Genomic DNA, 47,536 nt, shown 5'->3' on the forward strand with positions numbered 1-47,536 from the left:
CGGCAACAAGGGCGAGGAACCCGAAGGCGGCTTCGAACCGCAGCCACAATAGCCGCAGCCGGTGGCAAACAGGCCATGACATCAAGGCCGCCGCTTCCGAAAGGAGCGGCGGTTTTTTGCTGCGTGAGGTCATCGCGATTCACAGCGCGCTTGGTAACGCGCTGTAATGATTTCTGATGATAGTGTTGCTGCTGTTTGTTGTGCATTTGTGCCAAGGATGGCGCAAAGCCGCCCCATTTACCGGTATCACCGGAAGGGGCGTAGTATAATTGAAGCGAGCGGCGAAAGCTTGACCGGGTTCCAGCCCCGCGCTGGACAAGGCCTGTAGGCGAGGTCCGGGGACATGAAGACCAGTCGTGGAACACGCAATCAGACGCGGCCGGCAAGACAAATCCTGCCAAAGCAGGACGATGGAGTTCTTATGAAGCGCAAGTATTTTGGCACCGACGGTATTCGAGGCCAATCCAATATATTCCCGATGACCGCGGATCTCGCCATGCGTGTCGGCGTTGCGGTCGGAACCATTTTCCGCAACGGAGCACACCGGCATCGCGTGGTGATCGGCAAGGACACACGCCTTTCGGGCTACATGCTCGAAAACGCCATGGTAGCCGGCTTCACGGCCGCCGGTCTCGATGTCTTCCTGCTCGGCCCGATCCCGACACCGGGCGTCGCCATGCTGACCCGGTCGCTCCGGGCCGACATCGGCGTGATGATCTCCGCGTCACATAATCCTTTCCGCGACAACGGCATCAAGCTGTTCGGGCCGGACGGCTACAAACTCTCCGACGACATCGAGGAAAAGATCGAGGAACTCATCGACCAGGACATGTCCGGGCAACTCGCCAAGCCGGAGGACATCGGCCGCGCCAAGCGCGTCGACGGCGACATCTACCGCTATATCGAGCAGGCGAAGCGCACGCTGCCGCGCGACGTCACGCTGAAGGGCCTCAGGATCGCCATCGATTGCGCGAACGGTGCGGCCTACAAGGTCGCGCCATCGGCCCTCTGGGAACTCGGCGCCGAAGTGGTGACGATCGGCACAGAGCCGAACGGCGTCAACATCAACCTCGAATGCGGATCGACGCATCCGGAGGCCCTTCAGAAGAAGGTTCACGAGGTGAGGGCGGACATCGGTATCGCGCTCGACGGCGATGCCGACCGGGTGCTGATCGTCGACGAAAAAGGAACGGTGATCGATGGCGACCAGTTGATGGCGGTGATCGCCGACAGCTGGGCGGCCGACGGCATGCTCAAGGGCGGCGGTGTTGCCGCCACCGTGATGTCGAACCTCGGTCTCGAGCGCTACCTGCAGGCGCGCCGGCTGAAGCTCCACCGCACAAAGGTCGGGGACCGCTATGTGGTCGAGCAGATGCGGCAGGATGGCCTGAATGTCGGTGGCGAGCAGTCCGGCCATATCGTGCTTTCCGATTTCGGCACGACGGGCGATGGCCTCGTGGCAGCCCTGCAGATCCTCGCCGTCGTCAAACGGCAGGGAAAGGCGGTGAGCGAGGTTTGCCGATGCTTCGACCCAGTGCCGCAGGTCTTGAAGAATGTGCGCGTGTCGGCGGGCAAACCGCTGGAACACGAGGCGGTGCGCCAGGCGATCGCCGACGCCGAGGCGGAGCTCGCCAAGAGCGGCCGGCTGTTGATCCGCCCCTCGGGCACCGAGCCGCTGATCCGCGTGATGGCGGAAGGCGACGACCGCAGCAAGGTCGAGCGCATCGTCGATGAACTGGTCAACGTGATAGGCAGCGTGCGCAACGCCGCCTAGAGTCTTCGGACAGCTACATTGCATTTCGGGGGCCGGCATCACTGCCGGCCTTTTGTCTATGGCGCGCTAGAATCTTAATAAACGAAGTAAATTTCTATACTTAATCCAATATTAACCGAGCTGTGCGAGTTTTGGTTGCAACAGAGGTTGCATGGTCTGTCCGGTGGAACTACCGGCGCCGAAAGACTATTCGCGGAGCATGTCATGAGGAAGTCCTTGATTGCGGTTGTGGCTGCATGGCTGGGCGGCACGCCCGCGTTGGCCGCCGACCTTTACGTTGAAGATCCTGTGGATCCGGCGCCTGTCGTCGTAGGTGGATTGTATCTGCGCGGGCACCTCGGCATGAGCAATCAGCGGCTCGGCAGCCTGGACCATGAGCTGTTCGACGTGGTTGCGGTTCATGAATTTCTGGATGATGGCGGCTTCGACAGCGCGCCGCTGGCCGGCGTCGGCATCGGTTACCAGTTCAATGACTGGCTGCGTCTCGACGGCATCGTCGAATATCGCGGCAAGGCCGATTTCACCGCCCTCGACCGCTATGACGGCGACGGTGACGGCGTGTTTGATGGCACCAACGATTATGACGGCGCCAAGTCGGAGTGGCTGTTGATGGCCAACGCCTATGTCGATATCGGCGATTGGTACGGCGTCAAACCCTATGTCGGAGCCGGCATCGGCGCATCGCGCAACACAATCTCGGGCTTCCGCGACATCAACGTTCCGACGCAGAGCGTCGCCTATGCCGACGAGGATCCGACCTGGAACTTTGCCTGGGCGTTGCATGCCGGCGTCGCCTACCAGGCCACCGAGCGCCTGGCGATCGATTTCGGCTACAGCTACGTCGACCTCGGTGACGCGAAGACCGGCAACATCCGCACCTATGACGGGGCTACCGTCAATGCTCCGATGCATTTCAAAGACATCACGTCACACGATTTCAAGCTCGGCATGCGCTACGCGCTGCAGTGATTGGCGTTCGACGAAGCGCGCTTCAAAGGGCCGCATTCGCGGCCCTTTCGTTTTGTGCACGGAATGCAATCGGTTAACAAACATGCTTAACCGCCGGTTAACTTGTGCCTGCCAATAGTTAACGAGAACCGCCGCGAGGCCTTTCGGGTGGCGTTGACGACTGGCGAGGGCATGCGACATGAATTGGCGGAACGGGATTTGCGGCATCGTTCTCGGCGCTGGCCTGTTCTTGCCCGGCTTCGCCTTGGCGAATGACGAAGATCTGCTCGACGCGCCGGAGATCACGATCTCCACCGAGAAGGAAGATGGCGGTCGCTTTTATCTGCGCGGCGACGTCGGCTATGCAGGCTGGGCCGGCGAAGGCGATCCCTTCTATCGCAACTTCGACAGCGGCACCGGCGGCTACAGCAATGTTCCGTTCGACAACGCTCGTTTCGACAAGCGGGCCTCCGGGACGATCGGCCTCGGGTTTCAGTTTACAGACGTATTCCGTGCCGACCTGACGGCGGAATATTTCGAGGGCCGCTTCGATGGCTCGTCGCTTTCGGCGGCGCCTTGCGCCGGCGAGGGGGCAGGCACGTCCTGCGCCTTCTCGCACAGGGCCAATTTTTCCGCTCTCGGGCTGATGGCGAACGGCTATGTCGACCTGGCGACGCTCGCCGGTTTCACGCCCTATGTCGGCGCCGGCATCGGCGCCACCCATATCGATTGGAAGACTGTCCGCGAAACCTCGGCCTGTATTGCGGGCGGCGGCGCCTGTTCCGGGGCGGGGGGCGGGAACTCCTATGAGGGCCGCGACACTTGGCGTTTCACCTATGCGGTGATGGCGGGTGTCTCCTACGATGTCACCGATCGGCTGAAGTTCGATATCGGCTATCGCTATTCACGCATCGCCGACGGCGACATGTTCGGCTTCGGCGCCGAGGCCCTTGCCGGTGCGAGCGGCGCCAAGGGCTACGACGATGGCCTCTCCCGCCACGAAATCCGCGCGGGCTTCCGCTTCGCTCTGTGGTGAGAAGCCTTCCAGGGCCGACAGTTTTCTCGCAGCGCCAAAAATCTTTTCAAAGGCGACGCAAGTCGCTTGACATCCTCTCCGCTCCACAATATTTCCGACGGCGGGACACCCCTCCCCAACGAGGGGCTTCTATCTGAGAGGATAGCATATGACGAAGCCTGCCAAGCCGGCCGTGCGCCCGGCAAATACCCATTTTTCTTCTGGTCCTTGCGCCAAGCGTCCCGGCTGGACGCTCGAAGCTCTCTCCGATGCTCCGCTCGGTCGTTCGCACCGCGCCAAGATCGGCAAGACGAAGCTCAAGCAAGCCATCGACCTTACCCGCGAAATTCTCGAAGTGCCGGCCGATTACCGCATCGGCATCGTGCCCGCTTCCGACACCGGCGCCGTCGAGATGGCGCTGTGGTCGCTGCTTGGCGCGCGTGGCGTCGACATGCTGGCCTGGGAAAGTTTCGGTGCCGGCTGGGTGACTGACGTGATCAAGCAGCTGAAGCTCGCCGATGTCCGCCGCTTCGAAGCCGACTATGGCCAACTGCCGGATCTCTCCAAGGTCGACTTCGACCGTGACGTCGTCTTCACCTGGAACGGCACGACCTCGGGCGTGCGCGTCCCGAACGCCGATTTCATCCCGGCCGACCGCAAGGGCCTGACGATCTGCGACGCGACCTCGGCCGCCTTCGCCCAGGAACTCGACTTCGCCAAGCTCGACGTCGTCACCTTCTCCTGGCAGAAGGTTCTAGGCGGCGAGGGAGCGCACGGCGTCCTCATTCTTTCGCCGCGTGCAGTCGAACGGCTGCTGACCTACGCGCCCGCATGGCCGCTGCCGAAGATCTTCCGCCTCACCAGCGGCGGCAAGCTGATCGAAGGCATCTTTTCCGGCGAGACGATCAACACGCCGTCTATGCTCTGCGTCGAAGACTATATCGACGCGCTTCTTTGGGCGAAGTCGGTTGGCGGTCTCAACCGCCTGATCGCTCGGGCAGACGCCAACGCCGACGCGATCCATCGGTTCGTCGACGCAAATGCTTGGATCGCCAATCTGGCCGTCGAGCCGGAGACCCGCTCCAACACCTCGGTCTGCCTGAAGATCATCGACAAGGACGTGTTGGCCCTCGATGCCGACGGCCAGGCCGCGTTTGCAAAGGGCGTCGTCGCCCTGCTCGAAAAGGAAGGCGCCGCCTTCGATATCGGTCACTATCGCGATGCCCCGTCCGGCCTTCGTATCTGGGCCGGCGCGACGATCGAGACAGCCGACATGGAAGCGCTGATGCCGTGGCTGAACTGGGCCTTCGAAACCCAGAAGGCGACGCTTTCGCAGGCCGCCGCCTGACCGATGCGACTGCTTCGCTCTTCTTGAGGGCGAAGCCACTCCAATTGCCGTTCAGACCAGATTTTTGAAGGAGGCCTACATGGCACCTCGCGTTCTCGTATCCGATGAACTGTCGGAAACCGCCGTCCAGATCTTCCGCGATCGCGGCGTCGAAGTGGATTTCCAGCCGAAGCTCGGCAAGGACAAGGAGAAGCTTGCCGAGATCATCGGCAATTACGATGGTCTCGCCATCCGCTCGGCCACCAAGGTGACGGAGAAGCTGATCGCCGAAGCGACCAATCTCAAGGTCGTCGGCCGCGCCGGCATCGGCGTCGACAATGTCGACATTCCGGCCGCCTCGCGCCGCGGCATCATCGTCATGAACACCCCGTTCGGCAACTCGATCACCACGGCCGAGCACGCGATTGCGCTGATGTTCGCGGTCGCCCGCCAGCTTCCCGCCGCCGACAATTCCACCCAGGCGGGCAAGTGGGAAAAGTCGAAGTTCATGGGGGTCGAGATCACCGGCAAGGTGCTCGGCGTCATCGGCGCCGGCAATATCGGCTCGATCGTCTGTGCCCGGGCGATCGGCCTCAAGATGCACGTGCTTGCCTATGATCCGTTCCTGTCGAAGGAGCGGGCGGAGGAAATGGGCGTCGTCAAGGTCGAACTGGACGAGCTGCTGGCGCAGGCGGACTTCATCACCCTGCACGTGCCGCTGACCGACAAGACGCGCAATGTCCTGAGCGCCGAAGCGATTGCCAAGACAAAGCCGGGCGTGCGCATCATCAACTGCGCCCGCGGCGGCCTCGTCGACGAGAAGGCGCTTGCCGATGCGCTGAAGTCCGGCCACGTCGCCGGCGCCGGTTTCGACGTCTTCGAGGTTGAGCCGGCCACCGAGAGCCCGCTCTTCGGCCTGCCGAACGTCGTCTGCACCCCGCATCTCGGCGCCTCGACCACCGAGGCGCAGGAGAACGTGGCGCTGCAGGTTGCCGAGCAGATGGCGGATTATCTCGTCAAAGGGGCAGTCAGCAACGCCATCAACATGCCGTCGATCACCGCCGAGGAGGCGCCGATCCTTAAACCCTTCATCCGGCTCGCGGACGTCCTCGGAGCCTTTGTCGGTCAGGTGACGGAAAGCGCCATCAAGGAGATCGAGATCCTCTATGACGGCTCGACCGCGGCGATGAACACAAAGGCGCTGACGAGCGCCGTGCTCGCCGGCCTGATCCGCCCGCAGGTGGCCGACGTCAACATGGTCTCGGCACCGATCATGATCAAGGAAAAGGGCATCATCCTTTCCGAGGTCAAGCGCGACAAGACCGGCGTCTTCGACGGCTACATCAAGCTGACGGTGACGACGGCGAACCAGACCCGCTCGGTTGCCGGCACGGTCTTCTCCGACGGCAAGCCGCGCTTCATCCAGATCAAGGGCATCAACCTCGATGCGGATGTGGGTAACCACATGGTCTACCTCACCAACACCGACGTTCCGGGCATGATCGGATTCATCGGCACGACGCTCGGCGACGCCAACGTCAACATCGCCAACTTCCAGCTCGGCCGCGAGAAGCAGGGCGGCGACGCGATCGCCCTGCTCTATGTCGATGGTCCAGTTTCCGAAGGGGTGCTCGACAAGTTGCGTGCGAACCCCGCGGTCCGCCAAGCCAAGCCGTTGGTGTTCAACGTCGATTGAGCGGCACTTCGCTCTTCAGACGATTCCAAAACTCTCACCCCTCCCCAACCCCTCCCCACAAGGGGGAGGGGCTTCGCGCCCGCTGCACCCGCTTACAATTTCCCAACGTCCGGGCCTTCGGAACGGTTGATGGGGAAAGGCGCGGACGCGGTATCGTAAGCCCCTCCCCCTTGTGCGGAGGGGGTGGGGAGGGGTCTTCCCGCATACGCTCATTTTTGCGTCACTACGGTGATTTCGGACGGCCGTGCTCGGCGATCGCGATGCCGCCGAGGACAAGAAGCAATGCCACCAGATGGAATGCGTGGAAGGTCTCGCCGACGAGCAGCACGGAGAGCAAGGTTCCGAAAACCGGGATGGCATTGATGAACAGGCCGGCGCGATTGGCGCCGATCATTTCGACACCGCGCACATAGAGAACCTGGGACATCAGCGACGGGAAGATCGCGGCGTAGAGAACGATGGCCCAGCCGGTCGCGTCCGGCATGATCGCATTGCCGCTCCGGGCTTCCCACACGAGCAGCGGAATGGAGCTGAGCAGCGCGCCGAAGGCCGGCGCGGCAATGAAGCTCTGCCAATGCATCGCCGGTTTCCAGCGCAGCGTGACCGTATAGACCGCATAGACGATGCAGGCGAGGATCATCAGCCCGTCGCCGAAATTGAATTGCAGTCGCATCAGGCTCGTGAAGTCGCCGTGCGCGGCGGTGGTGAGCACGCCGATCAGCGTCACGGTGAAGCCGACAACCTGCGCGATCGAGGCTTTCGTCCGGAAGCAGGCGAAGTTGAAGATGAAGATCAGCATAGGAATGCCGGCCTGCAGGATCACGGCATTGATAGCGCTCGTATACTTCACCGCCGAATAAAGGAAGGCGTTGAACATCGTGAAGCCGACGGCGCCATAGGCCAGCAACTGCAACCAGTGGCGACGGATCTTTTCCCAGTCGCGCCGGATTTGCGGGGTCATCAAAGCAAGGATGACGGTGACGGCGACCAGCCAGCGCAGCGTCGTCAGCATCATCGGGCTGATATGCCCGACGGCCATCTTCCCGGCAACCGAATTGCCACCCCAGAAAAGCGCGGTGATGGTGAGATAGAAATAGGCTCTGGAGTTCACGGCGCTGCGATCCGTATGGAGGTGGGATGGGAGGTGCCCCGACGGCGAGAGAGTTTGCAGGTATAGGCGCTAAGGCCATCGCTTGTCATGCAAAAAGGGCCGACCACGAGCCATAACGGGGTCGCTTTCCGAAAGACAACACAGTATAGATGCGCGGGTTTGAGAACAGCGCAACGTCCTCGCGTGCGCGTGAACAGGAAGAGAATTATGACGAACGTCGTGGTGGTCGGATCCCAATGGGGTGACGAAGGCAAAGGCAAGATCGTGGATTGGCTCTCGGAGCGCGCCGACATCGTCGTGCGCTTCCAGGGCGGTCACAATGCCGGCCACACCCTGGTGATCGACGGCGTCAGCTACAAGCTGTCGCTGCTTCCCTCCGGCGTCGTCCGCCCCGGCAAGCTTGCCGTCATCGGCAATGGCGTGGTCATCGATCCCCACGCGCTGATTGCGGAAATCGACAAGCTCGGCAATCAGGGCGTCAAGATCACGCCCGACAACCTGCGCATCGCCGACAATGCCACGCTTATCCTGTCGCTGCATCGCGAACTTGACGGTTTCCGCGAGGACGCCGCCTCGAACAGCGGCACCAAGATCGGCACGACGCGCCGCGGCATCGGCCCGGCCTATGAGGACAAGGTCGGCCGCCGCGCCATTCGCGTCATGGATCTGGCCGACCTCGATACGCTGCCGGCCAAGGTCGATCGGCTGCTGACGCACCACAACGCGCTGCGCCGCGGCCTCGGCGAGGCGGAAATCAGCCACCAGGCGATCATGGACGAACTCTCCTCCGTCGCCGCGCGGGTGCTGCCGTTCATGGACACCGTCTGGCTGCTCCTCGACAAGGAGCGCCGCAAGGGCGCGCGCATCCTGTTCGAGGGTGCGCAGGGCACACTGCTCGACATCGATCACGGCACCTATCCCTTCGTCACCTCGTCGAACACGGTTGCCGGGCAAGCGGCTGCCGGTTCGGGCATGGGACCGGGCGCGCTCGGCTATATTCTCGGCATCACCAAGGCCTATACGACGCGCGTCGGCGAGGGGCCGTTTCCGACGGAACTCCACGACGAGGTCGGCCAGTTCCTCGGCGAGCGCGGTCACGAGTTCGGAACGGTCACCGGCCGCAAGCGGCGTTGCGGCTGGTTCGACGCGGCACTCGTGCGCCAGTCGGTCGCCGCCAACGGCATCACCGGCATTGCGCTCACCAAGCTCGACGTGCTCGATGGCTTGGACGAGCTGAAGATCTGCGTCGGCTATACTCTGGACGGACAAGAGATCGATCATCTTCCCGCAAGTCAGGCGCAGCAAGCTTCGGTAAAGCCAGTCTATATTACGCTCGAAGGCTGGAAGGAATCGACGGTCGGCGCCCGCAGCTGGGCCGATCTTCCGGCACAGGCGATCAAATACGTTCGCCAGGTCGAGGAACTGATCGGCGCGCCGGTCGCGCTTCTTTCGACGAGCCCGGAGCGCGACGACACAATACTTGTGACCGACCCGTTTGAGGACTAGTGTCGGCGCAAGGAAGCGGCGCCGCATTGCGGCTGCATGACTAGGATTTGAGAAAGCATCTGATGGCGGATTTTGTTGCAGTTATTCGCAGGACCGTTGACGGCCTGTCGGAAAACACACCCGAAATGCGGGGCAGAGTCTACGAGAAGGCACGCAGTGCGGTGCGCCGCCAACTCGAGAACATGACGCCGCGGCCATCGGACGACATGATCAACCGGCAGCTGAACAAGCTGGAACTGGCGATTGCCGAGGTCGAAAGCGAACACGCCGAGGCCTTGCCGGCAGCCGAAGAGACCGAAGCGTTCGAGCCTGGCTCAGCCGAAGCGCCCGCCGAGCAGGAGCCTGCCGCTCCGGGTTCACCGGCGCCGGAGCCTGTTCAGGTACAAGCTGCAGACGAGCAGACCGCAGCCGAGGAACACATCGAGGAAGCAGCGCCGGAAGCTCAGGAAGCCTTCGAAGGACCGGCTCCGGCCGACGAAGTCGCTCCGGCCGCCGAGCATGAGGTACTGGATCACCGGGAAGCCGAGCCTACCGCCGAGACCTCCTCGGCCGAGCCATATCAGGAGCCGTCCGCAGTAGCTGAAGTGCCCGAAGCTGCCCCGACCGAGCCGCAGTGGGACGCACCGGCAGAGGAGCAGCCGGCTACGGAGGAAGTCGAGAGCTGGCAGCAAGCGCCCGCCGAAGAGGCAAGCGCCCCCGAGCCGCAGCCGGGGGAATTCGAACGCGGTGAACCCGCGGTTGAGACTGAGGCCGTGGAAGCGGTAAGCGCGGAAGAGCGAGCGGCTCCGGAAGAGCCGGTGGGCGAAGAAGCTCCGCCGGTCGAGGCAGCACCGGCGAAAGAGGATACCTCCGAATGGGCGCTGCCGGAGTGGGAGGATGCTCCGCCCGTCGCAAGGCCCGGCGAAGAGCCGCCGGCGCCCGAGGCGCCACGCGAGGAGTCGGCCGCGCCGGAGCGGCTGGGGATGCACCCGGTCGAGCCCGGGCCAAGCCAGACCGCCCATCGGGCGGGGGAGGCGGAGACGGCGCAGGCTTGGTCCTTCGACGACAGCGATCCCTTTGCTGCGCCAGCCGAGTTCAGGAAGGACAAGCCAGCCGAACCGGATGTCTCCGAATGGGCCTGGCCGGTGGAGAAGGCGGCCGCCGCCTCGAACGAGGAGGAACGGGCCGGCACGGCCTGGGAGCATATCGATGATCTGCTCGGCTTCGATGAAGCCGGCCGGGCGACGAACGGCTCGGCCGCGGTCGCCAAGGAGGATGACAACGGCAGCGGTGTGGCGGCAGCGGCGCTGTCCCCGCGGCCTGCCTCCTACCGCGTTTCCCCCAAACCGGCCCGGTTCAGTGTGAAGACCCTGGCAATCGGTGCGGTGATCCTGCTTCTCCTTGGCGGTGGCGGCTATGCCTATTGGGTAAACAGGGAAGCGGGCAATGCCTGGCTTTCGGCCATGCTCGCGAAGATCATGCCTGCCGAGCCCGAGACTCAAACGCCACCAGCTGGCGAGGGCGAGCCTGCCGGCCAGCCGGGCGAACAGTCCGGCACGCAGGGCGGTACGGCGCTTCCGCAGGACGCATCGACAAAGTTTACGCAGCGTTTGCTTGCCGATGGATCGGAGCGCGACGAAGGGGCTGCGGGCGCGAACGGCACCGAAGTATCGCAAGAGGGCAAGTCCGTCGCGCCTCAGACCGAGGCCGGCCAACCGCAGAGCGCCTCGGCGGGAAACCAGCAGGCCGCTGCCCAGACCCCCGAGCCCGCAGCCAACCGGGACGGCGGAGCGCCCCAAACCGAGGTCTCGATCGCCGACGGCGAGAAGATGTTCCTCTACGAGGAGCGGCTTGGCCAGTCCTCGCCCACGGCCGTCCCGGGTGCCGTCGCCTGGTCCGTCAAGGAGGAATCGCCAGGCGGCGACGCCAAGCCCGAGCCGGCGATCCAGGCTCAGATCACCGTGCCCGACCGCGGCCTCACGGCGCTGATGACGATCAAGCGCAATGCCGATCCGTCACTGCCGGCAAGCCACGTGATCGAATTCGTATTCTCGCTGCCAGAGAATTTCGAGGGCGGCAGCATCGAGGGCGTCCAGCGCGTTTCGATGAAGCGCACCGAGCAGGATCGCGGCGACCCGCTCATTGCCGTACCGGCGAAGATCACCGACGACTTTCACATGATCGCGCTCAACGACTTCGCGGAAGCGGTCGGCAGCAACACCGAACTCTTGCGCAGCCGCAGCTGGATCGACATCCCGATCACCTATCGCAATGGGCGCCGCGCCCTGCTCACCCTCGAGAAGGGAGCGAGCGGCACGGAGGCCTTCAGCAAGGCCATGCAGGCCTGGAGTTCACTCGGCAGCGCTGCGGCGGCGAGCGGCCAGTAGGAAGATCGAGTAACGCAACGCAAAAGCCCCGGCTGGACCTTATCCAGCCGGGGCTTTGTTCGCTCTGAAGGGATAGGCGAATCGGGTCAGGCGCCCTCGACGACCCGCAGCGCGTTGGCGCGCTCGAGAGCCGCCTTGCGGACCGCTTCCTGCACCTTCTCGAAGGCGCGTACCTCGATCTGGCGAACGCGCTCGCGGCTGATGTCGAACTCCGTCGAAAGGTCTTCCAGCGTGACCGGCTCTTCGGTCAGCCGGCGCGCCTCGAAGATGCGGCGTTCGCGATCGTTCAAGACCTTCATGGCGCTGGCGAGCAGGGCACGGCGGCTGTCGAGCTCATCCTGCTCGATCAGGATTTCCTCCTGGTTGTCGTGTTCGTCGACCAGCCAATCCTGCCACTGTCCGGAATCGCCTTCGCTGGCCTTGATCGGCGCGTTGAGCGACGCGTCGCCTGACAGGCGGCGGTTCATGGAAACGACTTCGTCCTCGCTGACCTTCAGGGTCGTCGCAATTTCCTTCACCTGCTCCGGCTTCAAGTCGCCTTCGTCGAGTGCCTGAATGCGGCCCTTCAGCCGTCGGAGATTGAAGAACAGGCGCTTCTGGTTGGCGGTGGTGCCCATCTTCACCAGCGACCATGAACGCAGGATATATTCCTGAATGGCTGCCTTGATCCACCACATGGCGTATGTCGCCAGGCGGAAGCCACGATCGGGCTCGAATTTCTTGACTGCCTGCATAAGGCCGACATTACCTTCCGAGATGACTTCGCCGATCGGCAGGCCGTAGCCGCGGTAACCCATTGCGATCTTGGCGACGAGGCGCAGATGGCTCGTCACCAGCTTGTGGGCGGCGCTACGGTCGTCATGCTCCTGATACCGCTTGGCGAGCATGTACTCTTCCTGCGGCTCGAGCATGGGAAATTTTCGGATTTCGTCGAGGTAACGGTTGAGGCCGCCCTCTCCAGCGGCAATGGTCGGCAACGTGCTGCGGGCCATGAAGCACCCCCTTTGTGCATCTCCGGCCTCCGGGACGGCAGGCCGGGCGTGGGTCTTCGTCCAGACCCCACGAGGCTAGAAGATAAGTACGGCGAAAGCATGATTCAAGCACTCCGGTTTCACGCTATCGTGAGACCGGGGGGAGGAAGGTTTCGAATTGAAGCGCCCCTAAAATCGGAATTCTTCGCAGCGATTTCAAGAGCCTGTCACGTTCCAGCGCGAAGCGCGGCGATCAGTTCCTCCATGTCCGCCGGCATCGGTGCTTCGAAATGCATCGTGTCGCCGCTGGAAGGATGCTGGAACCGCAGCATGAAGGCGTGCAGAGCCTGCCGGGAGAAACGATTGACCACGCCCTTGGCGGCTTCCGGCAGCAGGTTCGCCTTGGTCCGGAAGGCAGCGCCGTAATCGGGATCGCCGATCAGCGGATGGCCGATATGGGCCATGTGGACGCGGATCTGGTGAGTCCGGCCTGTCTCCAGGTGGCATTCGACGGTTGAAGCGAGACACGTGCCGTCCGGCTTCTCGTGATAGCGCTCGATCACTTCGTAATGAGTGATCGCCTCGCGCGCGTCATCGCTTTCCTCGCGCTTGACGGCTCGTTTCGTCCGATCGCCGGCCCGGCCGAGCGCCGCATTGATCGTGCCCTTCAGCTGCCTGGGGCGCCCCCAGACGACAGCCTGATAGGCGCGCTCCAAAGGCCCGGTGCGGCCGTGATCGGCAAATTGGTCGGAGAGATGCCGATGCGCAGTATCGTTCTTCGCGGCGACCATGACGCCGCTCGTCTCCTTGTCCAGCCGATGGACGATCCCGGGCCGCCTGACGCCGCCGATGCCGGAAAGGCTGTCGCCGCAATGGTGGATGAGGGCGTTGACGAGCGTCCCCGTCCAGTTGCCGGCCCCCGGATGGACGACGAGACCGGCCGGTTTCACCAGCACGATCAGATCATCGTCCTCGTAAAGAACGTCGAGCGGGATGTCCTCGCCCTTGGGTTCGGGATCCTCGGGGGCGGGCAGTGCGATCTCGAAGCTGTCGCCCGGGTGAACCTTCCGTTTGGGTTCGAGGACCGCCGTGCCGTTGATCGAAACGGCGCCTAGCTCGATCAGCGCCTTGATTCGATTGCGCGAAAATTCGCCCGAAAGCGCCTCCGTCAGAAAGGCATCCAGCCGCCCGGCGGCATTCTCGTCGGCTCTCAGGACTTTCCTATTGCCGGTCGCTTGTTTAAAGGGATCGTTCATTCCGTTTCAATTCCGACAGAAAGCCAGCCATGACCGCGATCGAGCCCGACGAACAGGAAGACAAGCCGCTTGACCCGGCGATGGAGAAAGTCCGCCGCAAGATGGTGCGCCTGCAGCTCGTTTCGGCCGGCGTGATGCTGATCATGCTTATGGCCGTCCTCGGGACGATTGTCTACAAGCTGACGCGGAGCGACGGCGCGGCGATGGAGACGCCGACGGCAGTCAGCGTGCCGGGCGATGCACCGCTCACGGCGATTGCGGCCCTGCCTGCCGGCTTTTCCGTGACCGATGTGGCGCTCTCCGGTTCGCAACTTCTGTTCTATGGCAGCCTGCCGGGCGCTGAACCACGGGCGATCGTCTTCGACACCAGGGCAGGGCGCGTCGTCGCGGACGTCACGGTCAGGACCAAGTGACGCGATGGCCGCGGTCCCGCCTCCGATCCGTATCGAGGACCCGGCGGACCCGCGCATCGCCGCCTTCGTGTCGATCAAGGAGCGGGATCTCACCGGCCGGCAGGGCCGCTTCATCGCTGAAGGAACGGTCGTCCTGCGCATGCTGGCGGCCGCGCATCGCTCCGGGCGCGGCATTACCGCCGAGGCGATCCTGCTGCTCGAAAACCGCGTCGCCGGTCTCGCGGAGCTACTCGCGCAGTTCCCCGCCGATGTGCCGGTCTTCGTGGCCGACGCCCCGGTCTTCGACGCGATCGCCGGCTTCAACATGCATCGCGGCGTCCTGGCGCTCGGGCGATCCGATGCGATGCCCGGCCGGGATGCCCTGATCGCCGCCGTTCCTGCCTCGAGCCTGGTGCTCGCCGCCTGTGGCATATCGAACCACGACAATATGGGCTCGCTCTTTCGCAATGCAGCCGCCTTCGGCGTCGACGCGGTGCTGATGGACGAATCGAGCTGCGATCCGATGTATCGCAAGTCGATCCGGGTCTCCGTCGGATCGGCGCTGACACTGCCTTTCTCGCGTGAGGGCACGGCTGCCGAACTGATCGACCGGCTTCTGACCGCGGGCTTTGCGATATGGGGACTTTCGCCGCGCGGCGAAGTCGACGTCACCGAAATTCCGCCGGCGCCGCGCACGGCATTGCTGGTCGGGACGGAAGGCGAGGGGCTGCCGCAGGCGATCCTTTCTGCGGTCCGCACCGCGCGAATCCGCCAGCGCCCGGGTCTCGACAGCCTGAATGTGGCAATGGCGGCGGGCATCGCGCTGCATCAGGTCGCCAGCGCCAACGGTCGCATCTGACGGGGGTACTCGGCCCCTCATCCGCCTGCCGGCACCTTCTCCCCGCGGGCGGGGAGAAGGGACTTGCCGCCCGCAACGGTTCCTCGCCGATAGGAGGGGTTTGGCGAAGCGTTGCCGCGAGTCCCCTTCGCCCCGCGTGCGGGGAGAAGGTGGCCAGCAGGCCGGATGAGGGGCTCGTTCACTCAGTCAGAGGCGGCTGACAAATTCCAGCAGAATGCCGCTCGCGCCATCATTCAGGCGGCAGCATGTCCTTGGCTCTTCGGGCCAGGCTCTTGCGGGCTCCTGGCATCGCAGTCTCCTCGCGGGCGAGAAGCCCGTGGATCGGCGAGGACGAGCCTTCCCGCACCGCGGTGAGCGCCACCATGCCGGCAGCGATCTGCGCGACCTCCCCGCGCAACGCCTCGTCATGGGCGGCGGATCTCGAATTCACGAGACGTTCCGAGAGTGCCGTCGCGCGGTTGCGCAAATCATCCGAAAGGCTGGTCGGGTCGGGGCCAATCGGCGCTCCATGCGCTCCGCCGTCGGCACCAACCATTCCCGCGATTTTGTGCTGTTCTGCTCGCCTCGGCGGCTTGGTGCCGGCCAAACGAAGCGCTTTCGTCGCTTCGCGAATTTCCTGGTTTGCAGCCTTCACCCGGGTTTTCAGCCGCTCGATCTCTTCCGCGCGCCGCTCAAGCGCAGTTTCGCGGTCGACGTTGGCGGCCGTTTCGCGAGCAAGCTTGGTTTCGAGCTGCCGTATGCGGTTCTCTTCTCGGCCCAGCCGCAACTCCATTTCACGAGCCCGGGCGTTTTCGGTCTTGAGATCGGCGCGCAGGGCCTCGCGCTCGTCGCGCAGCCCTGCGGCCCGGCTCTTCAAATGTTCGATCTGCGTTTCCCGCGCCGCAAGGTCGATGCGGAGGTTGTCGAGCTCGGCCGCCTGCTCGTCGATCTGCTTGTTCAAGGTGCGGATCGCCTCGTTCTTGGCGCCGCTGTCACGCTGCTGATTGTCGTATGACGCCCTCATGTCGGCGATCCGCAGCTCGAGCTGGCGGACGGTCGATCGCATGTCGGCTGCCTCGACGTTCATCTCGGCAAGCTGCGCGTGGAGATCGGCGTTTTCGCCAGCCAACCGTCGGGCCTCGCTGAGCGCCTTTTCATTCTCCAGCATCATTGCAACGCCCTTGTCGCGTTCGCGACGGAGCGTCTGCGCCATCTTGGCGTTCTCGGCGGCATAGGTGGCCCGCGCGGCGTCCCTTTGGGCGCGAACCTCCTGGGGGCTCAGCGGCATCGTCGCTTTCAAACGATCCTCGGCAAAGCGGACGATGCGCCGTTGAATGGCCGGCGCGACCAGCAGGCCGATGATCGCCGCGGTCAGGAAACCCAGGGCAAAGAGGAGCGCATATTCAATCACGTGCTGGCCGTTTCAATCTGGACCGGATCCGATGCATCCATGCGGTTGGGCGGTTGTTTCCTTCTCCCGCAGTAAGCACGACGGCTCGAAAGCTGCAACAATTACTGCAGGATTGCATGCCCTTCGCTGGCTCCAGACGCTTGTATGCGGCCTTTCGGTGTCAGAACGGGTTCCAGGTCGGCTGTTGCGTCAGCTTCAGATAGCCGACATTGACGCCAAGCCTCGCGCCGATGCCGGTGCGGATCGGCACGACGACGACGTGCTCATCCGTCAGCACCGTCATGCCGACGCCGGCGACCACATAGGCGGAGCCGGATACGCCGCCGAAGCGCTTGTAAAGGGCCGGGACGCTCGGCAGGTTATAGACGAGCATCATCGCCCGGCTGCCTTGGCCGCCCCAGTCGAGCCCGAGCGACGGGCCCTGCCAGAAGACACTGTGCTGACCCACATTCTTGGTGTGGAGCTCGCCCTCGCCATAGGTCAGGCCGGCAATGAAGGCACCGGAACCTTCCTGGCCGAGGATATAGCCGTTCGGCAGGCCGTAGCGCTCGAAGGCGCGCTCCACGACTTTCGCAAGCCCGCCCGAAGTCTCGCCGAAGAAGCCGTGGCCTGCGTCGACGATCTCCTGCATCGTGTACTGACTGCCATTCGGAGATTGGGCATGCGCGGCGGACATCAGGGCGCTGCCTATCAGCAGCATCGTGGTCAGTATGGCGCGAACAGCCATTGCGGTTGCCTTCATGATCGGCTGCATCGTTTCCTCCGTCAGGCGCGAATGCGGCTCGCGGGCCGGCCGTCATGACCAGCTCATGCATCGGTTGGCGCGGGCCAGCGCGGGTCTCGAACGAGTGCACCTGATCGGCTTTCCGTGGTTCCACTCGAAATCCGGGGGTGCCCTGACAATTTGAACCGATCCTCTTAACAATCGGTTTACCAAATGTGATGTCATTATGGCCTATTGATCGGCGCGGGCTGCATGGTTATGCCGGGCTCGGGCAAGGCCTTCCCGACAGGGCAGGGAGCGCCCAGGGTGCCGATATCCGGATAGAACCGAACGGGAAGAATGATGGCAAAGAATCCGAACCTGACGTTGACGGGACCCGATCTGGCGGCGCTGCTGTGCAGCCGGGTGTGTCACGACATCATTTCGCCGGTCGGCGCCATCAACAACGGCCTCGAACTCCTGGACGAAGGCGGCGCCGACGCCGATGCGATGGACCTGATCCGCACCAGCGCGCTCAATGCCTCGGTGCGGCTGAAATTCGCCCGGCTCGCCTTCGGCGCCTCCGGCTCGGTCGGCGCGTCGATCGACACTGGCGAGGCGGAGAAGGCGGCCAAGGACTTCGCCGCGGCGGAAAAGAAAACAGAGGTCAGCTGGAACGGCCCTCGGGCGATCATCGCCAAGAACCGGGTCAAGCTGCTCCTGAACCTCTTCCTGATCGCCTATGGTGCGATCCCGCGCGGCGGCTCGATCGACATCACCCTGGAGAACCCGGAGTTCGACGCGCTATTCACCCTTGTCGCCAAGGGGCGGATGATGCGCGTCCCGCCGAAGCTGACCGAACTCCTATCCGGCACCCCCGAGGAAGCGGTGGACGCCCACTCCATCCAGCCCTACTACACGGTCCTGCTTGCCGAAGAGGCCGGCATGGCGATCGACGTCGCCTCGACCGGCGAGGCGATCGTCTTCACCGCACGAACCGAAGCCTGATCCAGGCGCTGCCGTTCACCGCCTGGCATAAAAGGGGTCTCCATCGTCGATACGGTGGAGACCTTTCGTTTTTGCCCACGCAAATCGGAAATATCGCCTGGGCGAAATGAAAACCAGCCTTCGACCCTGCCGGTAACGGTTTCTTTGCCAAATTTCTCTAGCCTTGTTTCATGGACGTGTTTTCGCGTCCGATGAGGCCTGAAGGAGTTGGACATGCGGCGCTTGATGATTGCCGATGGCTCGGATGTTGTGAGGAAGGTCGGGAAGCGCATTCTGTCGGGCATGGGTTTCCTGGTGTTGGAAGCGCCGAGCAGCCTCGAGGCGCTTGTCCGCTGCGAAGCCGAGCTGCCGAACATCCTGATCGTCGACTCCGGGCTCGACGGCGCGCTCGACCTCATCGCCAACATTCGCCGGCTGCCCGAAGGCGCGTCGGTGCGCATCTATTATTGTGTCGTCGAGGCGGATCTCAGGAAGATGATGGCCGGCAAGCGGGCGGGGGCGGACGATTTCCTGCTGAAGCCCTTCGACCGCAAGATCCTGACGAGCGTCTTCGCCAGTCAATCCATGGCCGCCTGACGCATTGGCATAGCGCATAGCTCAGTATCGCAGCCGCGGCACTTGCCGCGGCTTTTGCGTTTGCGGAAATCGAACAGGCGAGGGCACTCTCGAACAGGTCAAGATCCTGCCGCAAAAGCAAAAACCCGCCGGCGAGGCGGGTTTGCGGGTAATCTCGCGGTAGAGTGGCGGCGGCCCCGCCATCCAAATTCAGGCGGTCTCCAGGTAATCGTTGCCGTCGGGCTCGCGCAGCACATAGCCGCGGCCCCAGACCGTCTCGATATAGTTGGCGCCGCCGGCGGCGTTGGCGAGTTTCTTGCGCAGCTTGCAGATGAAGACGTCGATGATCTTCAGTTCCGGCTCGTCCATGCCGCCATAGAGATGGTTCAGGAACATTTCCTTGGTGAGCGTCGTGCCCTTGCGCAGCGACAGGAGCTCAAGCATCTGGTATTCCTTGCCGGTCAGATGCACGCGCTGGCCGCCGACTTCCACCGTCTTGGCGTCGAGATTGACGATCAGCTCGCCGGTCGCGATGATCGACTGGGCGTGGCCCTTGGAGCGGCGCACGATCGCATGGATGCGAGCCACCAGTTCGTCCTTGTGGAAAGGCTTGGTCATGTAATCGTCGGCGCCGAAGCCCAGGCCGCGAACCTTGTCCTCGATGCCGGCCATGCCGGAAAGGATAAGGATCGGGGTCTTGACCTTCGACAGGCGCAACGTTCTCAGCACCTCGTAGCCCGACATATCCGGCAGGTTCAGGTCGAGGAGAATGATGTCATAGTCGTAAAGCTTGCCGAGATCGACGCCTTCTTCCCCGAGATCGGTGGTGTAGACGTTGAAACTTTCGGACTTGAGCATGAGCTCAATGCTTTGCGCCGTCGCGCTGTCGTCTTCGATCAGTAGAACCCGCATAGTCTTCCCCTTTTCCGCCGCCCAAGGTCGTCGTGGCCCCCTTACGCGATACGGATCCAGTCGTTGCCTGATTTGGAGGCTGCCATCAAATGGTTAACAAATTCTGATTCACTCTGGCAAGGTGTATCGAAATGTTAAATATTTTTAGCAGTCTCCTGATTCCAAAAGTGAATCCGAAATGGCAGTTTTCATCCAAAAGATGAGGAAACGCCGCTATCTGACTCTTTCGACTCGCAAATGCTGAAGACGCCATACTTCGTGCCTCAGCATTTACGGAGCCTTAAATCATCGCACCTATGATTAATGATGCCCGTAAACGAAAGGTTACCAGCGGTAGGTATTTGTTAAGACCGCAGTCGTTTTTTGTTTCCGGCCCCTACAACGCCGTGCGTCTGTCGACGCATAGGTCGCGGTAGCACTTTGAATTGCTGCATTTCGCTAAATCGCTCCGATTTAGGGAAACATGCAGCATTGGGCCGGCAGTCGGGCGGAATCGGTAACCGGGGTCTCGCTATCCACGGAGTATTGCGTATGAAAGCACGTGAGAGCCTTACCCGCCTGAAGGAGTTTCAGGTGCGGGAGAAGCAGCGTCAATTGACCCAGCTTCAGATGATGATGTCCGAGTTCGAGCGGATGACCAAGGAACTCGAAAGTCAAATCGTCTTCGAGGAAAAGAAGTCGGGGATTTCCGATCCCTCGCATTTTGCCTATCCGACCTTTGCCAAGGCGGCGCGGCAGCGCGCCGATAACCTCCAGGTGTCGATCCGCGAGCTGAAGGTGCAACAGGATGCGGCCGAGCTGGCGCTTGCCGAGGTTCAGGCCGAGTATGCGAAGGCCGCGGCCCTGGAAGAGCGGGATTCGTCCGCCCGGCTTCGCGCCTGAGAAGACACCTGCCGCTGTGTTTTGACGGAGCCTCGACCGCAACTGCGGCGAGGGTCCTTCCCCCCCCACAGGAGTTACGGACGACCCGCTTTCCTTTCGGAGAGCGGGTCGCCGCGTTTCGCAGGATCCTGCAGACTACGCCTGGATTACGTCCTGCCACCCCGGATGAGGGATCACCTCTGGGCGCCTTTCTACGTCTGAAAAGACGCGCGGCGCTGTGGGCGATAATCCGTGAAGCACGGGAGATTTCGACTGGAGCGCATCTCTGAAACGGCACCGGCGGCTGCGGGAGGGTCCCGAGCCGCCGGTTCGATGCATAACCCTGTCGCGGATGGATCAGTGGCGGTATTGCTGAATGCGGGTGGTCCGCAGGCCGGCGAGACCGTGGTCGTTGATGGAGGACTGCCAAGAGAGGAATTCCTCGACGGTGAGGGTGTAACGTTCGCAGGCCTCCTCGAGGCTCAAGAGGCCGCCACGCACGGCAGCGACGACCTCGGCCTTCCGGCGGATCACCCAGCGCCGGGTGTTGGCCGGCGGCAGATCCGCAATCGTCAGAGGACTGCCATCGGGGCCGATGACATATTTTACGCGTGGACGCATCATCTCGGTCATGGGACTCTCTACACAAACTCAAGACCATATGGAGGCGACCTTAGCTTGCCACATTTAACATTTGCCTAAGCCGCCGGTAACAATTTGCTCATAAATCGAGCCGCCCTAAAGCGCGTCGCATTCAATCGTGTTCCACTGTACACGACAGCAGTCTACATTGATCGGCGGCTGCGCGGCCGGTACGCCTGCACTCTTGCCCCGCGGAGCACAAGTTTCTATATGTCGCGGCACAGAAAGCCGAAGGAAGACCGCCAGTGCAGCATGATCAGCCCGCGGCTTCTACAGCGCCGTGCGTCTCATCAGGCGCACAAAGGTCGCTGTAGCACTTTGAATTTCTGCATGTTTTCCCAAGATCGCGTAGGATTTACGGAAACATGCAGTAGGTAAAACAGGACGCCGGCAGCGACAGGCCGGGCCCGGATGCCGGATTGGATCCCGTGAACAGTCTCGATTTTGACCGCAAGCCCGAAGATACGCGTGTCGTCGTCGCCATGTCCGGCGGCGTCGATTCCTCCGTCGTCGCCGGGCTGCTCAAACGCGAGGGCTACGACGTTCTCGGCATCACGCTGCAACTCTACGACCATGGCGCGGCGGTGCACCGGGCCGGCTCCTGCTGCGCCGGCCAGGATATCGACGATGCGCGGCGCGTCTGCGAAACGCTCGGCATTCCGCATTACGTGCTCGATTACGAGGCACGCTTCCGCGAGACGGTGATCAATCCCTTCGCCGAAAGCTATATTGCCGGCGAAACGCCGATCCCCTGTGTTGCCTGCAACCAGACCGTCAAGTTCGCCGACCTGCTGGCGACCGCCAAGGAGCTCGGCGCCGACGCGCTTGCGACCGGCCACTACATCCGTTCCCGGCCGAGCCCGAAGCCGCGCTACCAGGGCCAGCGCGCCCTCTACCGGCCGACCGACGCGGAGCGTGACCAGAGCTACTTTCTCTTCGCGACCACGCAGGAGCAGATCGACTATCTGCGCTTTCCGCTCGGCAGCCTCTCAAAGCCCGAGACGCGCGCTCTTGCCGAAGAGATGGGCCTCGTCGTTGCCAAGAAGGCCGACAGCCAGGACATCTGTTTCGTGCCGCAGGGCAAGTATAGCGACATCGTCTCGAAGCTGAAGCCGAATGCGGCGCTTGCCGGCGAGCTCGTCCATCTCGACGGGCGCGTGCTCGGCACCCACGAGGGCATCCTGCACTACACGATCGGCCAGCGGCGCGGCATTGGGGTGGCGACCGGAGAACCGCTCTACGTGGTCTATCTCGACGCCCGCTCGCGCCGCGTCATCGTCGGCCCGAAGGAGGCACTCGAGACGCGCCGCGTCTATCTGCGGGACGTCAACTGGCTCGGCGACGAGGAGATGGACGAGGCAGCGGCGCGCGGCTTCGAATGCTTCGCCAAGGTCCGCTCCACCCGCCAGCCGGCACCGGCGATGCTGAAGCGCGATGGCGACGGCATCTATGTCGAGCTTGTCGACGGTGAGGCGGGAGTGGCTCCCGGCCAGGCCTGCGCCCTCTATTCCGGCACCGGCGAGGACGCCCGCGTCTATGGCGGCGGATTCATCCGAAAATCGGAACGCGAGCCGGCGGCGGAAGCGGCTCTTCAAGCGCTCCTGCGGGAGCCCGCGGCCGCCTGAGCGGGCTCGATCCGGCGCGCCGGGAAAAGTTCGCGATTTGCCGAAGACATTGCTTGACACTAGCCGGAACAGCGCCTTATAAGCCGCCCGTCCAGCCGAGACGGGCTTCGCCAAGAAGCTGCCACGGCACCGGCGGCGGAGTAGCTCAGTAGGTTAGAGCAGAGGAATCATAATCCTTGTGTCGGGGGTTCGAATCCCTCCTCCGCTACCAATATGTTTCCGAGCTTCGCGACGCCCCGGTTGCGTGGACAGCTGGGCATAGGGCACCAGCCTCTGTTCCCGATGTGCATGCGAGTCCGGTTTTTTGTGCCAACAGCAGTCGCACGGCAGTTTCCGATCAGCGGCCGCAGTCAACCCTATGCGGTCGCCGGTTAGCCGGAGGGAACGTTGCGATCTGGCCGTTTGCGGAAGTTGGTTCGCCGACGGTGGAATTCACGCCATGACCCAGCCAGACTGGCCATTGCATTATTTCGGGCCTAGAATTTGACGACCGTGGTAACGTAGTTGGCAAGGCGACCTGCGATGGAACGCCATCTTGCTGCCATTCTCGCGGCCGATGTCGTTGGCTACTCCGCGCTCATGGAGCGCGACGAGGCGGGGACCTTCGTGCGGCTCAAGTCCGGGCGCAAGCAGCTGTTCGAGCCGGAGATCGAGCGTCACCACGGGCGGATCTTCAAGCTCATGGGCGATGGGCTGCTCGCCGAATTCGCCAGCGTCGTCGATGCTGTCGAATGCGCTGTGGTGTTGCAGCGCGGACTCGCGGAGCGCAATACCTGCGTGCCCGAGGACGAGCGCTTCCAGGTTCGCATCGGCGTCAATCTCGGCGAGGTGATCGTCGACGGCGAGGATCGCTACGGCGAGGGCGTGAACATCGCCGCGCGATTGGAGGAGCTGGCCGAGCCCGGCGGCATTTGCGTTTCAGGAAAGGTATCGAAAGAGGTCGAGAAGAAGCTGGCCTTCGGCTTCGAGTCGATGGGTGAGCAGCGGATGAAGAACATCGCAGAGCCGATCGCCTGCTTTCGCGTGAACCTGCAACTCCTGACATCCCCCGCTCAGCCCGTCCGATCCTTGCCGACGCTGCCTAGATTGCCTAACAGCGCGGCAATCGCCGTGCTGCCTTTCACCAACATGAGCAGCGATCCTGAACAGGAATACTTCGTCGATGGCCTATCGGAAGATTTGATCACCGATCTATCCAAGATAAAGGGCCTGTTTGTCATCTCGCGGCATTCGTCGTTCGCCTTCAAGGGAAGGGCGATCGATATCCGCTCGATCGCCAAGGACCTGGGTGTCCGGTTCGTTGTCGAAGGTAGCGTACGGAGAGCCGCGGCGCATGTCCGCATCAACGTGCAGCTAATCGACGCGAACGATGGCGCTCATGTCTGGGCCGACCGGTTCGACCGCGAACTGGCAGACATTTTTGTAGTGCAGGACGAGGTAGTGGGCAGGATCGTCAGTGCCCTTTCCGGTGTGCTGCCATCGGCGCGTCCGATTGCAAGGCAGAGAGCAACAAACCTTGAAGCCTACGACCTGTTTGTGCGCGGACGCGTGCTGGTCACCCAATCCGCCGAAAGCAACAGAGCGGCACGACCGCTCCTTGAGAGATCAATCGAACTCGATCCGAACTTCGCGGATGCACATGCGTGGCTCGCAATCAGTCATACATGGGCGTGGTCGTACTGGGGCGACGCGCTGGAACCCCATCGCTCGCTTGCCCTGGCCGCAGCCGAAGCCGCAGTGTCGCTCGATCCGGAGAACGTCGGTGCGCATGCAATTCTCGGTTATGTCTTGATGCACGAGGGGAAGACAGATTCAGGTGCGGCGGAATTGAGCACAGCGCTTCAGATCAACCCCAACCATGCCGACGGCTGGTCGTTTCTCGGAATAATGAAGGTGGGAGAGGGGCGCGCCGTGGACGGCATCGACTGTCTGCAGAAGGCGTTTCTTCTTAATCCGCACCCGCCTGGATGGTATTACTGGCATTTAGGATTCGTCCAATACGCAGCAGGCCGATACGAAGACGCCGTCGCAACGTTGCGGAACGAGGCGACACATCGGTCGGGGTCGCAACGAATTTTAGCGGCCAGCCTTGCGCAGCTTGGCCGTACCGAGGAAGCCAAGGTGGAGGCCGCGCAATTCCTCGCCGCACATCCACACTTCTCGACAGAACGCTGGGCGAGCATACAGCCGCTCCGTGAGGCGGATCGTCAGCACTTTATCGATGGGTATATCAAGGCCGGCCTGCCCAAGTGAGGTGGGCTGGTGAGGTTCGACAGGCCTTCACGCGTCGCCGCTTCCACCACAGTGTTTTGTCGGCTCCTGGCACATTCCAGTCTCAACATGGCAATCGGCTGAGCGACCGTTCTCCATCCATTGCAGTCCTTCCAGATCGACAGGATGCACGGCAGGTTCGGGCCAACAGCGGCCCGCCTTCATGCAGCAAAACGCCCGAAAGTGAACGGGGGGATCGCCTGAAACGGCGCTCCACAACCAAAAACTCGAGCTGCAGGGAGGGCTCGGTTCCGCGGCAATGCCCGGGATGTGATATCGCCCACAAGTTCGAAGCCCGGTTTGCGCACGAAGCGGACGATCAGGACTGCCTTAGATGCTGAGGTGCGGATCAGTCATCCTGGCTGCCCGCCGCTTTTCGTAGAAGCGCAAAGGTACGGGATCGGCGATTAAAGGCGGGTGTGCTACGATAGGGGAGTACGGATTAGATCATTGCCTCTGCCTTGAGGTGCGAAGTGTCCGGCCAACCCATTACCGTCCTGATGGTCAATGAGTATCCTGACTATATCGACGCCAACGTGTGGGCTGCTGAGCTGAAGAAGCGCGTGCCGCAGCTCGATTTCAGGCTTTGGCCAGGTGTCGGGAACAAAGGTGACATCGACATCGTGCTGATCGACAAGGGCGCCGGCGCGGGCTTTTTCGACGGAATGACAGGACTGCGCGCCGTCCTCTATCTGGGGGCAGGTGTCGACGGTATTGATCTCCAAAGCTTTCCCAGGAGTGTTGCGCTCATCAGGCTCGCAACACGTGAGCAGGCTTCGGAAGTGGCGCAGTACATCGTCCTTCGCGTTCTCTGCCAGCAACGGCATGTTGCCGAGTACATGAACCAGCAAGCCCGCAAGATTTGGAATCCGATCGCGCCGCGGAAGGTCTCCGAGACGAAAACTGTCGTGCTGGGTGCGGGCCGGATCGGTGGCTGGGCCGCAAAGCTGTTCGCGGAGCTGGGCTACGACACTGCTGTCCGGTCTCGTCACCCGAAGACGCTTCCCGGCATACAGAATTACTTTGGCCGTGCCCAGCTTGCGGACGCACTCACAGGCCGCGACTACGTTATCTGTTCACTTCCCTTGACTGATGACACGCGTGGGATACTGAACTCAGGTGCTTTTGGAAACATGAAGCGAGGTGCGTATCTCGTGAATGTCGCCAGGGGCGCGCATGTCAACGAAGCCGACCTGATCCGCGCGCTCGACGAAGATCAGCTTTCCGGTGCCTGCCTTGACGTGTTTCAGCAAGAACCGCTGGAGGCCTCGTCGCCACTGTGGAATCATCCCAAGGTGACCATCACCCCTCATGTCGCGAGCTTCTGGGTGGATTCTGGGATCGACCAGGCCGCTGACCTCTGCGGACAAGTCGCAAGAGGCGAGCCCCTGTCCAACAGGATCGACCTCGAACTGGGTTACTGACTCGAGGCGCAGCATCAGTTTGCCTGAGGCGACACCCGCCCGCAGCATCATTAGAAGAAAATGAAACCTTTGCCCGCTCAGGGCCAATAGCTGCCCGCCTTCATGCAGCAAAACGCCCGAAAGTGAATTGGGGGGATCGATTGAGTCTGCCCTCCGCTACCAGCTTCCGAAACAAACCAACATAGCGGATGACTATAGGCGCGATACGGACCGGGCTTTTAGCTTTTCCACATTGAAGCCAGAAAAGCTGTGACAAGCGTAGCAGCAGGCGCTGCATGTGGATCCGGCTGTCTTTTCCGGGACTGCTGTGGGACAAGGAACTTCCTTAAGCTGAGCCCCAGAGCGTGCGCGAGAAGGGACTATCGGGGCTTCGCTCTGGGACCCAATGCGGGACCGCGTCGACTGTTCGACTTGGACTCGCAATCTTCGAAATCGGTCCAACGTCTCTGTTGTCTAAGTTTTCGGATCCTTTCCGCAGGGTCGATGAACAGCACCAGGACAACCGCCGCTGCGACAAGTACGTATCCCGGAATACCGGTTCTTGCGCTTGCCAGAGCAGCAGCCAGCATTGCAGCAGCAATATAGATTCCAGTCGATCCAGGAGCGGATAGCGAGACCAAGAGAAGATCGGAAATTCGATCTTTCCATTTGCTGTCAAACATCGCCGCACATCCGATAACCTCGACATTGATAGTCTAGTATGGGCCGGCGAAATCTTTCGGCAACCCGTCTCAGACCTTTGGCGCTACCTGTCGGACTAAGGTCCTACAGCCTCGCGTCTATCGGACGCGCATAGATGAGGAAATAGGCAGGAAGCACCCAAGATGCAGCATCCGGGCTTCTAATCGCCATGCCGAGACGATAGACCCGCAGGCGCGCCGGCATGCCGTCGATAGGCCGCGCCAACGTGTTGCTGTCCTGCAACGAATCCGCTTGCGGTTGCTGCAATCCGAAATTGTGGCTTTGCCAATCGGTCGGTCTCGTGTATGGTGGCATCGTTCGCAATTCAAGCCAGAGGAGGCGTGAAATGGATTCTATTCTCGTGACTGTGCGCCTCTCTCGCGGAACGGCTGTTGTGGCCCCGGTGCATCGCGCATCCAGCTCGAGCCGATTTTCTTTCCAGGGCTATTGAACCCCCGGATTTCCGCCGATTGGCATCATTCCCATTTGACCTGACGTGACCGGCTGACGGAGCGATTTTCCCGTATTTTCGCGTCCGCATCCGTGCGTCTTCCTGACTACGAGAGGACCTGGCCGCGTCGTTGCGCCGGGACGGAAAATCATGCATGAAGCACAATTGTTAGTTGTTGATACCCTCGGCGCGACGGTCGACGACCTGTGCCGGAAATTCGGCGTCTGGAGAACGGCGCGTGCATTGCTTCTGGCAGTCTGGAGACAGCGGCAAATGACGAACCAGGTCTCCCACCTGTCAAATCGGATGCGCCGCGATATCGGCCTTCCCGAGAACGAGGATCGCCTCCTGGAAGGCCGGTTTCCCCTTTGGGACATCCGGCATTGAGGTGCCGCCCGACCGGAGCAACCGCGGGGTCCGAGGAGGGGCGCTATGCGCGTCCCTCCTATATTCCTGACTTTTCAGATGTGTCTGCATCCGCGCTGTCACTCGCCGCGGGCGCTCTGATGCTTCTCGCATGATCGAGAAGGGCACTAACCCAATCGCATGAATAGCGCGCGGATGAAGCCCGCTGTATCATTGCGCCCTGCTCCTCGCTGGAGGCGAGTTGAGCGAGGGAGGACCGAGCCATGCCTATGTCTTCGGTGCTGCGTTGGACGACCTGTCTGGCGGCAGCCATTGCTTTCATGTCCGCAAATCTGGTGAACGCGTCCGACAAGCTTCCGCCGGAGCTCGAAAAACTGAAGGCGTCGCTTGAAAAATACCGGGATCCGGTGGTCGCCGTGCGCGACGGTTATTTCTCGACGCTCGGCTGCGTCACCTTCGCGACCGGCACGATGGGCGTGCATTTCCTGAATCCCGCCCTGATCGGCCCGGTGCCCGATCCGATGAAGCCGACCCTGCTGGTCTATGAGCCGGTGGGCGACAAACTGCAGCTCGTTGCCGTCGAATGGCTGATCCCGCTCGCCACGGGCGTAAAGCCCAAGCCCGAGTTGTTCGGCCAGCCCTTTGACGGGCCGATGGAAGGGCACGAGCCGCTTCTGCCGGCGCAACTGCATCATTACGACCTGCACGCCTGGATCTTCAAGCCAAACCCGCTCGGCCTGTTCCATCCGGTCAATCCGGACGTCAAATGTCCTGACGGGCCTTATACTTTGCTGGAAGAGGCGCCGAAGTCGGTGCCGCACCATGGGGCGCAGTGAGGAGAGATGGCGTTCGGCGTCGACGTCCCTCGTGCATATGTCAGCGGTCATGGTGTTGAGGTGTTGCCTTCGGACGCCCCTCCCGGGCGGATGTGAAGGAGGGGAAGTGATAGCCGTCCAGCGGCGAGAGGCCTTTGGCCCCGCCGTGGTCCCGTTTGCGCCTCCGGGTGGCCAGCATTTCGGCGGAAAGGTTGTCGAGATATTCGAGAGCCTCCTTGGTTGCCTCCGCCGTGACGGTGCTGCCGTCCGCTTCGGCCGCGCTCCGCAACTCGTCTCGAATGTCCTCCACGATTTCTGCAATGAAACGCTGCGGGTCGTCGGTCTGCGAGGCAATCCACTGCAGCAGGCGGCACATCAACATCTCGTTGACACGCATTGCCGCGACAGTCTGCCCGAGCATCAGTGTCAGTTTCTGAAGCTTGTCGGCTTTTTCCTTCTGAGGCATCGCAATCTCTTCAGTCCTGGTATCGGTTTGTATCGCGTTCTTCTCCGCCTTCGCCGTTCTGGTCACGGGAGGGCTGTCGGCAGCCGCTTTCGTCACCCTGGGCTGAACGGCAGGCGGCAGGATTTGTTCCGCACGCAGGAGAGCCGGCCTTGCTGCTGTCGGACCGGAAGGAACCAAGAAGGCCGTCGCCGCGTTCGCGGTCTCGGAAGGAGACAGACAGGTGCAGCCGATCTTTACCCGCTTTTCGAGCCGAATTTCCGATCTCGCCGGAAAACCGATCACCTTCGTCGTTGCGGTCTCGGTGATCGTTACCTGGGCTATATGCGGGCCAATCTTCGGTTTCTCCGCGAAATGGCAGCTCGCCGTAAACACCTTCACGACGATCACGACGTTCCTGATGGTCTTTGTGCTTCAGAACTCGCAGAACCGGGACGGCATCGCGCTGCAGGCCAAGATCGACGAGCTGATCCGCGTGAGCGACGCCGAGAACCGTTTCATGGGGATCGAGAAGCTCGGCGAAGAGGAGCTGAAAGAGGTTCGCCGCGACTGCATTCAAGAGGGCACGGATGCCCGGGAGGCAGAGAACGGCGTCGCGGTCGCGCACGGGAAGGCGTGACTCGCTTTCAGAACCGGAGAGGCGGAACCAAACCGCCCCGCGGGCGTTCTCTCGACAGAGGTGGGAGGTGACGAATGAGACACATGGATATCCGCAAGCTCGAAAAATCCGACACCAAGCATGTCTGGGACGTGGCGGAATACTGCAGGCGAAGCGGTCTTCACAAGGCCGAGGAGCGGCGCCTGATCAAGGTGCTCGGCAGATACGCCTCGGTCCATGAGCTTCAAATGAATGTCGTGCGTCCTCAAACGCGCACACGCTGACGCGTGATCGCGCGTTATTTCGCGGAGCAAGCGCGTGTGGCCAGTCCTCGCCGGTGCATTCCTGTTTATCTGCGGCGTTCTCGTCATGACCTGGGAAGCGCTTGGCCGTCGACGGCTGAGCGAGCCACCGCATCCCTTCGATGACGATCCACAGACGCTGGAGCCAAGACATCAGAACTTGCGTTTCCTCGGCCTGACGCGGAACTGGCCCGCAGCGGTCATGATGGCCCTTGGCGCCATCCTCCTGCTTTTCGGCGCGATCCGCTACGCCCTGGTTCTCTAAGCGGAACTGATCTCGACAAGAAAGACCTCCGAGGCGATGTCCGCCGATAGCGTGAGGGCAACGGGCTGCTGAAGTACCGCCGTGTCCAGCGCGTGCAGCGTCGCAGAGACGCCTTGGGTCGACAGCGCGACGCTGCCGCGGTGGCAGAAAAGGATGAGATCCCTGGCGTGCGAGGTGATCGGTAGCGAGTGCTCGACATGGAGCTTTCGCACCCGGTGCCTGAGCGTCTGCCGGCGGGTCATGACATTCAGGTCGGTGATCGGGCCGTTCGCGAGCTTGGCCGACGTCGTCACATCGGCCGGGAAGGAAAGGGGTGCATCGGCCGTCGTCAAGAGCTTCGGTGGGCGGCCCTCGATCGAGAGCGTCATGCCGGCCCCTTCGAGGATGGAGAGTGTCCGGTCGATGCCGGAGAAGCTGGAAAACAGGCCGTCATTGGCGACCGTCGCCATGCTGACGCGCCAGTCGAAATCGGAAAGCGGCGCGCGATCGGGTGACACGGCGATTTCGATCGTCTCGCCGCCGCCGTTCTTCCAGGGCATGTGCCTGTAGTCGTTTGAGCGCAGGATTTTCATGGTGCCACTCCTCGCATGAGGTCGCGCATCCGGTCGAAGTCCTCGTTCATCGGCCGGTCGTCGGCATAGGTTGAGATTGCTCCGCGAATGCGGCCATAAAGAGCATCGGTCCGCGGTGCCCTGCCGCGCGATTTCGGCTGCTTGTCATAGGCCTGGGCGGCTGCCAGCAATTCGATCGCGACGATCCGTTCGAGATTGTCGAGGATCGAGAGGACCTTCCATGCGGCAGGCGTGGCATGGGTCAGGATGTCCTCCTGCAGCGCCGATGTGATGCCGCCGTCAAGGCTTGCCGGCGCTGCCAGCCGGCGGTTTTCGGCGACGAGGGCCGCTGCAGTGTACTGGGCGATCATGAAGCCGGAGGAGACGCCGCTGTCGTCCGCAAGGAACGCCGGCAGACCGCTCACCAGCGGATTGACCAGACGGTCTATGCGGCGCTCCGAGATCGCGGCGACCTCCGCCGCGGCGACGGCGAGACTATCCATAGCAAGCCCGAGCCCGGCTCCGACGGCATGCGCCTGCGAGTGGACCTGGGGGTCCTCCGGCGAACCGGAAACGGCCGGATTGTCGGTAACGCTCGCAAGTTCGCGGTCGACGATCTCGGCTGCCTGGAGGAACGCGTCGCGCGCCGCGCCATGCACCTGCGGCACGGCTCTCAGGCTTAAAGGATCCTGCGTGCGGCTGCCGGCGGTCTCGGCGAGCATTGGGCTTTCGGCCAGCCAGTTGCGCAAGGTCTTGCCGACCGCCTGAAGACCCGGCGATTGCCGCAGTCCCAGGGGTGCCTCGGCAAAGGGCTCGGCCTGGCCGCCGAGATTTTCATAGGTCAGCGCCGCGGCCGCATCGGCCCAGCCGAAGAGCCGTTCGGTGCGGCCCAGCGCCAGCGCCGCCTGACCGGTGGCGCAAGGCGTGCCGTTGACGAGACTGAGACCCTCCTTCGCTTCGAGCCGCAAGGGCTTCAGCCCGATGCGGGCAAGCGCCTCCGCGCCGGTGAGCATTTCGGCCCCGTGCGCGGCCGTGCCATGGCCGATCAGAACGAGCCCGATGGCGGCAGCGTGGGTGAGATAACCGACCGAACCGCGCGAGGGGATGTGCGGAATGATATCCGCATTCAGAAGGGCGAGCAGCGCCTCGACGGTCTCGATACGAACGCCGGAATAGCCATGCGCGAAATTGGCGATCTGCGCTGCCATCACGGCACGCGCTCCGGACTGCCCGAGCGGTTCGCCGACGCCGCAGGCGTGGCTCAGAATGATGTTGCGCGACAGGGCCTCTTGGTTCTCGCGGCTGATCACGACATCGCAAAGCGCACCGACGCCGGTATTGATGCCGTAGCCGCGGATGCCGCGCTCGACCAGCGCATCGACAATGCGGCGGGCACCGATGATCCGCTGACGCGTGCGCTCGGACAAGGCGAGGCGAACGCCATCGGCGATGGCGGCGACTTCGCGCCATGTCAGCGGTCCATCGATGACGATCGTTTCAGTCATGCTTCTCGGGTCTTCCCTGCCGGCGCTGGACGAAGCGCGCGACATAGTCGTTTGCCGGGTTGTCGAGAATATCACCGGGCGAGCCGACCTGCACGACCTGACCGTCTTTCAAGATCGCGATCTCGGATCCGATGCGCAGGGCCTCGTCGAGATCGTGGGTGATGAAGACGATGGTTTTGGCAAGGTTCTGCTGCAGTTGCAGCAGTTGGTCCTGCATATCGGCGCGGATCAGCGGATCGAGCGCGCTGAAGGCTTCGTCCATCAGGATCACGTCGGTATCCGCGGCGAGCGCCCGCGCCAGGCCGACGCGTTGCTTCATGCCGCCCGAGAGCTGGTGCGGGAACTTCGCGTCATAGCCCGAAAGGCCGACCGTCTCGATCCATTTCATGCCGATTTCGCGGGCGTCAGCTTTGGATGTGCCGCGCACCCGCTGGCCGTAGACGACATTCTGCAGCACGGTCCGGTGCGGCATCAGTGCGAAGCTCTGGAACACCATGCTGACGCGCCGCATTCGGAAGGCACGCAGCGCCTTGGCGTCGAGATCGAGGATATTGCTGCCGTCGAAGAGGACTTCGCCGCTCGTCGGTTCGATCAGCCGGTTGATATGGCGCACCAGCGTCGACTTGCCGGAGCCGGAAAGGCCCATGATCACGAAGATCTTGCCGGCGCCGATCTTCAGGCTGACGTCGTTGAGGCCGACGCTGCAGCCGGTTCGGCCAAGGATATCGGCCTTGTCCAGGCCATCCTTCGCCATGGCGAGCGCCTTCTTCGCATCATGTCCGAAGATTTTGTAGACGTTGCGGATTTCGATATCAGCCATTGCGGGCGTCCTCCGTCCGGGGCTTGCCGAAGCCCTGCGTGATGCGATCGAGCACGATTGCGAGAATGACGATGCCGATCCCGGCCTCCAGCCCCTTGCCGACGTCGAGCGTCTGGATGCCGTTCAGTACCTGTTCACCGAGACCGCGTGCGCCGATCATCGAGGCGACGACGACCATCGACAGTGCCATCATGATCGTCTGGTTGAGGCCGGCCATGATCGTCGGGGTGGCGAGCGGCAGCTCGACGCCGAACAGGATCTGGGTCGGACTGCCGCCGAAGGCGGTCGCCGCTTCGACAACCTCGCCGTCGACCTGGCGGATGCCGAGATCGGTCAGGCGGATCAGCGGCGGAACCGCATAGATGATGGTGGCGAGGATGGCCGGTACCTTGCCGAGACCGAAGAGCATCAGCGCCGGGATCAGGTAGACGAAGCTCGGCATGGTCTGCATGACGTCGAGAACCGGCAGCGTGACGTTGCGTACGACGCGGCTCTTGGCGACCAGGATGCCGATCGGCACGCCGATCACCACCGAGACGATGGTCGCCATCAGCATCAGGGCGAGCGTCTGCATCGTCAGGTCCCAGAGCCCGAGCACGCCGACGGCGAGAAGCAGGGCACCGACGGCAAGCGTCAGCGTCCAGCGCTTCGAACTCTGCCAGGCAAGCGCCATGAAGGCCAGAATCACCAGCCACCAGGGCAGGCCACGCAGGATCCATTCGATGAACAGCACGGCCTTCAGGATGACGCCGCTAATCGCCTTGAACACCCAGCCGTAGTTGGTGACGAGCGCCTGGATGAACTCATTCACCGGGGCGCGGATCGAAAGATTGAGAGAGTCCGGAAACATCGGAATAATCCTTGCTCGGATAGCCGCCGGCGATCATCGCCGCCTGTCCGCGGGCACCTTGGCAGATTACGGGCGCCGCGCCTTACCGTCATAGAATAGTAAGGCGCGGCGAACGCTGACGGAGTTCGTCTTACTTGAGGCTCGCTTCGATCTTGCCGCGGGCCTCTTCAGAGACCCATTTGCCCCAGATGCCGGCCTTGGTCTTGAGGAATTCCGTGGCGGCAGCGGCGGCGTCAACCTTGTTGTCAGCCATATAGGCAAGGCTGCCGTTGACCGCTTCGAGCGGGAACGTCGCTTTTTCGAGGATCGCAATGATCTCCGGAGCCTCCGAGGCGAAGGTGCTGTTCACACCATAGGCGACATCGACGGACGGGAAGGCGCAAGCCTGATCGCGCTTGCCGTTGGCGCTGCTCAGTTCCTTCCAGCAGGCTTCGTTGTAGGCCGGCTCCTCGAGCTGAACCAGCTTGAACTTGCCCATGATCGCCGTCGGCGACCAGTAATAAAAGAGGATCGGCTCACCCTGGAGATAGGCGGAGGTGATCGCCGAATCGAGCGCCGTGCCGGTGCCGGGGCGGAAGTTCACATAGGCGTCACCGAGCTTGTAGGCTTCGAGCTTGGCGGTGCTGACACCCTCGCAGGTCCAGCCGGAGGGGCAATTCAGGAAGCGTCCCTTGGACGGCTCCTCCGGGTCGGCAAAGACTTCGACGACCTTCGGGTCGGAAAGCTGGGAGACGCTCTTGAGATCCGGCGCCTTGGCTTCGATGTTGCGAGCGGGATCGCCGTGGACGACATAGTCCGGCACGAACCAGCCTTCGCTGGCGCCGACGAAGGTCTTGCCGACGGCAACCACCTTCTTTTCCTCGACCGCCTTGTTCCAGACGTCGGAGCGGCCGAGCCATTCCTCGGCAAAAATCTGTACGTCATTGTTGGCGGTCGCCTGCTCCAGCGTCACGGAATTGCCGGGGATGGAATCCACCTGGCAATCGTAGCCCTTGGCGAGGATCGTCTTCATCACCTCGGTGATGAAGGCGCCGCTTTCCCAATCGATGCCGGCGAAGGTCACGGTCTTTCCGTCGCCGCAATAGGAGGCATTGGCCGCGCCGGCAGAAGCCGCGAGCATCAGGCCGGCGGCGGCGAAGGTGAGTTTCATTGTGCTGATCGACATGCGCATTCCCCTTTTTTGATCGTCGACTGGATTGCTATTTCAACTTGCTCAGGACCCGCGCGAAGGCGCGGTCGATGTCTTCCTCCCGGTCGTGGCGTCCATTGCGGATCTTCCATTGGCCCGCGACCATGACGTCGCGGACCGCCTCGCCGCCGAGCGCAAAGAGCCAGCGGTCGAGAATCTGATTGCCGCTTGCGGCGGCGACATAGGGATTGGCGCCATCGAGCACGACAAGGTCTGCCCGCGCGCCGACCTGAATGCCCGCCGTGCCGAGGCCGGCCGCCTGGGTGCCGCCGGCGAGTGCGGCGTCGAAAATCGTCCTGCCGACCGAGGCGCCGGGAGCGGCGAGCCGGTTGCGCCTGCGGTCGCGCAGCCGCTGCCCGTATTCGAGAAGGCGCAGCTCTTCCGCGACGCTGGTCGCCACATGGCTGTCGGTGCCAATGCCGAAGCGCCCTCCGGCTGCCAGAAAGTCCGTTGCCGGGAAGATGCCGTCGCCGAGATTGGCCTCGGTCGCCGGGCAGAGGCCGGCCACCGCTCCCGATTTCGCCAATCGCTCCGTCTCCTGCGCCGTCATGTGCGTCGCGTGAATGGCGCACCAGCGCCGATCGACCGGCATTTCGTCGAGCAGCCATTCGACGGGGCGCCTTCCGCTCCAGGCGAGGCAATCCTCGACCTCGCGGGTCTGCTCGGCGACGTGGATGTGGATCGGTCCGGAAACCGGCGCCTCCCCGAGGATCGTTCGCATCTCGCCCGGCGTCGCGGCGCGCAGCGAATGGATGGCATAGCCGAGCTCGGCGCCCACTCTAGCGCTGGCCGGAACCAGCCGCTGGAGCAGGGCAAGAAAGCGATCCGGATCGTGCAGGAACGGGCGCTGCCCCGGATTGGGGGCGACGCCGCCGAAATTGGCATGGGCGTAGAAGACGGGCAGATGCGTCAAGCCGATGCCGGTCGCATGGGCCGCGTTCAGGATGCGCAGCGACATCTCCGCCGGGTCGGCATAGGGCGTGCCGTCAGCCTGGTGATGAAGATAGTGGAACTCAACCACGCGGCCGAAGCCGCCTTTCAGCATTTCCACGTAGAGTTTTGCGGCGATCGCCTCGACGTCGTCCGGATCGACACGTCCGACGGTGCGGTACATGGTCTCACGCCAGGTCCAGAAACTGTCGTCGCCGCTGCCGGCCACTTCCGCAAGACCCGCCATGGCGCGCTGGAATGCATGGGAATGCAGGTTCGACATGGCCGGAATAACGGGACCAGTGGTGGCCTCGTCGCCCGCAGCTGGCACTTGGCCGGGCTCAACCGCGGCGATGCGCCCGTCTCCACCGACGGAAATGAGGACGTCCTCCGCCCAGCCCGTCGACAGAAGCGCCTGCGCGGCAAAGAGCCGGTGAGCGGAAAAGGCGGGCATCGCTTCCTCCTGTACGTGGTTGTATATGGAACTATAGATATTTTCCGGTGGCGCGCAACCCAAAAATCGTCGAAAACAGGTCGAGTACTACCGGCGGCGTGTTCGTCGGTGTCGACGAATGGAGCATCCTATGACCTCAATGGAGCGCAAAAGCGACATCTCCACCTTCGAGGATGGACCTGTCCCGCGCTACGAGGCGGTGAAGCAGTTCATCCGCAGCCGCATCGAGAGCGGCGAATGGCCGGCGCATCATCGTATTCCCTCCGAAAACGACATCGTCGCCGATCTCGGGGTTAGCCGCATGACCGCCAACCGCGCCTTGCGCGAGCTGGCAACCGAGGGCGCCATCACCCGGGTGCAAGGAGTGGGGTCTTTCGTCGCTCCCCACAAGGGCAGCACGGCGCTGCTCGAAGTCCGCAACATTGCCGATGAAATTCGCGAGCGGGGCCATCGTCACAGCTCTCGCATCGATCTTCTCGAGGAGATATCGGCAAACCCTGACATTGCTGGTGCGCTGGGGCTGGCGACCGGAGCGCGGGTCTTCCACTCGATCATCGTTCACGCGGAAAACGGCATGCCGATCCAGCTCGAGGACCGTTTCGTCAATCCGGTGATCTGCCCCGGCTATCTGCAACAGGATTTCGTTAGCACGACGCCAAACGCCTACCTGACGCTGGTCGCGCCGATCACCCGCACCGAACAGGTCGTCGAGGCGGTGCTGCCGCAACCGTGGGAATGCAAGCTGCTTTCGATCGGCCGCAACGAACCCTGCCTGATGATCCGCCGCCGGACCTGGTCGGAAAACAGGAATGTCACGGTCGCGCGGCTCATTTATCCCGGCACGCGGTATCGTCTCGAGGGCGTTTCATCGTAAAGACAGCCTTGAGATGGACGGGAGCACAATGATGGAAGAGGATTCGCTGAAGCGCCGCACTGAGCTCCCGAGGCCCGACGTGTCGGTTGACGAGGCGAAGAGAATCCTGCTGGAGAATTACGGCCTTTCCGGCGATCTCACCGAACTCGGCAGCCAGCAGGACCGTAACTACCGCGCCGACACGGCCAACGGCCGCTTCGTGATGAAGATAGCAAGAGCGGAATACGACCGCGTCGAACTCGAGGCTCAGAACGCGGCGTTGCGCCATGTGGGCGCCAAGGCCAATGCGCCGATGGTTCCGAAGATCATTCCAGCGCTCGACGGCGAAGAGATCGTCGCCGCCGTCGTGCGCGACGCAAGCTATCATTTCCGCCTGCTGACCTATATCGAGGGAACGCCGCTGACGCGCCGCAAGCACCTCTCGGCAGAAACAGTTTCATCCCTTGGCGACCTCGCCGGCCGGCTCGCCGCCGCGCTCGCGGACTTCGATCATCCGGGGCTCGACCGGCAGCTGCAATGGGATCTCCGGCGGGCCGGTCCGGTGGCGCTCCAGCTGCTTTCGGCGATGACGAATGTCGATATGCGCAAGCGAATCGCCGAGGCGATGGTCGGCGCGATGCGCCGCGTCCAGCCGCTGATGCCGGAGCTGCGCCTGCAGGCGATCCATCAGGATGTCACCGACGACAACGTGGTGAGCAGGGTGGAGAAGAGCGGCCGCCTCGTCCCGGAGGGCGTCATCGATTTCGGCGATGTGCTGAAGGGCTGGTTGGTCGCGGATCTTGCCGTCACCTGTGCCTCGCTGCTTCACCACGCCGATGGCGATCCCTTCCACGTCCTGCCGGCCGTGAAGGCGTTTCATTCCGCCTGTCCTCTGACGGAAGCCGAAATCAGGGCGCTCTGGCCACTGATTGTCGCAAGAGCCGGCATTCTGGTCGCGAGCTCTGCACGGCAGCTCGAGATCGAGCCGGACAATGCCTATGTCCAGGGCAACGCCGCGCACGAGCGCGAAATCTTCGATGTCGCCGTCTCCGTCCCCTTCGAGCTGATGGATCATGCCATCCATCAGGCGATCGGCAGGGAGGCGGCGCCAGCCGCCCTCCCGGCGACTGGCCACCTGCTGCCGGACGTCGACCCGGCCCGGGTCGGGATCGTCGATCTGTCGCTGCTCGGACCGCACCTGCCGGCGGACCGATGGCACCATGCGGACACCGAGGCGCTGCTCCTGCAGTCGGCGGCGCGCGCGGCCGGCGCTGCTTCAACCCGCTATGGCGAATTCCGCCTGACGGAAACGCGGCTCCTCCAGGCCAGGGCGCCGCAAACCTTAGCGCTCCACGTCGACCTCTGCCTGCACGGGCAGACCGCAATTCACGCGCCCTTTGCCGGCCAACTCCACGAGCGCGGTGGCAGGCTGATTCTCTCGGCGCAAGGCCTTCATCTTCATCTGCTGGGTATCCAGCCGGCGGCAGGTGACGGTGGGAGCGTCGGGGCAGGGGACCGGATAGGCATGATCCCCGGCGACCCCACGGCGCTCGGCTTCATGCGTGTCCAACTCTCAACCGCCGGGGAGGTCGACCCGCCGCCTTTCGCGGCCCCGCATCAGGCGGAAGCCTGGCGCAGGCTCTGCCCGTCGCCGGAGCCGATCCTCGGTTTCGATTGCGAAGCGCCGCCACCGCAAGCGGCGGCACTGCTCGACAAGCGGCGGCGCCATTTCGCGCGCCAGCAGAAGAACTATTACCGCAGGCCGCCGCAAGTCGAGCGGGGCTGGAAAGAACATCTCTTCGACGTCGAAGGTCGGGCCTATCTCGACATGGTCAACAACGTCACGATCGTCGGCCACGGCCATCCGCGCCTCTCTGCCGCGGTGGGGCGGCAATGGTCGCTGCTCAACACCAATTCGCGCTTTCATTACGCGGCGGTCGCCGAATTTTCGGAGCGGCTGGCAGGGCTGGCGCCGGAAGGTCTCGACACAGTCTTTCTCGTCAACAGCGGATCGGAGGCCATCGATCTCGCCATACGGCTTGCCTGGGCGTATTCCGGCGCGCGCAACATGCTTTCGCTGTTGGAGGCCTATCATGGCTGGACTGTCGCTAGCGACGCAGTCTCGACCTCGATCGCGGACAATCCTCAGGCGCTGACGACCCGGCCGGACTGGGTGCATCCGGTCGTCTCGCCCAACACCTATCGCGGGCCGTATCGCGGCGAAAACTCGACGGGCGATTATGTCGGCACCGTGGCGGAAAAGCTCAAGGAACTTGACGAGAAGGGCGGAGGCCTTGCCGGCTTCATCTGCGAAACGGTCTACGGCAATGCCGGCGGCATCCCGCTGCCGCCCGGCTATCTCGAAGCCGTCTATGCCATGGTCAGGGCGCGCGGCGGCATTTGCATCGCCGACGAAGTGCAGGTCGGCTACGGCCGGCTCGGACACTATTTCTGGGGCTTCGAGCAACAGGGCGTCGTGCCGGATGTCATCACCGTCGCCAAGGGCATCGGCAATGGCCACCCGCTCGGGGCCGTGATTACCCGCCGCGAGATCGCCGATGCGCTGGAGAAAGAGGGCTACTTCTTCTCTTCGTCCGGCGGCAGTCCGGTGAGCTCCGTCGTCGGGTTGACCGTCCTCGACATTCTGCATGACGAGGCCTTGCAGGAGAATGCCCGCACCGTCGGCGATCGCCTGAAGGACCGGCTGCAAGCGCTCGGTCAATCTTTCCCGATCGTCGGCGCGGTACACGGCATGGGTCTCTATCTTGGCGTCGAATTCGTCCGCGATCGCGAGACGCTCGAACCGGCGACCGAAGAGACAGCGGCAATCTGCGACCGCCTCCTCGACCTCGGCGTCATCATGCAGCCGACCGGCGATCACCTCAACGTGCTGAAGATCAAGCCGCCGCTCTGCCTCAGCCGCGAGAGCGCCGATTTCTTTGCCGACATGTTGGCGAGGGTGCTGGGGGAGGGGTGGTAAGCAGGGAAGACTGTGGAGGATGCAAGACCCCTCCCCAACCCCTCCCCACAGGTGGGAGGGGCTTAAACTGCCGCTCCCTCCGCGCCTCTCTTGATCGCTACAGAAGGGTTCGGTTCTTGGGGAATGGCAGTGGGGCGCAGCGGCCGCCAAAGCCCCTCCCACCTGTGGGGAGGGGTTTGGGAGGGGTCTTGTCCCTGCTGACGAGGGGCGATGGTGCCGCCTTATGGCTACCCCTCGCTCAGCATCTCCGGCTCGCCGGCCAAAAGGTCGACGAGGCTGCGGCGAACCCGGCCGATGTCGCGCATCGGCGGTTCGCCGAAGTGGCGGGCATATTCGCGGCTGAACTGCGATTGGCTGTCGTAGCCGACCTGATGGCCGGCGTCGCCCGCGTCGAGGCGCTCCTCCAGCATCAGCCGTCGCGCCTCCTGCAGGCGGAGCTGCTTCTGGTATTGCAGCGGGCTCATCGCCGTGATCGCCTTGAAATGGTGATGCAGTGAGGAGACGCTCATGCTGACCCGGCTTGCCAGGTCGTCGATGCGAAGCGGGCGAGAATAGTGCTCCTTCAGCCAGGCGACGGCGCGGCCGATCTGGTGCGGCTGGCTTTCAGCGGTCGTCATCTGCCGCAGCCTCGTCCCATGCGGCCCTACCAGCAGACGATAGAGGATTTCCTGTTCGATGAGGGGCAAGAGAATGGCCATCTCGGCGGGCCGGTCGAGGAGCCGCAGCAGGCGCAGCGCCGCGTCTTCCAGATCGGTGGTAAGCTTATTGACCGTCATGCCGCGCCGCGAGGCCGGCGACCCTGCCGGCTGATCACCGATCCTCTCGAGAATCCCGGGAATCTTCGCCGTATCGATCTGAAAATTCATGCTGAGATAGGGTTCGTCGCTGGAAGCCAACGAAATTTGCGACAGGACCGGCAGGTCGATTGAAGTCAGCAGATAGTCCGATGCGCCGTAGACGAACAACTCCCCGCCGAGCAGGACGCGTTTGGCGCCCTGGACGATGATTGCCAGGCTCGGCTTATAGGCGGCACAGTTCGGCTTGGCGGAGCTCGAGTGCCGGTGGATGCTGAGGCCCGGAACGATCGTCGGGTGGTCACCGTCCATCTCGGCAGCCCTGGCAATGATCTCGATCATCTCCTGGCGCGGCGTTCGTTGCATATCTACCATATTCCGTGGTCTTTCCAGAGCCTTAGGTCTTTGCGGGGGTGCGGCACAGATAGGATAGGAAAGTTGGGCCGCAACAGCCTTCGTTCATTCTTGCAGGATTGTGCAAAAACTTTGCAGGATCGCACTAACGCGGTGGCGTCCGGAACAGCATAGTCCGGCTTGCCGCCCGAGGTCCATGCCTCCGCGTGGCGCGCTATTCCAGACATGAAGGAAAGACCCCATGGCCATTGCAAGAGGATATGCGGCGACCGACGCATCGAAGCCGCTCGCCCCTTTCACCTTCGAACGCCGCGAACCGCGCGACGACGACGTCGTCATCGACATCCAATATTGCGGCGTCTGCCATTCCGACATCCACCAGGCCCGCAATGAGTGGGGCAACTCGACCTTCCCCATGGTGCCGGGCCATGAAATCGTCGGCATCGTTCGGGCGGTCGGCTCCAAGGTCACCAAGTTCAAGCTGGGCGACCGGGTCGGCGTCGGCTGCTTCGTCGATTCCTGTACGACCTGCGCCACCCGTGACCTCGACCTCGAACACTACATGCCCGGCCTTGTCGTGACCTATAACGGCGTCGAGGCGGATGGAAAGACCCCGACCCAGGGCGGCTATTCCGATCACATCGTCGTCAAGGAAGGCTATGTCCTCTCGATCCCGGAGAACCTGCCGCTCGATGCGGCCGCCCCGCTGCTCTGCGCCGGAATCACCCTCTACTCGCCGCTGCGGCACTGGAAGGCAGGGCCTGGAAAGAAGGTGGCGATCGTCGGCATGGGCGGTCTCGGCCATATGGGCGTCAAGCTCGCCCATGCGATGGGCGCCGAAGTCACGGTGCTCAGCCAGAGCCTTTCCAAGAAGGAAGACGGGCTGAAACTCGGAGCCGACCACTATTATGCAACGAACGATCCGCAGACCTTCGAGAAGCTCACCGGAAGCTTCGACCTGATCATCTGCACCGTGGGCACCGAGATCGACTGGAACGCCTATCTCAATCTCCTGAAGGTCGACGGGGATTTCGTGGTCGTCGGCATTCCGGAGAAGCCGGTGCCGGTCCATGCCTTCTCGCTGGTGCCGGCGCGGCGCAGTATTTCCGGGTCGATGATCGGTTCGATCAAGGAAACGCAGGAGATGCTGGATTTCTGCGGCGAGCACGGCATCGTCTCGGAGATCGAGATCATTCAGATGCAGGAGGTCAATGCGGCCTATGAGAGGGTGTTGAAGAGCGACGTGCGCTATCGCTTCGTGATCGACATGGCGTCCATCAAGGCGTGACCAGGGGTCAGTGCTCACGGGTAGTGGGGGCCTTTACCCCCCTCTGCCCTGCCGGGCATCTCCCCCACAAGGGGGGAGATCGGCAAGCGGCGACGCCGCGCTTCACCAATACAGGTCGGCGTATCGGGTACCTTCGGCAACCGAGATGCCTCCATAGTGGGGGAGGACAGCAGCTCCAGCCAATCTCCCCCCTTGTGGGGGAGATGCCCGGCAGGGCAGAGGGGGGTACCACTCGAATCCGCACTTAGACGAGCGGCAGCGGCCCGTCGTTCTTGATTTCCTCCATCACCGCATAGGTGCGGGTTTCCTTGACGCCCGGCAGCGTCCAGAGCACCTGGCCGAGGAAATTGCGGTAGGCGGCCATGTCCTCGAAGCGGGTCTTGACGAGATAGTCGAAGCCGCCGGCGACCATGTGACATTCGAGCACGGCCGGCGCCTGCTTGATGGCGGCGGCGAACTGGTCGAAGACTTCCGGGGTCGTCTTGTCGAGCATCACCTCGATGAAGACCAAGAGCCCGAAGCCGAGCTTGTGCGGATCGAGGCGCGCCCCGAAGCCGGACACGTAACCTTCCTTCAGGAGCCGCCGCAACCGCTCGCTGGTCGCGGTCGGCGAGAGGCCGATGCGGTCCGCCAGTTCGAGATTGGTGATCCGCCCGTCCGCCTGCAGGATGTTGAGGATCCGGCGATCGGTCTTGTCGATCTGGTGCATCTGCCCGCCCCCGCTCACGTCTCAGGCGGCGAGCCGCGCTTCGGCGAGCTTCACCCAATAGGTAACCCCGTGCGGGATGACCTCGTCGTTGAAGTCGTAGGCGGGATGGTGAAGGCCGGCGGAATCGCCGTTGCCGATGAAGACGAAGGCGCCGGGCCGGGCGAGCAGCATGTAGGAGAAGTCCTCACCGCCCATCATCGGGTCGAGCGCGGCATTGACATTGCCTTGGCCGGCGACCGTCGCGGCGACGGCAAGGGCGTGGCCGGTCTCTTCGGCATGGTTGACGGTGACTGGATAGTTGCGGCCATACCAGACGTCGACCGTCGCCCCATAGGCGCCGGCAATACTTTCGGCGATCTGGCGGATGCGCGCCTCGCCGGTGTCGCGCACCTCGGGGGTCAGCGCGCGCACCGTGCCGGCCAGGACCGCCTGTTCCGGGATGACGTTGTGGGCAAAGCCGGCATTGAACTTGGTGACGGAGACGACGATGGAGGCGAGGGGATCGACGGTGCGGGAGGCGATCGTCTGCAGCGCATTGACGATCTGCGCGCCGATGGCGATCGGGTCGATGGTCCTGTGCGGCTGTGCGGCGTGGCCGCCGCGACCTTTGATGGTGATGGTGAACTCGTCCGTCGACGCCATGATCGGGCCGACGCGGCTGCCGAAGTGGCCGACGGGCATGCCAGGCATATTGTGCATGCCGTAGACCTCCTCGATCGAAAACCGCTCCATCATGCCGTCCTTGACCATCTCGTTGCCGCCGCCGCCGCCTTCCTCCGCCGGCTGGAAGATGACTGCGACGCTGCCGGCGAAATTGCGCGTCTCGGCGAGGTATTTCGCCGCACCGAGCAGCATGGCCGTGTGACCGTCGTGACCGCAGGCATGCATCTTGCCGGGCGTCGTCGAGGACCAGGCCTTGCCGCTGGTCTCGGTAATCGGCAGGGCGTCCATATCCGCCCGAAGGCCAATGGTGCGGCCCGAGCCGAGATTGCCGCGAATGAGACCGACGACGCCGGTGCGGCCGAGGCCGGTCACGATCTCGTCAACGCCGAATTCCTTGAGTTTCGTTTCGACGAAGGCTGCCGTATTTTCCACCGCGAACAGGAGCTCAGGATTCATATGCAGGTGGCGCCGCCATTCGGAAACTTCGTTCTGGAGTTCGGCGGCGCGGTTCAATATCGGCATGATGGTTCCCTGTGGGTCTGTTCGGTGGATGGGCCTGGCGGCCAGGTGAATGGGCTTTGCCATCTCCTTGCCATATAGGCTAAATAGCCGGAAGATACGAGGCAACTCCGGAAATTCGAGGTTAAGGATAGTGGTGACAGTTCGACTTCTGATGCGCAACAGGGTGAGAGCGATGGGCGTTCTAGCCGGTGTTTGCGCGGCATTGGCTGCGGCGCTTCCGGCATCGGCCAATCCGCGGCTCGTCGTCGACGTCGCAACGCTGAAAGTCTACGAGCATCAGGACATCTTCCAGAAATGGTATCCGGCGTCGCTGACCAAGCTGATGACCGCCTATACGACCTTTCGCGCGATCCAGGCCGGGCAGCTGACGCTGGAAAGCCCGGTCGTCATGACGAAGAACGCAGCGTCCGAGCCTCCGAGCAAGATGTTTTATAAGCCCGGCCAGGCGATGACGCTCGACAGCGCGCTGAAGATGATGCTCGTCAAGTCGGCGAACGACGTTGCCGTGGCGATCGCCGAAACGGTCGGTGGTTCGGAGCAGGCGTTCATCGATCGGATGAATGCGGAAGCGCGGCGGATCGGCATGACGTCGTCGCATTTCATCAATGCCAACGGCTTGCCGGGCCAGGGCCAGTACACAACGGCACGCGACCTTGCCGTCCTGGCGATCGCGCTGAAGCGCGAATTCCCGCAATACGCTTCCTATTTTTCGCTGGAGGGCTTCACCACCGGCAAGAAGGATTACGCCAATTACAACATGCTGATCGGCCGCTTCGAGGGTGCCGACGGCATGAAGACCGGCTTCATCTGCGCGTCGGGCTTCAACCAGGTGTCGTCGGCTAACCGTGATGGCCGCAGCGTCGTCTCCGTGGTGCTCGGCGAGGACAGTCTCGGCGCCCGCGCCGACGAGTCGGCCAGGCTCCTGCAGATGGCGCTGACGATCAGCGCCGCGGGTAAACCGTCGCTGACCGCGATCGCGCCCTATGGTGAGAGCCGCGAGATGGTTGCCGACGTCAGCAAGGAGATCTGCTCAAAGCAGGCGGCGAAGGTCCGCAGCGAAGGCCGCGACGAGGCCGGCCGGCAGAAGCTGCTGTCACCTTATATCCACGAAATCAACCGTCCGCTGAAGCTTGCCTTCGCCGGGCTCATTCCGGGCAGCGGCGACAAGACCACCAAGGCGGGCAGCGACGTCGCCGGGCAGGGTGATGTCGCCGAGATCGCCAAGGTCCCGATCCCGGTGCCGCGCCCGAGCTTCTAGAACCGAGTGAGGCGTGCGCGGTTTTCCGCGCGCATCCGGCTCAAATCCAAGACGGAGTCCTTCCATGAACGGTCCACTGCCGGTCGTGCCGGTGTCGATCCTCACCGGCTTCCTCGGCGCGGGCAAGACGACCCTTCTGAACCGCCTGCTGAAGGATCCGGAGCTCGCCGACACGGCCGTCATCATCAACGAGTTCGGCGATGTCTCGATTGACCACCTGCTTGTCGAGGCCTCGAGCGACGGCGTGATCGAGCTTGCCGACGGCTGCCTGTGCTGCACCGTGCGCGGTGAACTGGTCGACACGCTGGCCGACCTGATGGATCGAATGCAGACCGGCCGCATCAATCCGCTGAAGCGCGTCGTCATCGAGACGACCGGGCTTGCCGATCCGGCGCCGGTGCTGCAATCGGTGCTCGGCAATCCGGTGATCGCCCAGAATTTCCGGCTGGACGGCGTGGTGACGGTCGTCGATGCGGTCAATGGCTTGCAGACGATTGCAAGCCACGTGGAAGCCATGAAGCAGGTCGCCGTTGCCGACCGGCTTGTCATCAGCAAGACCGGCCTTGCGAGCAACGACCAGCTCGAAGCGCTGTCCGAAGTTCTGAAGGACCTCAATCCACGCGCGCCGATCATTGACGGCGCCAGTGAGGAGGCGGGCCGTGCCGACCTGTTCGCCTGCGGGCTCTACGACCCGGCGACCAAGGTCGCCGACGTCGGCCGCTGGCTGCAGGACGAGTCCGGCGAAGGCCATGATCACCAGGACCACCATCATCACCACCACCACGACGTCAATCGCCACGGCTCCGACATTCGCTCGTTCAGCATCGTTCACGACCGGCCGATCGAGCCGATGGCGCTGGAGATGTTCATCGACCTCCTGCGCTCGGCCCATGGCGACAAGCTGCTGCGCATGAAGGCGATCGTCGCGGTTGCCGACCGGCCGGAGCGGCCGGTGGTGCTGCACGGCGTTCAGACCGTCTTTCACGCACCCGAACGGCTTGCCGCCTGGCCGGACCCGACCGATCGGCGGACGCGGATGGTGCTGATCACCAAGGGGCTCGGAGAGGCTTTCGTGCGCGATCTTTTCGACGCCTTCACCGGCAAGCCACGCGTCGATCGGGCCGATGCGCAGGCGCTTACCGACAATCCGCTCGCCGTGCCCGGCATGAAGTTCTGATGCAATGCGTCACGCGGCGCAGCGCGCCCGTCACACGATGAAGAAGTCGGCAGAGGTGATTGCCGCCTTGTTGTCGAAATGGGCAA

43 protein-coding genes and 1 tRNA gene (1 of these 44 only partly in view) are annotated in these 47,536 nt (G+C 63.0%); 27 read left to right on the forward strand and 17 right to left on the reverse strand.

Annotated features, from left to right (window positions below; genetic code table 11):
* The 6 genes from ftsH to serA all read left to right on the forward strand — a co-directional run.
* Window positions 1-52, forward strand: partial view of an ATP-dependent zinc metalloprotease FtsH gene (gene ftsH, locus AU381_RS19675; RefSeq protein ID WP_064243408.1) — the 3' end only. Its footprint begins 1,886 nt before the window's first position; the window shows 52 of its 1,938 coding nt (coding positions 1,887-1,938); its start codon lies beyond the left edge, outside the window; its stop codon occupies window positions 50-52.
* Between the two features lie 369 nt (window positions 53-421).
* A complete protein-coding gene (glmM, locus tag AU381_RS19680; RefSeq protein WP_064243409.1) occupies window positions 422-1,774 on the forward strand; it encodes a phosphoglucosamine mutase in 1,353 nt (450 codons plus the stop codon).
* A 204-nt stretch (window positions 1,775-1,978) separates the two neighbouring features.
* On the forward strand, window positions 1,979-2,743 hold the full coding sequence (locus AU381_RS19685) for an outer membrane protein (protein WP_064243410.1): 765 nt from the start codon (window positions 1,979-1,981) through the stop codon (window positions 2,741-2,743).
* Window positions 2,744-2,921: 178 nt separating this feature from the next.
* Window positions 2,922-3,758 carry an outer membrane protein gene (locus tag AU381_RS19690; protein WP_064243411.1) on the forward strand — a complete coding sequence of 279 codons (837 nt, stop codon included), beginning with the start codon at window positions 2,922-2,924 and terminating at the stop codon, window positions 3,756-3,758.
* 148 nt (window positions 3,759-3,906) lie between these two features.
* Window positions 3,907-5,085, forward strand: coding sequence for a phosphoserine transaminase (locus AU381_RS19695; protein WP_064243412.1), 1,179 nt, complete (start codon window positions 3,907-3,909; stop codon window positions 5,083-5,085).
* Between the two features lie 79 nt (window positions 5,086-5,164).
* The gene (serA, locus tag AU381_RS19700; RefSeq protein WP_064243413.1) at window positions 5,165-6,760 is read left to right on the forward strand and encodes a phosphoglycerate dehydrogenase; all 1,596 of its coding nucleotides are present in this window, start codon (window positions 5,165-5,167) and stop codon (window positions 6,758-6,760) included.
* A 223-nt stretch (window positions 6,761-6,983) separates the two neighbouring features.
* On the opposite strand, the gene AU381_RS19705 is transcribed toward serA, so the two are convergent.
* Entirely contained in the window at window positions 6,984-7,871 is an 888-nt protein-coding gene (locus AU381_RS19705; RefSeq protein WP_064243414.1) for a DMT family transporter, read from the reverse strand.
* A gap of 207 nt (window positions 7,872-8,078) precedes the next feature.
* Between AU381_RS19705 and AU381_RS19710 the strand changes: the two genes are divergently transcribed.
* Entirely contained in the window at window positions 8,079-9,377 is a 1,299-nt protein-coding gene (locus tag AU381_RS19710) for an adenylosuccinate synthase (RefSeq protein ID WP_064243415.1), read from the forward strand.
* A gap of 62 nt (window positions 9,378-9,439) precedes the next feature.
* The gene (locus AU381_RS19715; RefSeq protein ID WP_064243416.1) at window positions 9,440-11,743 is read left to right on the forward strand and encodes a hypothetical protein; all 2,304 of its coding nucleotides are present in this window, start codon (window positions 9,440-9,442) and stop codon (window positions 11,741-11,743) included.
* A gap of 86 nt (window positions 11,744-11,829) precedes the next feature.
* Here AU381_RS19715 and rpoH read toward each other — a convergent pair whose 3' ends face one another.
* Complete coding sequence (gene rpoH, locus AU381_RS19720) at window positions 11,830-12,735, reverse strand: RNA polymerase sigma factor RpoH (protein WP_064243417.1); 906 nt, start codon at window positions 12,733-12,735, stop codon at window positions 11,830-11,832.
* Between the two features lie 206 nt (window positions 12,736-12,941).
* Window positions 12,942-13,970, reverse strand: a complete 1,029-nt coding sequence (locus AU381_RS19725) for an RluA family pseudouridine synthase (RefSeq protein ID WP_064243418.1) — start codon at window positions 13,968-13,970, stop codon at window positions 12,942-12,944.
* Window positions 13,971-13,999: 29 nt separating this feature from the next.
* Here AU381_RS19725 and AU381_RS19730 point away from each other — a divergent pair, with 29 nt between their 5' ends.
* Both AU381_RS19730 and AU381_RS19735 read left to right on the forward strand, forming a co-directional pair.
* On the forward strand, window positions 14,000-14,383 hold the full coding sequence (locus tag AU381_RS19730; RefSeq protein ID WP_064243419.1) for a hypothetical protein: 384 nt from the start codon (window positions 14,000-14,002) through the stop codon (window positions 14,381-14,383).
* 4 nt (window positions 14,384-14,387) lie between these two features.
* On the forward strand, window positions 14,388-15,221 hold the full coding sequence (locus tag AU381_RS19735; protein WP_064243420.1) for a TrmH family RNA methyltransferase: 834 nt from the start codon (window positions 14,388-14,390) through the stop codon (window positions 15,219-15,221).
* A 229-nt stretch (window positions 15,222-15,450) separates the two neighbouring features.
* On the opposite strand, the gene AU381_RS19740 is transcribed toward AU381_RS19735, so the two are convergent.
* Entirely contained in the window at window positions 15,451-16,611 is a 1,161-nt protein-coding gene (locus tag AU381_RS19740; protein WP_064243421.1) for a coiled-coil domain-containing protein, read from the reverse strand.
* A 160-nt stretch (window positions 16,612-16,771) separates the two neighbouring features.
* Entirely contained in the window at window positions 16,772-17,365 is a 594-nt protein-coding gene (locus AU381_RS19745) for a DUF1134 domain-containing protein (protein ID WP_064243422.1), read from the reverse strand.
* A gap of 312 nt (window positions 17,366-17,677) precedes the next feature.
* On the opposite strand from AU381_RS19745, the gene chpT reads away from it, so the two are divergent.
* Both chpT and AU381_RS19755 read left to right on the forward strand, forming a co-directional pair.
* Entirely contained in the window at window positions 17,678-18,322 is a 645-nt protein-coding gene (gene chpT, locus AU381_RS19750; RefSeq protein WP_064243423.1) for a histidine phosphotransferase ChpT, read from the forward strand.
* Window positions 18,323-18,535: 213 nt separating this feature from the next.
* Window positions 18,536-18,898 carry a response regulator gene (locus AU381_RS19755; RefSeq protein ID WP_064243424.1) on the forward strand — a complete coding sequence of 121 codons (363 nt, stop codon included), beginning with the start codon at window positions 18,536-18,538 and terminating at the stop codon, window positions 18,896-18,898.
* Between the two features lie 189 nt (window positions 18,899-19,087).
* On the opposite strand, the gene ctrA is transcribed toward AU381_RS19755, so the two are convergent.
* Window positions 19,088-19,789, reverse strand: a complete 702-nt coding sequence (gene ctrA / locus AU381_RS19760; RefSeq protein WP_012709262.1) for a response regulator transcription factor CtrA — start codon at window positions 19,787-19,789, stop codon at window positions 19,088-19,090.
* A gap of 531 nt (window positions 19,790-20,320) precedes the next feature.
* Between ctrA and AU381_RS19765 the strand changes: the two genes are divergently transcribed.
* On the forward strand, window positions 20,321-20,671 hold the full coding sequence (locus AU381_RS19765; RefSeq protein WP_037419987.1) for a hypothetical protein: 351 nt from the start codon (window positions 20,321-20,323) through the stop codon (window positions 20,669-20,671).
* Between the two features lie 336 nt (window positions 20,672-21,007).
* Here AU381_RS19765 and sciP read toward each other — a convergent pair whose 3' ends face one another.
* Window positions 21,008-21,283 (reverse strand): CtrA inhibitor SciP, encoded by a 276-nt coding sequence (sciP, locus tag AU381_RS19770; RefSeq protein ID WP_003527546.1) that lies wholly within the window; start codon window positions 21,281-21,283, stop codon window positions 21,008-21,010.
* Window positions 21,284-21,720: 437 nt separating this feature from the next.
* Here sciP and mnmA point away from each other — a divergent pair, with 437 nt between their 5' ends.
* From mnmA to AU381_RS19805, 6 genes are all read left to right on the forward strand, one after another.
* The gene (gene mnmA, locus AU381_RS19775) at window positions 21,721-22,917 is read left to right on the forward strand and encodes a tRNA 2-thiouridine(34) synthase MnmA (protein ID WP_064243476.1); all 1,197 of its coding nucleotides are present in this window, start codon (window positions 21,721-21,723) and stop codon (window positions 22,915-22,917) included.
* Between the two features lie 134 nt (window positions 22,918-23,051).
* A tRNA-Met gene (locus AU381_RS19780) sits at window positions 23,052-23,128 on the forward strand.
* A 311-nt stretch (window positions 23,129-23,439) separates the two neighbouring features.
* Entirely contained in the window at window positions 23,440-25,170 is a 1,731-nt protein-coding gene (locus AU381_RS19785; RefSeq protein ID WP_064243425.1) for an adenylate/guanylate cyclase domain-containing protein, read from the forward strand.
* Window positions 25,171-25,661: 491 nt separating this feature from the next.
* Complete coding sequence (locus AU381_RS19790) at window positions 25,662-26,612, forward strand: NAD(P)-dependent oxidoreductase (RefSeq protein ID WP_156528638.1); 951 nt, start codon at window positions 25,662-25,664, stop codon at window positions 26,610-26,612.
* A 1,282-nt stretch (window positions 26,613-27,894) separates the two neighbouring features.
* Window positions 27,895-28,131, forward strand: coding sequence for a hypothetical protein (locus AU381_RS19800; RefSeq protein WP_064243428.1), 237 nt, complete (start codon window positions 27,895-27,897; stop codon window positions 28,129-28,131).
* Window positions 28,132-28,373: 242 nt separating this feature from the next.
* A complete protein-coding gene (locus tag AU381_RS19805; RefSeq protein ID WP_064243429.1) occupies window positions 28,374-28,946 on the forward strand; it encodes a hypothetical protein in 573 nt (190 codons plus the stop codon).
* A 40-nt stretch (window positions 28,947-28,986) separates the two neighbouring features.
* Here AU381_RS19805 and AU381_RS19810 read toward each other — a convergent pair whose 3' ends face one another.
* Window positions 28,987-29,391, reverse strand: coding sequence for a hypothetical protein (locus tag AU381_RS19810; RefSeq protein ID WP_064243477.1), 405 nt, complete (start codon window positions 29,389-29,391; stop codon window positions 28,987-28,989).
* Window positions 29,392-29,611: 220 nt separating this feature from the next.
* Here AU381_RS19810 and AU381_RS19815 point away from each other — a divergent pair, with 220 nt between their 5' ends.
* The 3 genes from AU381_RS19815 to AU381_RS19825 all read left to right on the forward strand — a co-directional run bounded on the left by AU381_RS19815 (window position 29,612) and on the right by AU381_RS19825 (window position 30,553).
* On the forward strand, window positions 29,612-30,007 hold the full coding sequence (locus AU381_RS19815) for a low affinity iron permease family protein (RefSeq protein ID WP_064243430.1): 396 nt from the start codon (window positions 29,612-29,614) through the stop codon (window positions 30,005-30,007).
* Window positions 30,008-30,081: 74 nt separating this feature from the next.
* Window positions 30,082-30,270: a hypothetical protein gene (locus AU381_RS19820; RefSeq protein ID WP_064243431.1), complete on the forward strand. Its 189-nt coding sequence runs from the start codon at window positions 30,082-30,084 to the stop codon at window positions 30,268-30,270.
* A 34-nt stretch (window positions 30,271-30,304) separates the two neighbouring features.
* Window positions 30,305-30,553, forward strand: a complete 249-nt coding sequence (locus AU381_RS19825; RefSeq protein ID WP_064243432.1) for a hypothetical protein — start codon at window positions 30,305-30,307, stop codon at window positions 30,551-30,553.
* On the opposite strand, the gene AU381_RS19830 is transcribed toward AU381_RS19825, so the two are convergent.
* From AU381_RS19830 to hutF, 6 genes are all read right to left on the reverse strand, one after another.
* A complete protein-coding gene (locus tag AU381_RS19830) occupies window positions 30,550-31,125 on the reverse strand; it encodes a HutD/Ves family protein (RefSeq protein ID WP_064243433.1) in 576 nt (191 codons plus the stop codon). The two genes, AU381_RS19825 and AU381_RS19830, sit on opposite strands and share 4 nt — an antisense overlap.
* A complete protein-coding gene (locus AU381_RS19835) occupies window positions 31,122-32,609 on the reverse strand; it encodes an HAL/PAL/TAL family ammonia-lyase (protein ID WP_064243434.1) in 1,488 nt (495 codons plus the stop codon). Before AU381_RS19835 ends, AU381_RS19830 begins: the two co-directional genes overlap by 4 nt.
* Entirely contained in the window at window positions 32,602-33,429 is an 828-nt protein-coding gene (locus AU381_RS19840; protein WP_064243435.1) for a quaternary amine ABC transporter ATP-binding protein, read from the reverse strand. Before AU381_RS19840 ends, AU381_RS19835 begins: the two co-directional genes overlap by 8 nt.
* Window positions 33,422-34,279, reverse strand: coding sequence for an ABC transporter permease (locus tag AU381_RS19845; RefSeq protein WP_064243436.1), 858 nt, complete (start codon window positions 34,277-34,279; stop codon window positions 33,422-33,424). The genes AU381_RS19840 and AU381_RS19845 overlap by 8 nt, the downstream gene beginning before the upstream one ends.
* A 130-nt stretch (window positions 34,280-34,409) precedes the next feature.
* Window positions 34,410-35,444 (reverse strand): ABC transporter substrate-binding protein, encoded by a 1,035-nt coding sequence (locus AU381_RS19850; RefSeq protein ID WP_064243478.1) that lies wholly within the window; start codon window positions 35,442-35,444, stop codon window positions 34,410-34,412.
* A 34-nt stretch (window positions 35,445-35,478) separates the two neighbouring features.
* Window positions 35,479-36,852 carry a formimidoylglutamate deiminase gene (gene hutF / locus AU381_RS19855; RefSeq protein WP_064243437.1) on the reverse strand — a complete coding sequence of 458 codons (1,374 nt, stop codon included), beginning with the start codon at window positions 36,850-36,852 and terminating at the stop codon, window positions 35,479-35,481.
* Between the two features lie 130 nt (window positions 36,853-36,982).
* Between hutF and hutC the strand changes: the two genes are divergently transcribed.
* Together hutC and AU381_RS19865 are read left to right on the forward strand one after the other, a co-directional pair.
* A complete protein-coding gene (gene hutC / locus AU381_RS19860; protein ID WP_064243438.1) occupies window positions 36,983-37,726 on the forward strand; it encodes a histidine utilization transcriptional repressor HutC in 744 nt (247 codons plus the stop codon).
* A 28-nt stretch (window positions 37,727-37,754) separates the two neighbouring features.
* Window positions 37,755-40,685: an aminotransferase gene (locus AU381_RS19865; RefSeq protein ID WP_174552536.1), complete on the forward strand. Its 2,931-nt coding sequence runs from the start codon at window positions 37,755-37,757 to the stop codon at window positions 40,683-40,685.
* A gap of 227 nt (window positions 40,686-40,912) precedes the next feature.
* Here the strand turns inward: AU381_RS19865 and AU381_RS19870 are convergent, their stop codons facing one another.
* Entirely contained in the window at window positions 40,913-41,854 is a 942-nt protein-coding gene (locus AU381_RS19870; protein WP_064243439.1) for an AraC family transcriptional regulator, read from the reverse strand.
* A gap of 220 nt (window positions 41,855-42,074) precedes the next feature.
* Between AU381_RS19870 and AU381_RS19875 the strand changes: the two genes are divergently transcribed.
* Window positions 42,075-43,121: an NAD(P)-dependent alcohol dehydrogenase gene (locus AU381_RS19875; RefSeq protein ID WP_064243440.1), complete on the forward strand. Its 1,047-nt coding sequence runs from the start codon at window positions 42,075-42,077 to the stop codon at window positions 43,119-43,121.
* 244 nt (window positions 43,122-43,365) lie between these two features.
* On the opposite strand, the gene AU381_RS19880 is transcribed toward AU381_RS19875, so the two are convergent.
* Both AU381_RS19880 and AU381_RS19885 read right to left on the reverse strand, forming a co-directional pair.
* Window positions 43,366-43,830 carry an Lrp/AsnC ligand binding domain-containing protein gene (locus AU381_RS19880; RefSeq protein ID WP_014329579.1) on the reverse strand — a complete coding sequence of 155 codons (465 nt, stop codon included), beginning with the start codon at window positions 43,828-43,830 and terminating at the stop codon, window positions 43,366-43,368.
* Between the two features lie 21 nt (window positions 43,831-43,851).
* On the reverse strand, window positions 43,852-45,015 hold the full coding sequence (locus AU381_RS19885; RefSeq protein WP_064243441.1) for a M20 aminoacylase family protein: 1,164 nt from the start codon (window positions 45,013-45,015) through the stop codon (window positions 43,852-43,854).
* Window positions 45,016-45,187: 172 nt separating this feature from the next.
* Between AU381_RS19885 and AU381_RS19890 the strand changes: the two genes are divergently transcribed.
* Complete coding sequence (locus tag AU381_RS19890; RefSeq protein ID WP_064243442.1) at window positions 45,188-46,273, forward strand: D-alanyl-D-alanine carboxypeptidase family protein; 1,086 nt, start codon at window positions 45,188-45,190, stop codon at window positions 46,271-46,273.
* 64 nt (window positions 46,274-46,337) lie between these two features.
* Entirely contained in the window at window positions 46,338-47,450 is a 1,113-nt protein-coding gene (locus tag AU381_RS19895) for a CobW family GTP-binding protein (RefSeq protein WP_064243443.1), read from the forward strand.
* Window positions 47,451-47,536 lie beyond the last annotated feature (86 nt).

This window comes from Sinorhizobium glycinis (assembly GCF_001651865.1).
In the GTDB taxonomy this organism is placed as follows: Bacteria; Pseudomonadota; Alphaproteobacteria; order Rhizobiales; family Rhizobiaceae; genus Sinorhizobium; species Sinorhizobium glycinis.

Excerpts from the sequence above, each read along its gene's own strand:
- AU381_RS19875 (WP_064243440.1), top strand. The coding sequence starts at position 42,075 with ATGGCCATTGCAAGAGGATATGCGGCGACCGACGCATCGAAGCCGCTC.
- glmM (WP_064243409.1), top strand. The coding sequence starts at position 422 with ATGAAGCGCAAGTATTTTGGCACCGACGGTATTCGAGGCCAATCCAAT.
- AU381_RS19885 (WP_064243441.1), bottom strand. The coding sequence starts at position 45,015 with ATGCCGATATTGAACCGCGCCGCCGAACTCCAGAACGAAGTTTCCGAA.
- AU381_RS19695 (WP_064243412.1), top strand. The coding sequence starts at position 3,907 with ATGACGAAGCCTGCCAAGCCGGCCGTGCGCCCGGCAAATACCCATTTT.
- AU381_RS19880 (WP_014329579.1), bottom strand. The coding sequence starts at position 43,830 with ATGCACCAGATCGACAAGACCGATCGCCGGATCCTCAACATCCTGCAG.
- AU381_RS19745 (WP_064243422.1), bottom strand. The coding sequence starts at position 17,365 with ATGCAGCCGATCATGAAGGCAACCGCAATGGCTGTTCGCGCCATACTG.
- AU381_RS19690 (WP_064243411.1), top strand. The coding sequence starts at position 2,922 with ATGAATTGGCGGAACGGGATTTGCGGCATCGTTCTCGGCGCTGGCCTG.
- AU381_RS19820 (WP_064243431.1), top strand. The coding sequence starts at position 30,082 with ATGAGACACATGGATATCCGCAAGCTCGAAAAATCCGACACCAAGCAT.
- AU381_RS19835 (WP_064243434.1), bottom strand. The coding sequence starts at position 32,609 with ATGACTGAAACGATCGTCATCGATGGACCGCTGACATGGCGCGAAGTC.
- sciP (WP_003527546.1), bottom strand. The coding sequence starts at position 21,283 with ATGACCGAGATGATGCGTCCACGCGTAAAATATGTCATCGGCCCCGAT.
- AU381_RS19870 (WP_064243439.1), bottom strand. The coding sequence starts at position 41,854 with ATGGTAGATATGCAACGAACGCCGCGCCAGGAGATGATCGAGATCATT.
- AU381_RS19715 (WP_064243416.1), top strand. The coding sequence starts at position 9,440 with ATGGCGGATTTTGTTGCAGTTATTCGCAGGACCGTTGACGGCCTGTCG.
- ctrA (WP_012709262.1), bottom strand. The coding sequence starts at position 19,789 with ATGCGGGTTCTACTGATCGAAGACGACAGCGCGACGGCGCAAAGCATT.
- AU381_RS19725 (WP_064243418.1), bottom strand. The coding sequence starts at position 13,970 with ATGAACGATCCCTTTAAACAAGCGACCGGCAATAGGAAAGTCCTGAGA.
- AU381_RS19830 (WP_064243433.1), bottom strand. The coding sequence starts at position 31,125 with ATGAAAATCCTGCGCTCAAACGACTACAGGCACATGCCCTGGAAGAAC.
- AU381_RS19735 (WP_064243420.1), top strand. The coding sequence starts at position 14,388 with ATGGCCGCGGTCCCGCCTCCGATCCGTATCGAGGACCCGGCGGACCCG.
- AU381_RS19810 (WP_064243477.1), bottom strand. The coding sequence starts at position 29,391 with ATGCCTCAGAAGGAAAAAGCCGACAAGCTTCAGAAACTGACACTGATG.
- AU381_RS19890 (WP_064243442.1), top strand. The coding sequence starts at position 45,188 with ATGGGCGTTCTAGCCGGTGTTTGCGCGGCATTGGCTGCGGCGCTTCCG.
- AU381_RS19755 (WP_064243424.1), top strand. The coding sequence starts at position 18,536 with ATGCGGCGCTTGATGATTGCCGATGGCTCGGATGTTGTGAGGAAGGTC.
- AU381_RS19765 (WP_037419987.1), top strand. The coding sequence starts at position 20,321 with ATGAAAGCACGTGAGAGCCTTACCCGCCTGAAGGAGTTTCAGGTGCGG.
- AU381_RS19685 (WP_064243410.1), top strand. The coding sequence starts at position 1,979 with ATGAGGAAGTCCTTGATTGCGGTTGTGGCTGCATGGCTGGGCGGCACG.
- AU381_RS19845 (WP_064243436.1), bottom strand. The coding sequence starts at position 34,279 with ATGTTTCCGGACTCTCTCAATCTTTCGATCCGCGCCCCGGTGAATGAG.
- AU381_RS19800 (WP_064243428.1), top strand. The coding sequence starts at position 27,895 with ATGCATGAAGCACAATTGTTAGTTGTTGATACCCTCGGCGCGACGGTC.
- AU381_RS19840 (WP_064243435.1), bottom strand. The coding sequence starts at position 33,429 with ATGGCTGATATCGAAATCCGCAACGTCTACAAAATCTTCGGACATGAT.
- rpoH (WP_064243417.1), bottom strand. The coding sequence starts at position 12,735 with ATGGCCCGCAGCACGTTGCCGACCATTGCCGCTGGAGAGGGCGGCCTC.
- AU381_RS19785 (WP_064243425.1), top strand. The coding sequence starts at position 23,440 with ATGGAACGCCATCTTGCTGCCATTCTCGCGGCCGATGTCGTTGGCTAC.
- AU381_RS19865 (WP_174552536.1), top strand. The coding sequence starts at position 37,755 with ATGATGGAAGAGGATTCGCTGAAGCGCCGCACTGAGCTCCCGAGGCCC.
- AU381_RS19895 (WP_064243443.1), top strand. The coding sequence starts at position 46,338 with ATGAACGGTCCACTGCCGGTCGTGCCGGTGTCGATCCTCACCGGCTTC.
- AU381_RS19710 (WP_064243415.1), top strand. The coding sequence starts at position 8,079 with ATGACGAACGTCGTGGTGGTCGGATCCCAATGGGGTGACGAAGGCAAA.
- hutF (WP_064243437.1), bottom strand. The coding sequence starts at position 36,852 with ATGCCCGCCTTTTCCGCTCACCGGCTCTTTGCCGCGCAGGCGCTTCTG.
- serA (WP_064243413.1), top strand. The coding sequence starts at position 5,165 with ATGGCACCTCGCGTTCTCGTATCCGATGAACTGTCGGAAACCGCCGTC.
- AU381_RS19730 (WP_064243419.1), top strand. The coding sequence starts at position 14,000 with ATGACCGCGATCGAGCCCGACGAACAGGAAGACAAGCCGCTTGACCCG.
- chpT (WP_064243423.1), top strand. The coding sequence starts at position 17,678 with ATGGCAAAGAATCCGAACCTGACGTTGACGGGACCCGATCTGGCGGCG.
- hutC (WP_064243438.1), top strand. The coding sequence starts at position 36,983 with ATGACCTCAATGGAGCGCAAAAGCGACATCTCCACCTTCGAGGATGGA.
- AU381_RS19850 (WP_064243478.1), bottom strand. The coding sequence starts at position 35,444 with ATGTCGATCAGCACAATGAAACTCACCTTCGCCGCCGCCGGCCTGATG.
- AU381_RS19805 (WP_064243429.1), top strand. The coding sequence starts at position 28,374 with ATGCCTATGTCTTCGGTGCTGCGTTGGACGACCTGTCTGGCGGCAGCC.